Genomic DNA, 56,607 nt, shown 5'->3' with positions numbered 1-56,607 from the left:
GGTCCCGCTGTCGCGGGTGGCTTCGAGATCGTCCTCGCCTGCGACATGATCGTTGCCGCGGAGAACGCCTTCTTCGCGCTGCCTGAAGTCAAGCGTGGTCTCGTTGCCGCCGGAGGCGGATTGCTGCGCCTGCCTGGGCGTCTGCCCTACGCCCTTGCGATGGAACTGTCGCTGACCGGAAGGCAGATTTCGGTGAGCGAAGCCGAGCGCCTCGGCCTGGTCAACAGGATGGTGGCACCGGGTACCGCGGTTGAGGCTGCCCTCGAACTCGCCGGCGACGTGGCCGCGTGCGGGCCACTGGCTGTGGCGGCGACGAAGCGGATTTTGCAGGACAGTCCGGGTTGGCCGGCGGGTGAGGCATTCGAGCGGCAGTCCGAGCTGACTGCGCCGGTGCGGTCCTCGGCGGATGCAAAGGAGGGCGCGCTCGCCTTCACCGAGAAGCGTGCACCGGTATGGACGGGCTCGTGAGCCGTCACCGCGTATCCGAACGAGAGAGGAAGACGACATGGACCTGAACCTGACCGACCGCGGCGTCATCGTCACCGGCGCGAGTAAGGGCCTGGGACGAGCCGCGGCACGGGCGCTGGCTGCCGAAGGCGCGAACGTCCTGGCTGTGGCGAGGACGGAAGCCAGCCTGAAAGAGTTGGCAGCGGAGAAATTCGCTGGGACCATCCATCCCCACGTGTGCGACATGCGCGACCGTGATCAGGTCGCAGCGCTTGCCACGGTCGCCGTGGACCAACTCGGAAGTCTCGACGCCGTTGTCAACAACGCGGGTATCGCTCCCGCGGCAAACTTTCTCGAGATGGACATGTCGCTCTTCGACGAGACCATGGAGGTAAATGTCGCCTCCATTGCGGTGCTCTCGCAGGCCGCGGGGCGTCACTTCGTCGAGCGGGGGAAGGGTGGCCGCATCATCAACGTCGTGTCGACCTCGGGCATCCTCGGCAAGGCAACGCTGGCCGCGTACTCGGCGTCCAAGGGTGCGGCAATTCAGCTGACCAAGGCGCTTGCGGCCGAGTGGGCTCGGCACAACATTCAGGTCAATGCCATTGCGCCCGGAGCTTTTGCCACCGAGGCCCAGTCGTTCGTCACCGGCAACCCGGACGTCCTGGCCAAGCGAGTGCGAAAGATTCCGGCCAGGCGAATGGCGGAGCCGGACGAGATCGGGCCGTTGGTCTGCTATCTCTCATCGTCGGCTTCGCAGTTCGTGTCCGGGGCCGTGTACGTCATCGATGGAGGCGAGACAGCGAAGCAGTAGCACTTCGCTGTGCAGTAGAGGCGGGTGTTGTCGTGAGTCACCGCCATACATGTTTATTTAATTGTTGGTTGACAGACAAAGACAGGCAGGGAGTAAGAATATGAGAGATGCGGTGATCGTCGATGCCGTCCGCACACCGATCGGCAAGCGGAATGGAGCGTTGGCGGACATCCACCCCGCCGTCATCTCCGCCACGGTGCTGCAGGCATTGGCTGAGCGCAACAGCCTCGATCCAGCTTCTGTCGATGACGTGATCTGGGGGTGCGTGAGTCAGGTATCCGAGCAGGCCAGCAACATCGGTAGGAACGCGGTACTGGCGGCCGGCTGGCCCGAGACCGTCCCTGCGACGTCGGTGAACCGTGCATGCGGATCCAGTCAGCAGGCAGTCAGTTTCGCGGCGGCCGGGGTCATTGCGGGACACTACGACTTCGCCGTGGCCGGTGGCGTGGAATCGATGACCCGGGTCCCGATGGGCAGCGCGGCGCAGGGAGGCCAGCCTGCACCTGCTGTCCTGCTCGAGCGATACGGCGTCGAAGGATTCAACCAGGGAGTCGGGGCCGAGATGATCGCCGAGCGGTGGGGGATGTCCCGCACGGAACTCGACGAGTACTCGCTGCGGTCTCATCGGCTGGCCGCCGAGGCCATCGACGCCGGCGCATTCGACTCCCAACTGATCTCACTCGGTGGCTTGGAATCCGACGAAGGCGTGCGACGGAGTGGCACGCTGGTGAAACTGGCAACGCTCCCTACCCCGTTCAAGAGCGACGGTGTCGTCTCGGCAGGCAACGCTTCGCAAATCTCGGACGGTTCCGGCGCCCTGCTGCTGACCACCTCCGAGATCGCCCGGGCGAGTGGAATGAAGCCCCTCGCCCGCATTCACACTGCGGTGGTGGCCGGCGACGACCCGGTGATCATGTTGACCGGCCCCATTCGGGCCACCGAGCTGGCACTGAAGAAGTCCGGACTCTCGATCGACGAGATCGGCGCTTTCGAGGTCAACGAGGCGTTCGCACCGGTACCGCTGGCCTGGCTCGCCGAGACCGGAGCCAAGGAAGACCGTGTGAACCCACTCGGCGGAGCCATCGCTGTCGGTCATCCTCTCGGCGGATCAGGGGCCATACTGATGACCCGTCTCGTGCACCACATGCGCGACAACGGAATTCGATATGGCCTGCAGACGATGTGTGAAGCCGGCGGTCTCGCTAACGCGACGATCCTCGAGTTGCTCTGACGCGTTACCGGTCGGCAATTCGCGGCAAATGACAATCCCACTCGCCCCTGATGCACGGGGCGAGATGTAAGGGCAGCGCTTGCGGCGCCACCCATCACAAACTCACGGAGGAGAACAGCATGCAGGTGAAAGGATCCGTCATAGCGGTGACGGGCGGAGCGTCGGGCCTCGGCCTGGCCACGGCGCAGCGTCTGGTCGACGCAGGCGCAAAGGTCGCGTTGGTGGACCTTCCCGGTTCCAACGGCGACACCGCGGCAAAAGAGCTCGGCGAGAACGCGATCTTCACGCCGGGTGACGTCACCGATGAGAAGTCCTTCGCCGAGGCCCTCGACGCTGCGGACCAATGGGGACCACTGAAGGGTCTGGTGCATTGCGCAGGATCCGGCCGCAGGCTTCGCTTGCTCGACAAGGAGGGTAACCCGGGCTCACTCGAAGATTTCGAGTTCGTCATCAAGCTCAATCTGGTCGGCAGCTTCAACGCGCTGCGGCTCGGCGCGGCGCGCATGGCCAAGCACGAGGCGATCGACGGGGAACGCGGCGCGATCATCATGACCGCCTCCGTGGCGGCATTCGAGGGCCAGATCGGGCAGATTCCGTACACCGCATCCAAGGCGGGAATTGTGGGCATGACGCTCACTGCCGCTCGCGACCTGGCCAGCAAAGGGATCCGCGTCTGCGCAATCGCGCCCGGCATCATGGACACGCCGCTCCTCGGTCGGCTCCGCGAGGACGTCCGGCAGAGCCTGGCGGCCAGCGTTCCGAACCCGCAGCGTCTCGGCACACCGGACGAGTTTGCCCAACTTGCGAACCACATCCTGGAGAACGCCTACCTCAATGGCGAGACAATCCGTCTCGACGGTGCTCTTCGCATGGCACCCCGCTAGGCCGGCAGATCGCTGATTTCGAGTACACCGTTCAGGACGGCGTGGGGACAATTCTGTTGAATCGTCCCCGCGCCGAGAACGCGTCGTAGCCGCCGTGAACGGTGGTAGGCGCCGGGATGGACATGGCCCTGATGTGCGCGCGTCGCCTTCAGCGGTGACGAACACCATCGTTCCAAGGCAGATGAAGACAGGTGCAATCATGAACACACACGATCCGGTGGTCCTCACCTCCGCTCAGGGCGTCACAACGATCACACTGAACCGGCCGGAGCGGAAGAACGCTGTCGACGAATCGATGTGGCGAATGCTCGCGGAGATGCTTCGGAGCGTGCGCAACGACGCCGAAACTCGGGTGGTCGTACTGCAAGGTGCAGGCGGGGCCTTCTGCGCGGGCGCCGATGTTGCCAAGAGCAAACATGACGAGCATCCCATTCCTCGTCTGCGGCGCATCGGAGACGTCGCGCTCGCGCTCTTCGAGCTTCCGATGCCCGTGATCGCCAAAGTGGACGGGGTGGCTGCAGGGGCCGGATGCAATATGGCCTTGGCCTGCGATTTCGTAGTTGCGTCCAGCCGGGCCAGGTTCAGCGAAATATTCGTCCGCCGCGGACTTTCACTTGATTTCGGAGGCTCGTGGCTGCTACCGCGGGTCGTCGGTCTCCAGCAGGCGAAACGGTTGTCGTTGCTCGCCGAGGTCATCGATGCGGACGAAGCGCACCGCCTCGGGATGGTGACCTGGGTACGACCGCCTGAAGACCTCGACGATTTCGTCGCCGTTCTCGCGCAGCGGATGTCGGCGATGCCCCCGATCGCCCTCGAGCAGACGAAGAGACTGATCAACGAAGGGGTAGGAGTTGATCTACCGACTGCACTTCGCAACGAAGCTGCTGCCCAGGCAGTGAACTTTGCTACCGAGGATGCGCCCGCCGCGTTCCGCGCGTTTCTGGACAAGTCGGATCCTCCTGCATACACCGGCCGTTGGGCAGTACGCTGATCGGGCGCAGCCGAAATCGGAAACCCTCCACTCCTTCGAGTGGAGGGTTTCTGACGTCCGTAGCGATCCCGTTGAGCGTGTTTGCGTCAGGACACGTCGGGCTCGTTCGCCTTCGTCGTACTCCAGTCCGCGAGAATGTCATCGGCACTGATGGCGTGACTCGGAGGCCGTTCCGGAGTCCTCGTCCCGGTACGGGAAAACCGGGGTGCCGGGGTGGGTTGCACAATGCCACCCATGTTTTCGACAATGCGGCGGGCGACAACGTGCTCGTGGCGGCTGGCCTCGTCGAAAGACAACACGGGCGTCACGCACGCGTCGACCGATCCGAAGACGTCCTCCCAGTGGCGGCGGGGTTCGGTGAGGAATGCCTCGGTCAACCGGGCTCGGATCGTAGGCCATCCGGCTCGGTCGTGTTGGCCGGGCAGGTCTTCTCCCGCCAAAGATGTACCTTCGAGCAGTCGTTGGTAGAACTGGGGCTCAACGGCTCCGACCGCCATGTAACCACCGTCCGCGCATTCGTAGGTGTCATAGAATGGTGCGCCACCGTCGAGGAAGTTTTCGCCACGGTTGATATTCCAGGCGCCTCCGCCGTACATCGACCACAGCATATGAGCGAGGTTGCTGGCACCGTCGATCATCGCGGCGTCGATGACCTGGCCGTTCCCTGATCGTTCCCGTTCCCACAGCGCAGCCAGAATGCCGATCAGGAGGTATGTCGAGCCGCCGCCGTAATCGCCGATGAGGTTCAGCGGCGGTACCGGCCGTTGTCCCGCGCGGCCCACAGCGTTGAGGATGCCTGCGATCGACAGGTAGTTGATGTCGTGTCCCGCCCGGTTCGCGAGCGGACCATCCTGTCCCCAACCGGTCATCCGTCCGTATACGAGGCGAGGATTTACCGCGTGGCATTCCTCGGGCCCGAGGCCGAGCCGCTCGGCAACGCCGGGCCGATATCCTTCGATGAGCACATCGGCCTGTTTCACCAGCTCCACAACGGTTGTCCGGTCAGCGCCGGACTTGAGGTCGGCAACTATGACGCGTCGTCCACGCAACTGCTCATTGCGGCCTTGGGTCCCCAGGCCGAATGGCGCGTCCCGACGTTCGACTCGGACTACGTCGGCGCCGAGATCCGCAAGGATCATGCCGGCATGCGGGCCGGGGCCGATGCTGGCCAATTCGATGACCTTGATACCTGCCAAAGGTCCTGACATGACATACCTCAATCCACCTGCAGGCGTCGACCTCACAGGCTCGAGTAGGGGTGGTGAAACTGGGTTCCGCCTGCGGGGGCCTCAGGCGGGCAGGCGGGCGTCGTAAAGGTCGCTCCCGGTCGGCCTGTCTGAGACGGCGAGATTCCGGACGACTTGGTCTATGAACGCGGTGAGGACGGCGCCGGAGTCGATGCCATCCGGGTCCAGCTTCCACAGGTATCCGACGCCTCGCAGCTGCGTGACTACCATCGCAGCCTGCTGATCAGGGTCTATGCCGGCCCGAATCGAGCCATCCTCGAGGCCGCTTCTGATGTAGGTAGCGACGCGAGATCGCTGATTCTTGTGGAAAGCCACGAAACGGTCCCGTAGTTCGGGAACCGGGCCGACGGCCTCGAAGATCAAGGCATAGAGGGTACTCAACGAACGAGGGCTCTTCTCGTACGAGTTCTTGATCTCGGTCAACATCACTCGTAACGCGTCGAGGCCGGTCAAGTCGTGTAGTTCCGGCTCGACCTTTTCCACGTCCCAGCGCACCACGATCTCCTCGACCAGAGCTTCGAGTAGTTTCGCCTTGGATCCGAAACGAGCGGTCGCGAGGCTGCGGCTGTATCCGGCGCGCTCGCCGACCGTCGCAAGCGTCATCGACTGATAGCCGCCTTCGGCGACGAGTTCGGCTGCGGCGCGGAGGAGGAGACGGGTGGAACGTTCGGACCGTACCTGATGTCCGTTGAGCGTCGGCTGATCTTCCATCTCTCAATCCTAGTTTGTCGACCAAAAAGAATCTGAGTTTGGGGCTGACCTGGTTCAGCTGGCCAAGGGCGGTGTCCTAAGGCTATGGCAGTCATCGAAAAGGGGTGGGAGGCAGAAGCCGATCGGAGACCAGGCGTTGCATGATTTCGGAGGTGCCTTCGAATATTTTCGTCAGACGTGCGTCGCGCCAATAGCGTTCGATCGGGAAGTCCGTGGTGTACCCGGCGCCCCCATGAATCTGCAGGGCTTCCGAAGTCACCCGTTCGGACATTTCTGCTGCTGCATATTTCACCATCGCGGCCCGCATATCGGACGCCTCACCGCCATCGATGTCGGCGGCCACTTCGTACATCAACGCGCGGCACGTCTCGATCTCCGTCGCCATTTTCGCAATTTTGAATCGGGTCGCCTGGAAGTCGCCGATGGAGTGTCCGAACTGCTCTCGCTCCTGTACGTACTTGATCGAGTCCTCGAGCGCACCACGTGCCAGCCCGATGGAGCGCGCAGCAGTGTGGACGCGTGGCGTCAACATTCCAGCAGCAACGCGCTTGAAACCTTGATCGGGGCTTTTCGGATCCTGCTCATGGCCGAGGAGTGCGTCGTCCGGCACGAAGCAATCATCGAAGGACAACTCGAACGTATGCCAGCCGTGATAACCGATCTTGCGGACCGCCGTCCCAGTACAACCTTTCGGGAACTCGCCTCGATTCTTGTACGCGATGAATCGGCGAACACCCTTGTGCCGGTTCTCGGGGTCGTATGGTTCGGTCCGCGCGACTACGATGATTCCGTCGGATTGGTCGGCGAATGTACACCACATTTTCTGTCCGTTGATCACCCAACCACCCTCGACCTTGTCGGCCCTGGTGCGGATGGACGCGATATCGGACCCTGCACCGGGCTCACTCATCGCGAATGCACCCAGCCATTCGCCCCGCGCGGCGCGGGGGAGGATCTCCGCGCGCTGGGTCGGGTCCAAAGCAGAAGCGACGCCTGAGCGCGTGATGATGCTTGCCACGCTCATCCACGCGCGGGCAAGCTCTTCGGTGATCAGTGCGTACTCGAAGACGCCGAGGCCAAGGCCGCCGTGCTCTTCCGGGATCAGGACTCCGAAGAATCCGAGATCCGCCATCTTGGTACGAAGCGAGTCGGGGATCAGCCCGTGCTTCGGATCGAGCTCATTCGCCACCGGGAGGACTTCGCGCATGGCGAAATCGCGGGCCATCTGCTGGATGGCTTCGCGCTCATCGGTCCGGTAGGCAAACGGAATTCTGGGTCGCGGATCGGCCAGTGGACGGTTCACGAAGAGCCCCAATCATAGTTGATCAACTAGCAATGTATCGCAGGTTAGCCGTTGTGCCGGTGTGCGGCAAGTGTTGGAAGGCGCCCACACTGAGGGAAAGTTTGTAGGTTGACAACCAAAGTTCCTTGGTTGACGATTGCTGTGATGCGCGCCACGCCCGCACAAGCTCCGGAACGGTTCCAGGCGGACGTAAGAGGCTCCGCCCTGCCGAAAACTCCCATCGCTCTGACACCCGAGGACTAACACGTGCCTATGTCTCCCACGCTGGATGCCCAGCACATCATCGATAACGCGCCGCTGTCCTTCGTGCAGCGCAGGGCGATCGCGATGATCATGGCGGTATCTTTCTTCGACGGTTTCGATGCCCTCATCATGGCCATCACTGCGCCTTCGATAGCTGAGGAATGGGGTACGACTACGGCGAGTCTTACGCCCGCAATAGTCGCATCACTCCTTGGAATGATCGTTGGCGCTGTACTTTTAGCCCCGCGAGCAGATCACTATGGTCGACGACCGCTGCTGATTGCCGGAGTTGCCATCTTCGGGGCGATGACGCTCTGTGCTGTCGCCGCACAAAGTATCGAGCAGATAATTCCTTTGCGATTCCTTGCCGGCATCGGGCTCGGGGCTGTCATTCCGAATAGTTACGCCTACGGCGCGGAGTACGCCCCGAAGCGGATACGCGCTACCGTAGTCACGATCGTCGGTGCGAGCAGTGCCGCGGGTGGATTCCTCGGCGGTCTGCTGGCCAGTGCCGTGATGCCCTCTCTAGGATGGCGGTCCGTTTTCCTCATCGGAGGATTGTTTCCGCTTCTGCTGATCCCGGCCCTCCTGCGTTGGCTCCCGGAAACTGTGCAGTTCTTGACGCTCAGGGGCAAGCACGATCAGGCACGATCGATCCTGCGATCGGTGGACGCGCGAGCCGTTGGTTCCTTCGCTGCGCCACTGACTGTGCCACTCTCGCGCGAAGGCACCAAACCCTCGATGAAATTGCTCTTCACGCGGCATTTGGCGCCGGTAACGCTGTTGCTCTGCGTGGTGTTTTTCAGCGCGGTGCTCTTGATTCTCTTCCTTATGTCGTGGATACCGTCCGTCCTCAAAGACGCTGGTTTCTCGACTGGGCAAGCCGTCTTTGCATCTTCGATTTGTAACCTGGGTGCGATGGTCGGTGGAGTCGCTCTGGGCGCCCGGATCGACCGTAGTAAGTCTCCCTACCGCGTCCTGAGCCTTGCCTTTCTCGTTGCCGGTATCGCGATTGTGGTGACTGCCCTGTCGCTTGGTTCCTTGGTCGTACTGATGATCTCCCTGTTCGTCGTGGGCGCGTGCGCAATCGGTACTCAGATGTGCGTCAATGCGGTGGCAACCGAGGTTTATCCCGCTTGGTTGCGGGCGACAGGTATGGGCTTTCTCTCCGCAGTCGGACGTGTCGGATCGGTGGTCGGACCGTCGATAGGCGGAGCGCTTTTGGCGGCTCAGTTGCCGGCTAGAACGATTTTTCTGCTTGCTGTGATCCCCGCGATCGTTGCTGCGGTCGGGATGGGTGTCGTGGGGGCCGTCGCAACGAGCCGCCGACGCATTCAGGCACCAGCCGATGCGCTGGAACAGTCGGACCTGGTGGAGGCCGAGGAGAACTCAGGTTCGGGAAGCCGTAATCGGTAAGACCGAGCACATCCAACCGCTGCGACGATAAATCCGCAGGCGAGCAGCGTTTGACAAAGTTAGTTATTCGACCAACAATTCTGGCACGACGGTTGCCAAGCTAAGCGAAAGAAGGCCAGTTGATGACCGATGCAGCGCGTCCCCGCCGTTCCGCTCTCTACGTTCCGGGGAACAACTCACGCGCCCTGGAGAAGGCCGCGGGTCTGCCAGCTGACGTGGTGATTCTCGACCTCGAGGACGCCGTCGGTGACGATGCGAAACCCGCCGCGCGCGACAGAGTGTGCGACATCGTGCGCTCTGGCGTGCTGCGACCTCGCGAGGTCGTGATCCGCGTCAACGGGCTCGGCACCGAGTGGCACGAAGACGATATGGCCGCAGTCGCGCAATCTGGTGCCGATGGTGTTCTGGTGCCCAAGGTCGGTTCCGGTGATGATGTCCGCGCTCTTGTGGGGGAGCTGGAGGCCGCAGGCGCCGACAATCAGACGACCCTCTGGCTGATGATCGAGACTCCCGGTTCTTTCTTGCATGCCGAGGAGATCGCTGCGGCCAGCGATCGTGTCTCTGTGCTGGTTATCGGTACCAACGACTTGATCAATGATCTCCACGCGTTACAGCGTCCTGGACGGGCGCCTGTCATGACGGCGTTGTCATTGGCTGTTCTGGGTGCCCGATCGGCGGGAAGGGTGATCTTGGATGGGGTTTTCAATGACATAGGAGACGGGGACGGCTTCATCGCCGAAGCTCGCCAGGGGCGGGAGATGGGTTTCGATGGCAAGACGGTGGTGCATCCTTCTCAGATCGGACCCGCTAACTCGGCTTTCGGACCGTCTCCAGAGGAGGTCGAATACGCTCGTACGGTCGTCTCGGCCTACGAGAATGCCAGAGCTGCCGGAGACAGCGTCATCACGGTGGACGGAAGAATGATCGAAAGTTTGCACGTGAGGGACGCGCAGCGAATTCTGACTCTCGCAGCGCGGATCGACGAGCTGACCGATCTCGATCTCGCTCGCACCTGACGCGCGCCTCGAACGAAACCAGTAAGCGGGTCCTCGATGCAATCGAAGACCCGCTTACTGCTGTGATTACAGCGACCAGATGACCGTGCAGTGGTTGTCAGATGTCCCATTCGAAATCTGGAAGGTCGTCGAACTGGGCTGGGTGGCCGCCGCGCTGCGCTTGTAGTGCCTTCTGCATATCGTGCGAGGACAGCGCTGCCGCGCTCCAGATCGCGCTACGGTCCAGTCCTTCCCGCACGCTGTGATCGCGAGAGTAGAGCAGAGCCGACTTCGTTCCTGCGATGGCGAGTGGACTCTTCGACGCAATCGTTTCAGCGGTGCGATCAACAGCTGTCATCATCTCGTCGAAGTCGGCGAATACCTCGTTGAGCAAGCCGATCTCACGGGCGCGGTCGGCGTGGAGGCGATTCCCTGTATATGCATACTCACGGGCGATGCCGTCAGGGATCAATGTGGGGAGCCGCTGAAGGGTACCCGCATCGGCTGTGATCCCGATATTGGTTTCCTGAATGACAAAGAAGGCATCGCCCGTGGCATAGCGCATGTCGCATGCGGTGACGAGGTCCAGTGCACCACCGATGCATCCGCCCTGTATCGCGGCTAGAACCGGGACCCGGATTCGTTCCACAGCAGAAATGACGTCCTGGAAGTGACGCACAGACTCCCCCCGGACCACGTTGTATCGAGCCGGGTCGGCATACCGCGACTGGTCGCGGCTCGAGAAGACATCGAGGTGCATGCCCGCGCTGAAATGTTTTCCGGTCGAACTCAGCACGACCACGCGAACCTTCGGATCCGCGTTCAATCGCGTAGCGATGTCGCGGAGCTCCCGCCAGAATTGTGGAATCATCGTGTTGAGTTCTGTAGGCCTGTCGAGCCGTACCGCAGCGATACCCGCGTGGACCACCACTTCAAAACACTGATACTTCACGGCGTTCCGTTCAGGGAGGCGCTACTGGGCGAAGTGGATGACGCCACGGATGTTGCGACCGTTGCGCATGTCCTCGAAACCCTGGTTGATCTGGTCGAGAGAGTACGTGGCGGTGACAAGATCGTCGAGGAGGAGCTTGCCGGCGCGGTACAGGTCCAACAGCATCGGCATCGCCTCGCGCGGCGACTTCATGCCGTACAGGGCACCTTGGATGCGCTTCTGCGGCAGTGCCAGTGCGTTTGCGTTGAGCCCCGGGATGATCGCCTCCTCGGATTCGCGACCGATCCCCGTCACCACGAGCGTTCCGGCCTTTCGGACAGCCTGGTAAGCCTCGCCGAGAAGGTCGTTGGTCACCACGCCGGGACAGAGAATAACGACATCCGCGCCCTGACCGTTGGTGAGGTGCCGGATGCGCTCCATCGAAGCGGAGATGGAGTCGTGTGACTCGGTCGCGCCGAACTCGAGGGCCCATTGTTTCTTCTGCGCAACGGGATCCGCGGCGATAATGTGTGCCGCGCCGGCCGCGCGCGCGCCTTGAACCGCGTTCATGCCGATGCCACCGACACCGACGACGAGGACGGTGTCACCTGGCTTCACAGCACCCGCTTCCGAGGCGGACCCGAATCCGGTCTGAACGCCACACGCCACGAGGCAGGCGATCTCGAGCGGGATATCCTTCTCGATCTTGACCACGGACTGCTGGTCGAACACCTGAAACTCGGCGAAGGTGCCGAGCAACCCGGCCGTACCGATATCGCGACCGTCTGAGGTGTGCATGCGAAAGGTGCCATCGAGCTGATGTCCCAGCATGATGAGCGCACCGCGGTCGCACAGATTCTGCATTCCGCACGCGCACCAACGGCATTGGCCACATGCGGGAATGAAGGAGGTCAGCACATGGTCGCCGACCTCGAGCCCTGTGACCCCCGGCCCCAGTTCCTTGACGATGCCGGCACCCTCGTGTCCGGCCACGATCGGCAGATGAGCGGCCGGCATATCGCCGGTCGCGATGTGATCATCGCTGTGACACAGGCCTGTTGCCACCATCTCGACGAGGATCTCACCTTCTTGCGGATTGTCGAGCACCACCTCCTCGACGCACCATTTGCCCGGTGCTTCGTGCAGCACAGCTGCGCGTGTCCTCATGAAATGAAATCTCCTTCGTGCAGGCGATCAACGGCGGGGGGCCGTCGTTCGCGCGGCGGATGTCCGGTCGGAGCCGAGCCGGCGAGTGGCGCTGCCCAGCGCTCCCGGGAGGGAGTGAGGTGGACCACAGGCGCTAGTCTGCCGCATATCGATAGGTTGTCAAGCAACTAGTTTTCCGATCGGCGTGCGGCTCTTATTCTTCGTTATTAGTTAGTCGACAAGCAATGTTGGAGTAGGCTCGCGGTGGCCTAGGTAGCAGAAAGCGGCCGTCGATCCGGTGGTAGGACGAGCGCGACCTCATCGTTCGCACCGAAGTCGAAGCGCCGGAAAGGGACAACTATGACCAAGCGCACCGAGTTCTGGACCAATCTCACCTCGAAGGACCCGCGTGGAGCCCCGGCGGAAGCGGCGCGATTGGAGGCTGACGGTTGGGATGGGGCGGTAATGGTTGATTCGCAGTCGATGTTCCCGGAGGTCTGGTCCTATCTGGCGACCTGTGCGCAGGCGACGAGTCGGATAAAGCTGGCGACAGGGGTGACGAACCCGATCACGCGCCATCCGTCAGTCACAGCGGCGGCGGCTGCGTCGCTGCAGCTGATCTCGAACGGACGGGCTGTGCTGGGGATCGGGAGGGGAGATTCCGCGCTGGCCTACGTGGGCGCATCACCGATGTCGATCGCGAAGTTCGAGCACTACCTCGAGATGCTCCAGACCTACCTGCGCGGCGAGATGGTCGCCATGACGGATGCCAGCGCAATGGTCCTCAACGCCAAGGTGGGGTTCGGCGACCTGGCGATCGGATCCGGTCCGACGGGCAGCAGCCTGAAATGGCTGGGCGCCTACGACATTCCCAAGGTTCCGATCGAGTCGTTCTCGACCGGTCCCAAGGCGATCGCGTCGTCCGCCCGTGTTGCTGAAACTGTCGTTCTGGGGCTGGCGGCGGAAGTCAACCGTGTCGCCTGGGGTGTCGACCTCGCGCGCACGGCCGCCGCGGACGTTGGCAAGGAGGTTGGCCTCGGATGCGTCGTGATCGCGATGCCGCAGGAGGACATCCGGGTCGCCCGCGAGATTGTGAAGCCGACGGTCGCAACTATGGCCCGATTCTCCGTGATGAACAACAAGGTAATCGGTCCGTCTACCGCGGCGCAGTCCGAGATCATGCTCGAGATCGCCAAGGTATACGACATGAACAGGCACGGTGAGTTGGCGCCCCAGTGTCAGGCACTCACCGACGAGTTCATCGACCAGTTCGCCATCGTCGGTAACGTCGAAACCTGCGTCGACCGACTTCGGGGGCTGATGGAGCTGGGGCTCGACCGGATGACACTGGTGGTTCCCTATACGCAGACTCCCGAAGTAATGCATTCGTACGAACTTCTGGTCAACGAGGTGCTGCCGCGTCTGCGCGCCTGCTGAGTGACAGCGCGGGACTCCGCCTGCAATCCGCCCTCGGTGTTCCCGTCTAAAAACGACTTTCGTTAGTTGGAGTAGGGCACGGACGTACCCCACCACATATCCGGGGGGCATGGCGAGGCGTGGGAACCCTCGCACGAAAATAATTGTGAGTTGACAAACAAAGTTGCGGCGGCTGAAGATGTATGTGACGCGCGACACTGTCAGGGAGCAGTAGAGCCCCGCGCACATCGCGGGTGCCATTTCGGCGTCGAATCCCACCTCATCGCTATCCTCCGGAGGACCGTACGTGTCTATATCTCGAGTGCTGGATGTCCAGCAGATAATCGACGACGCTCCATTCTCTCCTGCTCAGCGCAGATCGATCGGGATGGTGATGGCGATATCCGTGTTCATCGGGTTCGACGCGTTGATCATGGCCATCAGCGCTCCGGCGATCGCCGAAGACTGGGGAACCACCACGGCCAGTCTCACGTCGGCGATAGTTGCGTCGCTGCTCGGCATGATTGTCGGTGGCCTATTCCTCGCCCCGCGTGCGGACCGTTGGGGTCGGCGCCCGGTGCTGATCGGGGGCGTCCTCCTCTTCGGCGTCATGACGCTCGCGGTCGTGGCCGTGCAGAACATCGACCAGATGATTCCGTTGCGGTTCATCGCGGGCATTGGGCTCGGTGCCGTCATGCCGAACACGTATGCGTACGGAGCGGAGTTCGCGCCGAAACGTCGGCGTGCAACCGCTGTCACGGTGGTGGGTGCAAGTAGCGCTGGTGGCGGATTCGTGGGCGGACTGCTGGCGAGCGCCATCATTCCGACCTTCGGGTGGCGATCGGTGTTCGTGCTCGGTGGAATCCTGCCGCTACTCCTCATTCCTGCGCTGCTGCGTTGGCTTCCAGAGACGGTGCAGTTCCTGACGCTGTCCGGGAAGGACGACCGGGCGCGGGCGTTGTTGCGGTCGATCGACCGCGACGCAGTCGGCACGGTGGACGTCCCGCTGGTCATGCAGGACCATCGCCGGGGCGAGAAGCCGTCGATGAAGCTGCTGTTCACCCGCCGACTCGCGCCGGTGACACTGGTGCTCTGCGTCGTCTTCTTCAACGCGGTTCTGTTGATCCTGTTTTTGATGTCGTGGATTCCGTCGGTACTCACCGACGCCGGTCTCTCGACGGGGCATGCCGTCGCCGCTTCGGCGGTCTGCAATCTCGGTGCCATGTTCGGTGGGGTCGGTATCGGGATCATGGCCGATCGCCGCAGAAATCCCTCCCGGATGTTGAGTATCTGTTTCACCATCGCTGCGTTGGCGATCGTGGCCACTGCATTGTCTATCGGGTCGATAGTCGTTCTGATGGTCTCGGTGTTCGTGGTCGGAGCGTTCGCTATCGGAACTCAGATGTGTGTCAACGCGGTCGCGGCGGAGATTTATCCGAGCTGGTTGCGGGCAACCGGTATGGGCGTGCTGTCGGGCGTCGACAGGGTGGGATCGGTGGTCGGTCCCACGATCGGTGGGGCACTGCTGGCCGCGCACGTACCGGCGAAAACGATTTTCCTGCTGGCCGTCGTTCCGGCGATTGTCGCCTCGATCGGGATGGCCGCAGTCCGGTGGGTCGCGCCACGCCAGGTGGAGAATCTGATGTCGGACAGTGAGGATGCGACGCCGGAGCTGTCGGGCGCCGGCGATCACCTGCGTCCCTGAACCCTCTGCGCGGCAGCCGATGCCGAAATCGGGCCTGCCGACGAACTCGTCTGCGACCTCGATCAGAGGTCGCGTGGGCGTTCTTGTCGGTCGGCCAGCTCTGACCATTACTTCGATGACAGTCGTAGTATGGGTGAGTTGCCGGTATCGCCTCTAGGAGTTGACTGTGGCCCGCCCCCGTACTGCCCCCCGGACAGTGGATCATCCCGACCTTGCTCAGGTGGATCTTCAGCAGGTAATGGAGGCACTGGTGGACCCGGTGCGCCGGATGGTGGTCTCCCAGCTCGTGCGCAAGGGCGAGGACATGAGCTGTGGCACATTCGAGGCACCGGTCTCCACCTCCACGCTCACCCACCACTTCAACGTGCTGCGCGAAGCGGGGGTGATCCGGCAGTACTACGTGGGCGTGACCAAGATGAACACGCTGCGCGCCGACGAGATGGAGGAACGGTTCCCCGGCCTGCTCCCGGCCGTGATCGCGGCCTGCGCGGCGGAGAGCGGCTCGGGCGTCGACTGAGAGATGTCCCGATCTCGAGGGGTACATATTTTGATGACGGTCAAAATTTGACACTCATCGAACCTTCGAGCAGGGTGGAGGAGGAGGCCGGTGCGACACCGGCTTCCCCAGCGCACCGAACCGCATCAAGGAGCTACGCATGAACCGCGTCGTCCGTTTCCATCAGCCCGGCGGACCCGAAGTCCTGCATCTGGAGGAGGTCCCCCTGCCCGAGCCCGGGCCGGGCGAAGTCCTGATCCGGGCCCGGGCGCTGGGCTTGAACCGGGCGGAGTCGATGTTCCGGCTCGGCCAGTACGGCACCGATCCCGTCTTCCCCTCCGGAATCGGCTACGAGGCGGCCGGAGTGGTCGAGGCCCTCGGTAACGGCGTGCGCGGGCTGAGCGTGGGCGAGGCGGTCAGCGTGGTGCCGTCCTTCACCATGACCGACTATCCCGTGCACGGGGAGGCGGTTCTCGCCCCCGCCCACGCGGTCGTCGCCCACCCCGAGCGGCTCTCCTTCGAGGAGGCGGCCTCGGTGTGGATGCAGTTCATCACCGCCTACGGCGGCCTGGTCGACCTCGCGGGCGTACGCCCCGGCGACACCGTCCTGATCTCCGCGGCCTCCAGCAGCGTCGGCCTCGCCGCCCTCCAGGTCGCCCACAAGGCCGGCGCCCGCGCCATCGCCCTGACCCGTACCGGCGCCAAGCGGCAGCAACTCCTGGACGCCGGCGCGGACGAGGTGATCGCCACCGCCGAGGAGGACGTCCCCACCCGGGTGCGGCAGCTGACCGACGGCCAGGGCGCCCGCATCATCTTCGACCCCGTCGGCGGCACCGCCCTGGCCGACCTCGTCACCGCCGCCGCCGACGAGGCCCACCTCGTTCTCTACGGCGTCCTCGACCGCACCCCCACCCCGCTCAACGTCGGTGAGGTCCTCTTCAAGCACCTCACCATCCGGGGGTTCGAACTCTTCGAGATCACCACCGACGACCGGCGACGCGCCGAAGCAGTCGCCTTCGTGGCCGACGGTCTCGCCAAGGGCGAGCTGACCCCCACCATCGACAAGACGTTCCCGCTCGAGGACATCGCCGAGGCTCACCGGTACCTGGAAGCCGGCGGACAGGTCGGCAAGATCATCGTCACCGTTCCCGGCAACTGACCTCCTCAGCGGAGTCGACCCACACCAGGATGACCTGGGGTGGGCAAGCCAGCGACGGAAGAGGAAGTCGCGGGCAGCACGAGCGTCGTGGCCGCTGGCCGGAGTGACCCCCGGACCCGGCCTAGGACGAGCGCCCGTGCGTACACGTTCGGGTCGCCCACAGGACTGCGTGCTGGTCGGTCAACTATGATTGAAGTGTGGAAAAATCCAGCGAGCAGAACGGCCACCAGGTCCGATCCGAACGCTCGACACGCCTGATCATCCGTGCGGCGGGTGACCTTGTGGTCGAAGGCGGCTATCAGACGATGACGTTAGCGACCGTCGGGGAACGGGCCGGGTACAGCCGGAGTCTCGCGACTGCCAGGTTCGGCTCCAAGGCCAAGCTCCTCGAAGCGCTCGTCGACGAGATCGAGCAACACTGGGACATCGAGACGGCGTTGCCAACCCATGACGGGCAGTCCGGCCTCGAAACTCTGCGGACATTCATCGTCAATATCCGGAACGCATACAAGCGTGATCCGTGGTCGCTGGCAGTGATGTACGCATTGATGTTCGAAGCTCTCCGGCCGGTCCCGGATCTCCGTGGACGGATCACGGACATGCACCGAGACCTGCATTCACGTATCGCGTCGATTGTCAGCGCCGGAATCGAGGACGGCTCGATCGATCCGAAGGTCGAGCCGGAGCAGCAGGCGTCGATGATAATCGCGCAAATGCGCGGAGTCGGCTACCTGTGGCAGCTCGATCCGGAGGGCGTCGATCCGGAGAGCGTACTCACGCTCTTCCTGGAGCAGTGCATGGAGAATCTCAGTCGGGGCCGGTCGCGGCGGACCAAATCGACTACGTCGGCTAACCGGCCTGTCAAGACCGGTCGCCGTGCTGGGCGGTCGGCGAAGTCTGAGGTATAGGCCCGAAGAACGGGTTTCGGTGCTTTCGACACCCAGCAACGGACGCCGCGCACGCCGTTCCCCATAGATGTAGCCGGCTGATCCTGCACAAGCCAGAACGCTACTGGGACAACGGCGTGCGCTCACACCGACTTCGGACTACACCCACGGGCGCATCAGTGGAGCCTGACGGGCCTCACGACGATGCGGGCAGGTTCACTTGCTTCGTTTCGAGGAATGCTTCGACGCCTTCGATTCCGCCCTCGCGTCCGAGTCCGGACATCTTGAGACCACCGAATGGTGCGGTGACGTTGGGGCCGGCGGAGTTGATCGCCACAGCTCCACTCTCCAGACGAGGTGCGATGGATAGCGCTCTGTCGATATCGGATGTGTAGATTCCGTTGCTCAGTCCGAACTCGGTGTCATTGACCGCCTCGATACCGGCATCGAGATCCTCGTAGGTCTCGACGGTGATGACGGGCCCGAACACCTCTTCCCGGTTGACCTGCATGGTCGAATTCGTGCCGGTCAGGAGAGTCGGCAGATACCAGTAACCGTGCTCGAATAGAGCGCCCGCCGGCTTACCGCCGCCGGTCAAGACGGTGGCACCTTCCTGTCGGGCGGTCTCGACGAACGACTCGACTCGATCCAACTGTGCGCGGGAGACGAGGGGACCTACGGCGGTGGAAGGGTCGGCGGGATCGCCCACAGGCAGGTTGTCGAACGCCTGGGTCAACGCGTCGAGCCATTGCTTCCCATTTCGGGCCGGTACCAGCAGACGGCTCTGCGTCGTGCATACCTGGCCTGACTGAACCGTGCATCCGGCGGCCAGTAGCGGCGCGAACTGCTCGGGCTCGGCATCGTCGAGGACGAGTGCGGCCGACTTCCCACCCAGCTCGAGCGTGACCCGGGTCATTCGTTCGGCGGCGGTAGCCATCACTTGCTGGCCGGCCGCGGTGCTGCCGGTGAAGGAGATGTGCCCGATGCCGGGCCGTGAGATCAGATAGCGACCCAGGTCGCGTCCGCCGGGCAGGAAGGAGATCAATCCTTCCGGGAGGCCTGCTTCAGCGAATACCTCCGCCAATACGAATGACACGAGCGGGGTCTCGGGAGAAATCTTGACGATGACAGGACAGCCCGCCAGCAGGGCCGGCGCGATCTTGACGGCGGCCAGTACCAACGGCGCGTTCCACGGCACGATGGCTGCGACCGGGCCCACGGGTTCGCGGCTTACGTACACAGAGCCGGTGGTGGTGTCGCGCCGGGTGGGACCGAGATCTATCTGTTGTGCAAGTGATGCCGTGTCGCGAAAGATGGCAGCGGCGGCTGCGGCGGTGAAGTTCGCAAAGGCGGCCAGTCCGCCCTGGTCCAGGGTGTACAGCGCTTCGAAGTCGGACGCGCGCCGTTCGATTCCGTCGGCTAGTGCACTGAGCGCCTTCGCCCGTTCGCTGATACCGATATCGCGCCAGCCGCCTCGCCGGTGCAGATCCACAGCGGCGGTAACGGCACGATCGACGTCGGCGTTTGTGGCGGAGGGGACCCGCCCGATGACGTCCTCTGTCACCGGATTCTCGACCTCGATCCACGCACGATCGCTGTCTTCGCTCCACATGCCCGCGATGTAGAGCGTGTCACGCGAGGTGAGGGGGGCCGGGTTGTTCATGAAGTCTCCTGTTGATTGGCACTGCCGCTGACGACGAGCATGCGCGCTACGGCACACAGATCGCCGATTCGGGCATGGCTTCCCGTGACTCGTCACTCGTCATGGGTCCGATGATCCGCCCCTTACACCGACTGTCGGGTACGGCTCGAAGTTTCTCGCAGCCAATGGTGATCGCTACCACATTGATTGTCAACCAACTAGTAACCACGTGTCAACAGCGCGTTTTCGCGACTTCTAGTTCGGCTGCCGAAGTAGGGCGTCGACACTCCATCTTGTTCCGGTCGAGATACGAGCCGACCCCTGTAAAAAGATTGTTCGTTGACAAGCTACTAATTGCGTGATGTCCTGACTTCGGCCAGTTCATCTCTCCACATCCGACCGAACCGGCCGCGGTCCGCGGGGATCCGAGTGCGAGGGATCATGCGCGTCACGAGAAGGTCGGACATGTCCGGAGAGCTTCCGATCCCGGGCATGCGTGCAGCCGGATATCCACCCACGGCGTTGCCGATCTTCTCTCCCGAGGCATGCCCCAGCCGCCGAGCCGGCAAAGAGTGTCATATGCCCCACGACGAGGGCCGAAACAGAAAGAACGAGACAATGGCAGAACAGAGCGCTCTCGATGCGCAGGTTTCAGTATTGGAGCCGTTGTACACCGGATTCGTCGCATCATCGCTGACCCTGCGCAATCGGTTCGTGATGGCGCCGATGACACGGGAGAACTCGCCCGGAGGGATCCCGAACGCCGAGAATGTGGAGTATTACCGTCGGCGAGCGGCCGGGGGAGTGGGATTGATCATCACCGAGGGCACCCTCGTGCGAGGACCCGCGGCCGGCAACAGCGCGGGCATGCCCCACATGTACGGCCCGGCGAGTGCAGTGGGATGGCGCGAAGTAGTGGAAGCGGTGCACAGCGAAGGGGCGGCCATCGTCAGCCAGCTCATGCACATGGGTGCTATGCGCGGACATGAGTCACAGTTCGAGCCCCAACTCGCCACCGTCAGCCCCTCTGCTATCGGTATCGACGGCGAACCGGTCGGCCGCGAGCTGACCACCGCCGATCTCGATGCGATCATTGCCTCCTACGTCGAATCGGCGACGTTGGCGTCTGAGCTCGGGTTCGATGGTGTCGAGATCCACGGCGGGCACGGGATGGTGCTGGACAATTTCCTCTGGGCTCGCACCAACCAGCGCACCGACGGATACGGGGGGAGCCTCGTGAACCGCGTCAAGTTTCCCGTCGAGGTCGTCTCCGCGGTTCGCGCCGCGGTGGGACCGGACTTCCCCATCGCCTATCGGTTCTCGCAGTGGAAGGTCGGCGCGTACGACGCCGCCATCGCAACTACGCCCACCGAGTTGGAGCAGATGCTGAGCCCGCTGGCCGCGGCCGGAGTCGATGTTTTCCATCCCTCGACCCGCCGGCACTGGCTACCTGCCTTCCCGGAAGACGGCTCGACGGAAGGCCGTCTCGGTCTGGCGGGCTGGGTAAAGAAGATCACGGGACTTCCGGTGATCATGGTGGGTTCGGTGGGAGTCGACCATATGTTCATCGGCGATGACGGCGCCGACGGGAATGACCCGCGTCTGCGGCTGCGGTACGTGATCGAACAGTTCGAACGCGACGAGTTCGACCTGCTCGCGCTCGGCCGGTCCCTGTTGGCGGATCCGGAGTGGGTGAACAAGATGCAGTCCGGTGACACGGCGAGGATCATCCCGTTCGAGAAGTCCTCTTGAGGTGTGCCGCCGGCGACGACTGCCTGGGCTGATCAGGATCAAATAGTCGTCCCCTCTTCGCATCCGTGTACCAACTCAGTAATGGAGAAATCATGATTGTCGGGATCTTGGGAGCCGGGAAGATCGGTAGCACGATCGCTGGGCGGCTCTCCGCGGGTGGTCACGAAGTCTTACTGGCGAACTCGCGAAACCCGGAGACGATCCGTGATGTCGCCGTCGCCGCGGGAGCGAGGGCTGTGTATGCCGCAGATGCGGCACGCGGCGCCGACGTGGTGATCACGTCGGTCCCCTTCGCCCGCGTCCCCTCTCTTCGTGCTGCAATTTCAGTGGCACCAGCCGAGGCGGTGATCATCGACACCTCCAATTACTTCCCCTTCCGAGACGGCACCATCACCGCGGTGGAGAACGGGCAGGTCGAAAGTGAATGGGTGGCTGAACAGCTCGGGCGACCGGTCGTCAAAGCTTGGAACAATATCCTGGCCGGAAGTTTCGCGACCAAGGGTGCAGAGTCGGGTACCCGAGGCAGGATCGCGCTGGCCGTTGCCGGCGACGACACGCGGTCGAAATCAGTAGCAATGCAGTTTGTCGATCTGACCGGGTTCGATGCCGTGGATGCAGGGACGATCAACCAGTCGTGGCGTCAGCAACCCGGCACGCCCGCCTACTGCACAGATCTCTCCGCAGCCGAGTTGGAAGGCGCGCTTGCGTCGGCCGATCGAGAGGCGTCGGCCTCGAAGCGTGAAGAGATGGTCGCAAGAATGAAGGCGATCGAGGGTACTCCGTCGAACGAGGACCTATTGCGCCTCTCCAGAGCGGTCTATCTGTAAGGGAAGCTGCGATGCCGGTGGTGAGCGCGTATCTCGTCGCCTGCGGTGGAGGGCCGATTCGACCGACTGCTTGACATGGCTAGTTGTTCGACAAACAATTAAAGTGGTTTGCATCACTCGGGGCCCGGTTGGGCACTCATGACATAGGGAGTAATCCGTGCGAGCAGCGGTGACAAGGCAAGTCGGCGATAAGTTCGAGGTCTGTGACGTTACCGTCGCAGAGCCGGTCGGCCGGGAAGTCCTCGTAGAGGTCCGTGCCTCAGGTCTGTGCCATAGCGATATCACGGTCGCCCATACCGGAATGGGCGTGGACATGCCGATCGTGCTGGGACATGAGATCGCGGGTGTGGTCTCGGCGGTAGGGCCCGACGTCTCCCGAATCAAAGTCGGCGACCACGTTGTCGCAGCGGCGCTCCAGCCCTGTGGGCGATGCGTGGCGTGTCTCGGCGGCAATCTGAATGCATGTGCCAATGCCGGTGCGCTGGATCGTGCTCCCGAGGCCGCACCGCGCCTCCAGGACGAGTTGGGGCCCCTGGGGCAGTTGCAGGGTCTCGGCGGCTTCGCGGAGCAGGCGCTGATCCATGAGAATCAATTGGTCACGATCGACCCCGCAATGCCATTCGAGAAGGCCGCGGTCATCGGATGTGCCGTGGTGACCGGCGGCGGAGCGGTATTCAATGCGGCGAAGGTTACGCCCGGGCAGACCATCGCAGTGTTCGGCTGTGGCGGGGTCGGACTCAACGCAATCCAGGCAGCGCGCCTCGCCGGTGCGTCCCGGATCATCGGCGTCGATATCCAAGCCGAGAAGCTGGCACTGGCCACACAATTCGGCGCCACCGACGTCATCGACTCCTCACAGGCCGACGTGGTCGACTCCGTCCTCGAGATCACCGCCGGCGGCGGCGTCGATCATGCCTTCGTGATGATCGGTGTTCCCGCGGTGGCAGAGACCGCAATGTCCACCCTCGGATTCGGCGGTACGGCCTACTTGGTAGGTGGTATGTCTCCGGGCGCCGAACTGGTCCTTCGTCCATCTCCCGCCGAGAGCGGGCTGCTGCCGCGGCAGCAAGGAGTGCGAGGGCTCTGGCTCGGGTCCTCGAACTTCTACCGGGACATTCCCATGTATGTGGATCTGTATCTCGGTGGTCGGCTGAATCTGGACGATCTCGTGTCACGGACGATTGCGCTCGACGAGATCAATGAGGCTTACGAGGAAATGGAGCGTAACAGCCTCGCCCGCACGGTCATCACCTTTCCCGCGCGGAATGCCTGAAAGGAGCAATGTATGTCCAATGCCTATCCAGAGGTTGACCACCCCGGTTCAGCCAGCACCTCCGATGAGATCGCAGATCTCATCGCGAAGCAGAAACTATACGAGAACCTGGCAATGTACTGTCGCGGCCAGGATCGCAAAGAACTCGATGCTATGAAAGCGACGTTCTGGCCCGAGGCGACCGACAACCACGGCATGTTCGTGGGATCCGCACATGAATTCTGCGAGTGGTCGTATGAGAACCAGAAATCGACGCGTCACAAGTCTCACCACTACATCACCAATGTGATCATCGAACTCGACGGGGACTTCGCCAAGCGAGAGAGCTCGGTCGTATATGTAATGGTCAAGCCGGATGGCGAACCGACTGACGTCATGGGCGGACGCTACAGGGATCTGTGTGAGCGCCGCAGTGGGGAGTGGCGGGTGCTGCGCCGCACGGTGATCTTCGACCATACTGCACAATTCCCCTCCGCCAACGCGTTCGCAGCAGTGTTCGGAGGTATTCCGGAGACTGCGCGGGTGGGAGACCTCTTCCCGAATGACGCCATCTACGAGACTGAGTGGTGAATCGGCCCCGTGAGGGCGCATCATCCTGCCGGTGATCCCGCCGGCGCCTTGATGTCGGCGGCAGATCGGCTTCCGCCGCGGTGAGTGTGCGCCCCGAATGTCGACCTACTTCGTTGCTGGCGAAGTAGGTCGACATCAGTCACATGAACAGGGCACGGCTCACGCGCACACCGAATTCCGGGTCCGGATTGGTTGTCCCGTCGCCGACCCTTTCGGCGAAGGCGGCGACTGCCAGGTCGCGCCGCACCGGCAATCTCGCGGCCTCGGCCGCCGCCAGTGCGGCTGGCAACTCTTCAATGGTGAGGTCTGTGCAGTAGGCGGGTGCGCCGGGCTGCTGGCGCCATGATTCCGCGAGTGTTCCCGCGTCGAACCCGTCGAATCCGGTGTCGTCGACCAAGGCCATGCCCACTGCGCGTTCCCTGTCGTCGTCGGCCGCGACCGGGATGGCGATACGGCCCGCGGTGCCGGCGGGCATGCCCTTCCCGGCGAGTGAACCGGAACCGATGGCGTTCCATGCCTTGACGATCGGGCGACCGAGTTGCGCGGCAGCCCAGAGGCTTTCGACTTGGCCGGCTTCGATGGCATCGATCGTGGAATCACGGGCCGGATAGTAGTTCGACGTGTCGATGACGACTGTATCGGCGGGCACGGTGGCGATCAGCGGCGCTACCTCCGGAAGACGGTTCAGTGGGATGGACAGGATGACGACGTCCACATCCTTCACCGCGTCGGCCGCGGAAGCTGCACGCGCACCCGTGACAAGAACCTCTGCGTCGATCGTTTGTGGACCGCGGGAGTTGGCCACCTTCACGTCGTGTCCGGCGGCACCCAACTTCCGGCTCAGGGTCTTGCCGATATGTCCGACTCCGATAATGCCTATCTTCATAAAGGACTCCTTTGTTATTTCTCGCTGCGAACGGGTGATCTGCGGACGAAGAGAACGCCGAGGACGGCGCCGAGGGCGATGATTGCGGCGGTGGTGAAGGCGGCCTGGGCGGCGGACACGGATTGGGCCATGCTGAGTGTGCCCGCATCCTTGGTTCCGATCGTGTAGGCGGAGATGAGTACGGCACCCCCGGCGGCCCCGGCGAGCTGTTGGACGGTGGTGAAGGCTGCGGTGCCGTGTGGGTAGAGATCGGCACGCAGAGATGCCAACGCGGTCGTCGTCATCGGCGCCCACATCAAGGCTTGCGAAGCAGAGATGACGAGGTAGGTCACCAGAAGTGTGGCCACACTCGTGTGCTCGTCCATGCGGCTGAGGAACCAGAGTGCCGCCGTCCAGACGACCGCGCCGGGAATCGCCAGTGGTCGTGGGCCGAAGCGGTCGTATATCCGCCCGCCGAGACCGGAGACGATCGAGATGAGGGCCCCGCCGGGGACCAGGAAGAGACCGATCGCGAAGGTGCTCAGTCCGACGACGTGGGTCAACACGAGGGGCAGGACGATCAGCGTGCCGAAACCGTTGAGTGCGACGATGACCATGACCAGTAGAGGCAGGGTGAACGATCTGGTGCTGAAGATTCGCATGTCGAGGAGCGGGTCGCGGTCACGTTGCAGGACGATCTGCCGGTATACGAACGCCGCGACGCCGGCGAGCCCGACGGTGATCGGGAGGTAGGGCGGGAGGGGTGAGTGGCCCGAGACGGCCTCACCGATCGAGGCCAGGCCGTAGACGAGGGACCCGAATCCGATGGCCGACAGCAGCAATGACGAGACGTCGAGCGTGACCGGTTCCGGGGTGGTGATGTTGCGGAGTTTCATCGCCCCGAGTGCCAGCGCTGCCAGGGTGATCGGCAGGACGAGAAGGAAGAGCCACCGCCAGCTCAGCTGGGACAGCACGACACCGGAGACCGCGGGACCGACAGCCGGTGCCACGGCGGTCAGGCCGGTGACCAGAGCCATGGTCTGGCCGCGGCGACCGGCGGGTACGAGGCGCATCGTCGTGGTCATCAACAGTGGCATGAAGACCGCGGTCCCGGCTGCCTGCACGATGCGTCCGGCGAGCAGGACCTCGAAGCCTGGTGCCAGGGCGGCGATTGCCGTCCCGGCGGTGAACAGTGACAGCGCACCGAGGAAAATCGTGCGCAGGTGGAACCGCCGCATCACGTACCCGGTGGCCGGAATGAGGACGGCCAGAGTCAGCATGTAGCCCGTTGTGACCCACTGCCCGGCGCTCGGGGTGATGCCGAAATCGAGGATCAGGGTGGGAAGTGCCACGCCCAGCAGCATCTCGTTGAGGAGGACGATGAACGCCGACACCATCAGCAATCCGATGACCAGCGTGCTCCCTGGTGCCAGGCGTTCCTCGGGGTGGGTGCGGGATGCGGGAGCTGTGACGGTCGCGGGCGGTGTGTCCGGGAGTGTGTCGTGGGTGGTCTTGGTCATGGGTGCTCTCTGTCTGGGCAGGATGGGTCGGAGGTGAGTGGTCAGCGGGATACGAGGGCCGTGCCGGCGAGGCGTGGGTCGAGCCCGTACTGGGCGGGCGCGCCCAGGTGGTCGCGCAGGGTGGATCCCTCGTAGTCCTTGTGGAATAGGCCGCGGCGCTGCAGCAGTGGGACGACCTCGTCGACGAACGCGTCGATGCCGTCGTGGTAGACGTCGATGGCCAGGGAGAAGCCATCGCAGGCTCCGGCCTCGAACCACCGCTGCATGTGGTCGGCCACGTCGGCGGCGGTGCCGGACACGACCGGGTGGTAGTCGATGACCCCGTGGGCGAGGACGTCTCGGAGGGACCAGCCTTCGTGCGCGACCTCCAGGGCGCGGGCAGAGCGCGGATCCGCTGGGTTGGGGGTTGCGTCGGCGAGCTGGCGGGCGGTGAGCGGCTCATCGAGCTGACCCGGGCTCAGGCGCAGCCCGATCATCGCGCCGAGGTAGGTCACACGCTGGGCCAGATCGACCGACTCGTCCAGCCGACGCCGCCGGTCCAGGGCCGCCCGGCGGGTGGGCGCGACGCTCGGCATGAAGCCGGCGAACAGTTTCACCTCGTCGGGGTTCCGGCCGACGCGTTCGGCTGCCCGGCGCAGCGCAGCACGGTGTGCCTGCCCCTCTTCGATGGTGAAGGGATTGGCGTAGACACCGCTGGCGTAGCGGGCGGCCAATTCCAGCCCGTGCCCGCCGCCGCCGGCCTGGAAGACGACGGGCTGGCCCTGCTCGGACGGCGGGATGGGCAGCGGTCCACGCGAGGCGACGTGGCGGCCCCGCATGTTGATCGGCTGGATTTTGCTCATGTCGGCGAACCGTTTGCCGGTGACGTCATGCACCCAGGCGTCCCGCTCCCAGCTCCCCCACAGCGCCTGTACCGCCTGGATGACCTCGTCGGCGCGCTGGTACTTCTCCGTGCGTGGAGGAACCGAGCGGCCGAAGTTCGCCGCGGCAGCGGCGTTGGAGGTGGTGACTGCGTTCCATCCGGCCCGGCCGTGGCTGATCACGTCGAGTGCCTTGAACTGGCGGGCCAGGTTGTAGGGCTCGTTGAAGGTCGTGGAGGAGGTGGTGACCAGGCCGATCCGTTCGGTCTCCCGGGCGATCGCGGTCAAGACAAGCAGTGGGTCGATCGCGAAGTGAGGAGCCTCGTGCTCGAGGTTCACATCCAGCGCAGGGGTGTCGGCGAAGAACAGCAGCTCGATCTTGCCGCGCTCGGCCGCCTGGGCATACCGCACGAACTGGTCCATATCCGTGTAGCTGGAGGGGTTCGCCCCGGGCGCCCGCCATGAGCCAGGCTGAGCTCCGTAGCCGCTGGTCAGCTGCAGGCACAGCAGCATGTTGCTCGAACCGTCGGCTCGCGGGTCAGCGGAAATTGCCGGAGATTCAGTCTCGGTGGATGCCTCGTGAGGTGTCACGCGGTGCTCTCTTTCGTGTCGTCGTCGACGCTGTCGATGCCGTGAAGTAGCGGCTGCAGCACAGGGGACGGTCCTGCTCGGCGGCTGGAGTGGCGAGGTACGCTACTGAAGCGGGGGCTGCCCCCATATAATAAACGGGGGACCACCCCATTTAGCAAATCGGCGTCGTGAGTGCGGCGTTCTGGTGAGAGCTCGAGGTGGAACATGGCGAGTGGTGAGACGCGAGGTCGTCGATCGCGGGCGGATTTCGAACGGAACCGATCAGGAATTCTGGAGTCGGCGGAAAAACGCTTCACCGAGGAGGGGGTAGGCACCTCGCTGGAAGCGGTGGCACGTGACGCCGGGGTCGGGTCGGCAACCCTCTACCGCCATTTTCCGACGCGTGATGCGCTACTCGCCGAGGTGCTGAGCAAGCGCGAGAGCCAGATCGTGTCCGAGAAGCATCGGATCGAACAGCTCGTCGACAGTGGCGCGGCCCTGGAGCAATGGATGGGCGCGCTCGAAGACTTCTTCGGGGCGTTCGAGGGCCTGCCCGGGCCGCTGCGCAGTGCTTTCCTCACCGAACACAATCCCCTCGCGGTCAGCTGCTCCGGCTTCATCGATCTGACCGGTCAGTTCCTCGAGGCGGCACAGCGCGACGGAAAGGCGCCACGCTGGCTTCGAGCGCGTGACCTCTTCCTGACCGCGCTGGCCTTGAGCTGGGCCAGAGGTTCGTCGCTGGCAGATGAGTCGTCTCAATCGCACCTCCGGGCGTTGATCAGAGACGGATACGCATCAGCGAACGAGACTCCATGATCACTGAGGTTCGGGGCGGATCCGAACCGGCGGCGCAAGGCGTGCGTGATCGCGTGGCATTCGAGCAGCGAAAACCGTTATCGGCGTAGCACACTGCAAGTTCTTGCGCGGCCGAAAGTTGAGAAAGTGCTCGACCCGCGCAGGCCGTCGAGTGCGTAGGGCGCATGTCGCTGCTTCGGGGATAGCGCTCGCTCCCGCAACGCCCGCGTCGCGTTCGCGTTGGTCCTTCGATCATAGTGGGGGCTTGACAGGAAGACTAGTTGGTTGTTCAGTTACTTCGCATGCGGGTGTAGTTCCCGCCCGAGGGAGCGTGAGATCGTGAAACTGGATACCAGGATGGTCGAGAGCGGTTGTGTGAATCGCTTCGCCACGACGGATGGCGGCTCGGGTATTCATCTCTCCTGCCCAGTATTTGGTCGCTGCCGTAGGCGTACGCAGCTGTAGTGGAAGAACGCGACCTAGAGCGCTACCAACACATTCCTACGAAAACTATGTGATGTGAGGACAAATGAGTTCAACCAGCGATTCTCAGTCCGTGCCGACCACCGAGGCGACGGAATGGAGACGCGGCGGCCGCACGGTCGCCTCCGCCTTCGTCGGGTATGGGTCTGCCTCGGTTCTCTTCCTTATTACTGCGAGTGTATTCGTCAAGCCGACGATGCAAGCGACGGGTTGGAGTACCAGCGAGGTGCTGGTGTCGCCGATTGTCCTGATGCTGCTCACGGCCTGTGGGCCGCTTGCGGGTAGGGCATCCGATCGATGGGGCGCTCGACGAACGATCTCGACGGGAGTCGTCGCATACGCGGTGCTGCTGATCTTGTTTGCAACGTTGCCGGTCAGCAAACTTACGTTCTACGGGTTGGCTGTGGGCATCGGAATCATGGGTTCGTTCGCGTACATGGTCCCATTCAATCGTGCGGTGACCGTCTGGTTCGACAAGGGAGCTGGAAAGGCTTTCGGTCTGGTCGGAACCGGTTCGGCTGTAATGCCGCTGATCGCAATACCGTTGGTGACCGTGGTTATCTACAGCGCGGGGTGGCAGGCGGGCTATCTGGTACTTGCCGGATTTGCGCTGCTGATCTCACTGCCGGCCGTGATCTTCGGTATTCAGGAACGTCCTCGCGACCGGGAGCAGGACTTCTCGACAGTTTCCGATGAGGCTTCGGCGGATGCACTCGAGTCCGAGGCGAGCGTGAAACAGGTGCTTCGCACGCCCCGGTACTGGATCTTCTCGTTCAGTATCGTCGCAGTGACCGCCGCAACCTCCGCCTATTTGGCGAACTTGCAACCGATCCTGCTCGATGGGGGAGCGAGCCTGGCGGTCGCGACGACGATGACCACGCTGTACAGCGTGGGAACAATCATCGGCCGGCTCAGCGCCGGGACACTACTCGACCTGTTTCCCCGACGAAAGATTGCAGTGGCAGTATCGTTCTTGCTGATTGCTGCCCTGGGGTCCTTGGCGATGACGGCAGTAGGAACCCTCCCGGTCTTCCTGACGGCAGTCGCCGTCATGCTAGTGGCGTCCAGTCAGGGCGCGGAGGCGGACTTCGGCGCATACTTCCTGCTCAAGGAGTACGGCCGGCGCAACTTCGGAACGCTGTACGCCACCGCCCTCGCATTCAGCGGGGTCTCGGGTGTCGCCTTCCCCTACGTGTTCAGCTTCGTTCGTGACAGCACAGGCAGCTACATGTGGGCGACTGCTATCGGCGCGGCTTCGCTGGTAATTGCAGCACTCTCGATTCTGGTGTTCGGTCTGACCGCCCCGAGAGGCCACCGAACCAGTCGACGCGACCCCTCGACCAGTGCACAGAAGGAAGCGACACCGGCGTAAAGGGTGGTCTGGGAAGTTGCGCGGTACCGACCTGTCTGGCGGTGCGGCCGGACTGTGGTGACGGCTTTGGTCGGCCGGCGATCATCCCGTGTGTCAGTCGAAAGAAACTTGCGCCACCAGTTTTCCTTGGTTCTTCCCGTTGAGTAGGAGAGTCAACGCGTCGGGAATCTTCTCGAAGCCGTCGATAACATGGGTCCGCGCAACCAACTGTCCGCGCTGTGCAAGGTCGTCGAGCAGTTCGTCTACGATTTGGTTGCGTGGACCGAAATCTGCAACGAAACCTTGAAGGCGTGCGCTGCGGAAGATGAGCATCGGGAGGTTCTTTACGCCATACAGATCGGACTTTTCGCTGATGTCGTACTGGGACATGGCCCCGCACACAACAATCCGGCATCCTACTGCCATGTTTGTCAGGACGGCGTCGATTCCTTCTCCGCCCACGTTATCGAAGAACAGGTCGATACCGTCCGGAAAGTGCCGGTGGATAGCCTCGCGAAGATCTTCCTTCTTGTAGTCGATTGCACCGTCGAGTTTCAACTCTTCCAGAAGGAACTCACACTTGTCCGGTCCACCGGCGATGCCGACCACTCGGCAGCCCTGCGCCTTCGCGATTTGGGCGGCCAACGAGCCAGTGGCCCCGGCGGCACCGGACACCAACACCGCATCGGTCGGCTTCACTTCACCGATGAGAGTCATGCCGCCTGCTGCCGCGCGCCCGACGTGCGAGAAGATCGCCAATTGTTGCTCGAACGACATTTCCGTAGCAGATTTTGCGGGACGCACGAAGAGGGGATCGACGACGTCGAATCGTCGCCAACCCCACATTCCCGTCACGACGTCACCGACGGCGTGGGAAGGCGCGCGGGATTCGATGACGACACCGATGGAAACACCGATCATCGGATCTCCGACACCGAACGGTATCGCCTGCAGTTGAGGATCGAGTTTGAGCCAATTGAGATTCGTCGGGTCGAGTGACATCAGCAGCGTTCGGACCACGATCTTGCCCTCTGGAGCGGCGGGGATCGGGCCTTCGATCAGGCGAAAACAGCTGGGATCGTATGTGCCGGTCGACGCCCGGTCCACGATCCAACTTTCATTCTTCACGGCAAGTCCTCCAGTAATCTTTTCGTGTGGTGTCAGGTTCAGCGCGCCGATTTCCGGCGGGGCGTCAGAGATCGAGGACGATCCGCTTCGAGCAGGAGCGTGAGACGCAGATGAACATCGTCTCGTTGGCGTCTTTCTCCTCGTGAGTGAGCAACGAATCCCGATGGTCGGCCTCACCCTCGAGGATCGGGGTCTCGCAGGTGCCACAGGTGCCCTCGCGACACGAGGACAGAACGGTCACACCGGCCTCTTCGACGACGTCGAGAATCGATCGGTCGGTGGGCACGGTTACCGTCACACCGGTCTGCGCCAACTCGACAGTAAATTCCGTATCCACGGTGCCGGCCGGCAACTCCTTGGCTCGGAATCGCTCCATGTGCAGTGCTCCGGGAGTCCATGCACTGCAGTGTTTGTCGATCGCATCGAGCATCGGTCCCGGTCCGCAGGTGAACACCGCGACACCGTCACGTTGGTCACCGATGACCGTGGCGAGATCAAGATGCCCTAATTCATTCTGAGGGATTACCTCGACGCGGTCCGAATAGAGCTCCCGCAGCTCGTCGACGAACGCCATCGAGGACCGGGTCCGACCGCCGTAGACCAGGCGGAACGGGACTTCGCGTGCTGCCGCCGTGGCCAGCATCGGTATCAAGGGGGTGATACCGATGCCACCAGCGACGAACACGTATTCCTTCGCATCGGTGAGCGGGAAGTGGTTGCGAGGGCCGCGAACCACCACGGCATCGCCGACGGTGAGGGTGTCGTGGATGTAACGGGAACCACCTCGACTGTCTGGTTCGCGAAGCACTGCCACCCGATAGCGGGTGCGGTCGGCGGGATCACCACACAACGAGTATTGCCGCACGAGTCCGTCACCGAGAACGAGGTCGAGATGAGCGCCCGGTGTCCACCCAGGCAGCGGAGCACCGTCCGGTGACGTGAGGGTCAGGCGGACGACACCTTCCGCCACCACCTCTTTTCCTGCCACCGTCAGTTCCAGGCGGCGTTCTGTGTCATGAGCGTCGGAGTCGGAAGCGGTCATTATTGAGTGCATAGGAGGGTCCTCCGAGTTGCTATGCGTGGTCAGTGCCGCTGCCAGGTGCTGCGGAGATTGGGCTGAGGAGCGAATACGAAGATGGGGTCGAGGGGTTCACCGGCCGGGTAGTGGCCACCGAAGAGGTCGCATCCTGCTGCGGTGAGTTCGGCAGTGATCAAGGGCAGTACCAGGCCTTGCTGTGTGCTGTAGGAATCGTTGATCGCGAGTTCGGCGAGAGGGATTCGCTCGGAACCCTCCGGTGCATCGATGCGGTTCGCGACCGTGAGGAGGGCGCCGGTATCACGCAGGATCAGGCGTGGATCGGTAATGAGAACCTGCAGTAGGCCGGCGTGGCCACTGAGGTGAATTGCCCCGCGGAACCGGAGTTCACCCGCACCTGTCTGCTCGTCGGTGTGTGGGGGGAAGGTGAAGAAACTGCTCTCGCTGAGGTAGGCACCGCCGGAAGCAGCGTACCCACCGTCGGGCAAGCCCGACAGGTAGCGGAGGAAACTCTGTTTGACACCCCAGGTGAGCCCGGCTGGGGGGTGGCCGGGGCCGGCCGCTGTCTGCATGGAGGCAGCGGCCGACGCCAGTGTTCGGGTCACGATCTATATCTCGATGTGCTCGAGCTGTTCGAAAATCTCGCCGCGACGGTTCTCGAACTGGTTCGGCAGCATGAACTTGCTGCCGAGTTCCTGCGGCGATTCGTCACACGTCCAGCCGCCGTCCTCGTGGGTGACGGCGAGCTCGAACAGGGCTCCACCGGGCGTCCGCACGTAGACACTCTTGAAGTACTTACGGTCCTTCAGCTCGGAGATGTCCGTGTACCCGGCCCCTTCCATCCCGAACTTCACCTCGTCCTGATTGGCGAGGGTGTCGAGGTTCCACGCGAAGTGGTGGTAGGTGCCCGAACCGTAATGCCAGGTTCCCTGGTCCTCGCTGATGTTCGCGGTCAGTTCGATGTGGTTGCCGTACTTGGCGTTACCGACCTGGAAGGTTGCCCGGTCGCCTTCCTCGGCGATCTTGCCTTGGGAGAAGAAGGTGTCGTTGGCGAAATCGACCATCCGTTCCGGGGTGGTGACGTGGATGCCGACGCCGTGGATGCCGTGGATTGCATACTGCTGCGGCACACCGTTGCCGGCGTACCCCTCGCGCTCGTCGTTGTCGTTCTCGACGAACTGGTACTCGATGCCGCTGGGGTGCCGGAAGGCGAGTCGGCGCCGGTCGAAGACATCGAGGTTGTCGACGTCGACCTTGTGCTCGGTGAGGCGGCCGTGCCAGTAGTCGAGTGAGCCGGCCGGAACCGACAGCAGTACTTCGCGGGCCTGGTTGGTTCCACGCTTGCCGTAGAGTCCGGCCTGCGCCCAGGGGAAGGTGGTGACCACCGAGGACGGATCGCCGGTGGCGTTGGAGTAGTACAGGTGGTAGATCGGCTTGCTGCCGTCGAAGAGGACGGTCCGCTTGATGAAGCGCATGCCGAGGGTTTTCACGTGGAAATCGACGTCGTCCTGGGCCTTGCCGACGGACAGGGTGACATGGTGCGAGCCTTCTACGTAGGCCATGGGTTATCTCCTTTTGGTGATGGTGTCGAACAGTTTTCGGGTGTGATCGATGACGTCGTCGTTGACGCGGTGCTCGGGGTCGTCGTCGACATGCAGGCGTACCGAGGCACCGAGTTCGACGAACGATTCGGTGGTGGCATGCACCCTTGCCAATGGCACGAATTCGTCGCGCGCCGACGTGGCCAGCAGCACCGGCATCCCGTCGAAGGACTTACCGCCCGCGGACCAGGACTTCTCCTCGGGGCCGAGGTAGCCGCCGGTGAGCAGGGCCGCACCGGCGAAGCGGCGACCGGTACGTAGCAGGTACTCCGCAAGCAGGCACGCCCCTTGCGAGAAACCCATGAGCACGGTGCGTTCTGCAGGCACTCCCTGGTCCGAGATCCGGGACAGGTGGGTGTCGACGGCGTCGAGGGCGTGGCCGAGGAACGGTTCGTTGTCTTCGTGCGGCTTCAGGAAGCTTTCGGGATACCAGCTGCTGCCGTCCGCGCTGGGCAGCAGGTACGCCGTTTCCGGACTGTCGATCCTGTTCGCGACCTCCGCCATGAACCCCGGCTGTTGACCTCGACCGTGCACGGCATACACCACCAGCGGTGCCTGCCCCAGGTCACGGACTCCGTGCGGCAGCAGGTCGCCGTGCAGATGAGGATTCGATGTCATGAGACCACTCCGCTTTGTGTGGGTGCCGAGTGGTTGTGGCCGCGGATCTGGCCCGAATCCGGAGGTCCGGACCGTTCGTACTCCGCGCGTTGCCGCTGTTGCTCGCGCGCGAGCGTGTCGGTGTCGCCGCGGTGACGTGCGATGAGGGTGCGTTTGGCGGCCGGGCCGACGTGGCAGAGTCCGGGGACATCAGGGTTGTCGACACACGCGGTACTGCCGGCGGCCGGTGCGGTGGCGCGTCCGGTGAGTCCGGCAGCGCCGTAGCGGCGGTGCGCGTCGCCCCCGCAGCGCGGGCATAGCCGGTGTGGCGGGACAGGGGTGCAGGTGAGCGTTTCGGTGGTGACGGCGCACGCGCCACAGCGGTAATCGACGAGGATCATTCGGGTCACTCCTGGGCGACGAGTGGCCCACCGAATGCGGACCAGTCCTGGGGGTCGTGCGCGATCCAGATCCGGGCACCTTCGTCGTCGCGCAGTCGTTTGAGGGCGCGGATGCTCTCGCGCCCGGCAACCGGATCCCAGTCGTGAGGGTCGGGTGCCTCTCGGTCGAGACCTTCTCGCAGGTGGACGGTGTCGCCGGTCAGAACGATGGACTGCGAGGGCAGGTTCACCACGCAGGACAGCTCTCCCGGGGTGTGGCCGGGCGTGTGCAGGATCTGGACGGACCCGTCGCCGAGCAGATCGTGCTGTGCCGTCCGGATCGTCGTCCAGTCGAACTCACGGGTCGGTGCCAGGTCGTCGGGCCGCATGAGATGGGCTTGCATGGCGCTCGGGTCGGCCGCCCAATCGAACTCTCCAGGGCCGACGAAAAACTTCGCCTGCGGAAACAGGTACAGGCCGCCGGCGTGGTCGGAGTGGGTGTGCGAGAGCACGACGTGGGTGACGTCCTCGGTGCGGAAGCCCAGCTTTCCGAGTTGACGGTCGATGCGTTGTTCCGGGTTCGTGACGATATTGAGGGTCTCGGCCAGGTCTCCGAAGTAGGCGCGCGGGTCGTCGTTAAGCACCGGCGAGAAACTGGTGTCGAAGAGGATGAGTCCACGCTGATGTTCGATCAGGAACGCCGGGAGTGGAAAGGTGATCATGCCTTCGGCGCCGACGACCAGATCTCCGGCATCGAGATCCATTGTCGGTGCGTCGAGCGCCCACATGCGCAGTGCGGTGGATACGGTCATGACAGTCCTTCGGCAGGAGGGGTGTGACGAGTGATACTGGTGGACAACCAGTCCCGGACGATCGACAGTGTGCGATCGTGGCCGCGCTCGAAGATGAGGCCGTGCCCGTGGCCCGGCAACCCGAGATCGGCGAGTACGAGGTGCTCGACGCGGACGCCCGCGGCCTTCAAGAACGTCACCGTGGCGAGATCGTCGTCATGACGGCCCGAGGCATCGGCGGTTACCACGGCGATCGGTGTCGAGGCGAGTCCGAGTAGTCGCTGCGGTCGCGCCGGATCGACCGAGTCGGTGCGGTATCGGTCGTCGAGCGGGACCGCGGTCAATCCATACGCGAGTCGGCCCCGGTCTCCGAGGTCGCGGAAGGACGGACCGAGAGGTTCGACGGCCACCAGGGCTGCGACCAGGTTTGGCCGGCGCTGCGTGGCGATCCAGCCGGCGGGTGCGCCGGCGGAATGGGTGATCACCACGGCCGGTCCGATGCGCTCGAGTAGCGCGACGAGCATGTCACCGTCGAGCCGGTGCCCATTGGCAAGGCTTCGTGGAGGGGGCTGCACTGCGGATGCGAGAGCGTCGAACTGAGTGGTCCCCGATTCCCGCGTCCACGGCCACTCGGTGTGCGTCCGGTGCCGGCTGTCGTTCGGTCCTGGAGCGAACAATCGTTGCACGTCGGCGGGTGTTGCCGCCGGCATCAGGTCGCCGTGAACTTCAGGACGGTAGGGGGAGCGGCCATGGGCAGGGCGATCCGGTAGATACACCGGGTGACCGGCCTCTACGAGTAACGGCGCCCATCCGGGTTCACCATTCGGTGTGGTGGTCCAGTCGAGCGACTGTCCACCACCGCCGTGCACGAGCACGACCGGCAGCTCACCGGTTTCGGTTCCGGGCGCTTCCCAGCGGACGTACGAGGCACACCGTGTGGTGCCGGTGCCGGTATGCACCCAGAACTCCCCACGCCGCAACCACGCGGCGGGTGTGCTGCGATGTGGGGCCGAGTGCACCGATTGTGTGGTGGCGGTCATCGGCTCAACCGGCCGGAACGAGGCGGATCGGAATCGATTCGTGCCCGAACGCCTGGAAGTTGATCGCGCGGCGGGGCTCACCGGTGAGTTCGATCCGCTCGACACGGTCAACCAACGCGCTCAGCAGGCTTTTCGCTTCCAACCGTGCGACGGCCTGCCCGGCGCAGGTGTGGATGCCGAAGCCGAAGGACAGGTGGCTTCCGGCGTCGTGGCGGTCGATCCGGAACTGGTCCGGGTCGGTCCACTTGCGGGGATCCCGTCCGGCGCCGAGCCACATCAGCAGCAGCTTGGTTCCGGCGGGGATGGTGATTCCGCCGAGTTCGGTGTCCCGGAGCGCGACCCGGCCACCGAATCGGGACGGCGGGTAAAGGCGCAGCGCCTCCTCGAACGCGGACTCGACCAGATCAGGCCGGGCACGCAGCAACTGCCACTGCTCCGGATTGTCGGCGAACGCCCGCAACATGCCGGAGATCCCGAAGATCGTGGTGTCGAAGCCGGCACCGAAAACGGCTTTGAGAAGCTGTTCGGCCTCGGTCTCGGTGATCACACCCTCGTCCGCGGCAGCGTAGAGCTGCCAGCCTATTCCGCCGTCGCTCTGCAGTTCCCGCTTCATATTTTCTTCGACCCATGCGAGTGCCGGGGCCCCGCTGCGCATCTTGGCGTGGTGATGCTCGTTCTGTGGGCCGAACGCGTTGAACACCGCATCACCGAACTTCAACAGCAGTTCCCTGCCCTCCGTGGGCAATCCGAGAACATCGGGGAAGACCTGCAGCACGTACCGGGCGGCAACGTCGCGGTATCCGTCGAGGTCCACCACACCACCGCTGAGAAGTTCGTTCACCAGATGTGAGGCCGATTCGGTGAAGTACGCCTGCATCTTCGCCATGTTCTCCTTGGAGAAGATTCGCATCATCACCGACTTGGTCTGCGTGTGATCGGGAGGGTCCTGCATCAGTGGTGCATTGGGCCGGAACGGGTTCGGCTGGTAGAACGGACGATCCGTCGAGGAAAACGTGCGCCAGTCACGCAGCGCCTTCTGAATTTCGGCGTGGCGGGTCACCGCGTAGAAGTCGTACTTGTCGATGTGCACGACAGGCGCGACCTCACGCAGGAGACCGTCATGCACATGGACATCCTGCAAGACTTCGGCATCGAACGGGTCGTAATCCGAGCTCGGAGCATGGGTTACGGCAGTAGTCATGGGTCCTCGGTTCTCAGAATGGTGGGGACGCGGGCCGGGACGGCCTCAGGTACCAGCCTTGCGGGGTGCCGGCAGCTCGCCGGTCTCCATCCACTGCAGACGCCGGCGTACACCCGCAAGTGCCATCTCGCGATGCGGCAGCACGAAGAACTGGTTGTCCCGGATCGCTTGCACAGTCATGTCGGCGACCTCGGCCGGCTCGAGTCCCACCTGCTGGGCCTTGGTCCGCAGTTCCTCCATGAGCGCGACTCGATGTGGTTCGCGGGCGGGTTCGAGGCCATCGGGCATGTTCCGCTCCGCATCGGGCATCCGGGTCTTCACCGGGCCGGGTGCGAGCAGCGAGATCCCCACAGTGCTGCCCGCGGTATGCAGTTCGACGGCCAAGGATTCCGTCAGGCTCAGGATGGCCGATTTGGACACACAGTACGGGGTCATCGTTGCTGTGCCGCTGGTGAATGCGGCGACCGAGGCGGTGTTGACGATATGTGCCTGTGGATGTTGGGCCAGGAGCGGAAGGAACACCCGGCAGCCGTGGAGTACACCGTAGAAGTTGACGTCCATCACCCATTGCCACGCACCGTCGGGGATCTCCAGAAAGGATCCACCGGTCTCGACACCGGCGTTGTTGCACACCAGATGCACCGCACCGAACCGCTCGATCGTGCGCGCGGCCAACTCCTGCACGGCATCGAGCTTGCGAACATCAGTGCGCACTCCGATGGCTTCCGCACCGTCGGCCCGTACCAGGGCTGTGGCGTGTTCGAGGGCGTCTGAATCCACATCGGCGAGCACGAGGTGCATTCCCTCGGCGCCCAGGCGCCGCGCCAGGGCAAGCCCGATCCCGCTCGCTGCGCCCGTCACGACCGCCACCCGATCATTCAAAACCTTCATGCGTGCACCTCCGCAACCAAAGACGGCGTCTCCAAGGACTTGGGGAACATCAACCGCGCGAACAAGGCGTCGGGGTCGGAGGACAGTTGCCGCAGCCCGGCCATCGCCTCGTCGAGCGCCGCACCTTTCCCGGAGTGGTAGACGAGCTTCTTGTTCGCCGACGCTGCGGGACTGACCTTGTCGACGAACACTTCCCGGCGAAGGCGGGCGTACTCGTCGAGCACCTCGTCGGACACTCGACCGTCGATCACCGCGGCCAAAGCCTCGTAGAGGACGTACGTGTCGAACAACCCGGATGTCAGCCCCAGGCCACCGGTGGGGTTCGTGGCGTGGGCGGCATCGCCCGCGAGGAGCACCCTGCCGGCACGGAATGTGGCGGCGGCGCGTTGATGCATCCGATAAGGGGAGAAGGCGACCAGCTCGATGTCGTCGATGCCGGGAAAGACGGCTCCGAAGTACTCGGGCATGCGGTCGAGCACCGTCTCGGCCGGTAATGCCTCGTCTTCGCAGTAGGTGAACCGCCAGAGGTTGGTGTTGTCGATCTTGGAGATGATCGCTCCGTACCGATCGTCGATCAGCATGGTCGTCAGGGGCCAGCCGTGAGCTTCGAGATCGATGCGAATGTTGGTGGCCACGAACCGCTCGGGCCAGGTGTGCCCGTCGAATGCGATACCGACCGACTCACGGACCGTGCTGCGTGCCCCGTCGGCGCCGATCAGCCACTGTGCGGTCAAGACAAGGGGATCGCCGTCCGAGATGGTCCTCACCCGCACAACGTTGTCATCTTGATCAACTGAGTGAACCTCGGTGTTCCACAACACCTTCGCGTGCGGAAACGCCGAAAGCTCCTCGAGTGCAAGTTCGACGAGAGCGTTCTGCCCGAGATGCAGGTTGTAGGGGTGCGCAACCCTGCCCTCGAGTGCGTCGAGTCCGAAGGACACCTGCTCGCCGGTGGCATGGACACGGTAGGTGTACCCCTGTTTGAGGAACCCCCGAGCGGCGGCCGCGTCGAACAGCCCGAGTCGCTCGAGTCCGTCGAGCACGGACCAGTGATAAACCATGGCGCGCGGTGATTGCACTACCTCGCTGCCCCGCTCGAGCACGGTGACGGAGATTCCCGCCCGCGCGAGTCCCAGGGCATTGAGAATCCCGACCGGGCCGGCGCCTGCGATGAGCACCGTCTGTTCAGTCATGTCTTCTTCCGTTTCTTCTGCAGTGGGAAGCCTGGTGTTCCGCTCGTATCCGGCGACGATGCGACGCATCGTGGTGAGCCCGCGGAGGAAATATGTACGACAATCCGCCGTGTTGAAGCTACCGTACCGAGTGACGCGAGTCACCGCAATACTTGACATGAGTCTAGTTCTGGGGGGAGACTGAAGTGGTGACACCGAAAGGCGCACCACGTGGGCCGATGTTAGGCAGCCGCGTCGGGACTACGGCCTTGACTCGACCGGGTGAGCCGATTCTCCGGTTTACTGCATGCCTGGTCACGGGGCGATCAGCAAAGTCTGCAGCGCTATCGCAACTATCGTCATACAATCTGAACGAGAGTGAGTAATCCATGACCACCAGTCGGACGCACAAGGAGACCTACGAAGATGGCATTGCCATGCGCAAGGCGGTCCTCGGAGCCGAGCATGTCGAGCGCTCTCTGAGCAACGTCACCGAGTTCTCCCGTCCCATCCAGGAACTCGTCACCGAGTACTGCTGGGGCACCGTGTGGACCCGCGACGGACTGCCTCCCCGGACCCGCAGCCTGCTCAACCTGGCTATGCTGACCGCCCTCAACCGTTCTCACGAACTCGCGGTGCACGTGCGTGGGGCAGTGACCAACGGCTGCACCGACGAAGAGATTCAGGAGGTTCTCCTCCAGGCCGCGGTGTACGTGGGTGTTCCTGCCGCACTCGAATCCTTCCGCATCGCCGAGGCGACCCTGAAGGAGCTGCGCGCCGATGTCTGACACTGCTGCCGGTGTTGATCTGCAGACTCGTGACCTGTCGTCGACCGCCACGGTCGCGTTCGTGGGGCTCGGAAACATGGGCGCCCCCATGGCGGGCCGCCTACTCGAGGCAGGCCACCGAGTGATCGGCTTCGATCTGTCCGAGAAAGCGGTGCAACGCTTTACGGAACACGGCGGCATGGCGGCGGACTCGGCAGCCGCGGCCGCGTCGGACGCCGACGTGACAATCCTGATGCTGCCGAGCTCTGCAGTGGTGGAGTCGGTCCTCGACGACGGACTCGCCGCGGCGCTACGGCCCGGTGCGGTCGTGGTCGACATGAGCTCGTCCGAGCCGATGCGCACCCGGGCACTCGCCCGGCGCATCGCCGACGAACGGGGCGTGGACCTGATCGACGCCCCGGTTTCCGGCGGAGTGAAAGGTGCCGTCAACGGCACTCTGACCATCATGGTCGGCGGCACGCTGTCCGTTGTCTCCGCTGCGCTGCCGATCCTGGAACTTCTGGGCCGACCCGTCCGCGTCGGCGATATCGGCGCCGGACACGCGCTGAAGGCGCTCAACAACCTGCTCTCGGCTACTCATCTGATGGTGACCAGCGAGGCGATCCTCGTGGGGGAACGATTCGGTCTCGACCCGGAAGTCATGCTCACCGTCATCAACGGCTCGAGCGGACGGAGCGGATCGACCGAGAACAAGTGGCCGAACTTCATTGTGCCGAAGACGTACGATTCCGGCTTCGCGCTGAACCTGATGCTCAAAGATATGCGCATTGCCACCGATTTGGCGCGGCAGCTCGGCCAGCCCAGCCTCCTCGGCGAGCACGCGGTCTCACTGTGGAGCCAAGCGTCGGAGACGCTCGATTCCGGGGCGGACCACACCGAGATCGCCCGGTGGGTCGAAGAGTCGGCAACCCCGGAAATTGTATGACCAACGTACAAAAAGTACACTGATCCGATGGCGACGAAGACGGCCGGTGTCTGGGCAACGAGTCCGGTGGGGAAGGCGGCCGCCCCTCTTCGGGAGCAGGTCATCGCGGCGCTGCGTGAAGCAATCCTCGACTTCCGGCTCCGCCCAGGGCAACGGTTGATCGAGCGAGAACTCATCGAGCAACTCGGCGTCTCACGCACCACCGTCCGAGAAGCACTGCGGGAATTGACATCCGAGGGCCTGGTTACCGTGGTGCCCCAGCGCGGCGCCATGGTGAGCGCGCCCACGGTCAGTGAAGCCGCCGATCTCTACGAGGTTCGTGCCGCACTCGAATCGATCATCGTGACCCGGTTCGTCGAACGAGCCACCCCGTCCCAAGTCATGCGGCTCGATGCGGCGGTGGAACACTTCGCCGAGGTGACCGCCGCCGGCGGGGAGATCCGTAGCATCCTCGCGGCCAAGGACGAGTTCTACACCGTCCTCGTCGAAGGTGCTGCCAGCAGCTCGCTCAAGCAGCTCATCGAGGGCATTCAGGCACGAGTCCGGATCCTGCGGGCGACGTCATTGTCCACATCCGGTCGCTCCGAGCAGGCGGTCGCCGAGTTGCGCGGCGTCGTCCGGGCGATCAAGGAACGCGACGCCTCACGCGCCGCCGCACTGTGCGTGGCCCACGTGCGTACCGCCGCCACCACAGCGCTCGCCGCCCTCGAATCCGACCAGTGAACATACCGTCGGCCCATTCGGCCGGCGACGAGTCCGCGAGGAAACCTCATGAACGAGATACCGATATTCGACCACCGCACCCTGGGTCAGCGCGTGATGTTCGGTTCGGGCCAGGCTGCGAACCATTTGCGTTCGGCGACCTATGATTTGAGCGCATCCACGCCCATGGTCGTGGCCGCTCGAGGCGATCGGTCGCTCGCCGACGCAGTCCTTGGCGACCTCGATGTCGCGGTGCGATTCGACGACGTGCGCCCCCACGTGCCCGTCGCGCAAGCCGAACAGGCTCGCAGCATCGCCCGAGAGCACGGTGCCGATCTGCTCATCAGCATCGGCGGCGGGTCCACGACCGGACTGGCCAAAGCCGTCGCCTTGACCACCGGGTTGCCGATCATTGCCGTCCCGACCACCTACGCAGGCTCGGAAGCGACGAATGTCTGGGGAATCACCGAGGCAGCCCGCAAGACGACCGGCCAGGACGACCGCGTCCTTCCCCACACCGTCGTCTACGACGCGGAACTCACCCGATCTCTCCCACGTGAGCTCAGTGTCGCCAGCGCCTGCAACGCCCTCGCGCACTGCGTCGACTCACTCTGGGCGCCGCGCGCGAATCCGATCAACACCGCGCTCGCCACCGAGGCGATCCGCGCCCTCGCCGATGCCCTTCCCGAGGTTGCCGACCGACCCGAATCCCTCGCCGGACGCGAGCACGCACTCTACGGCGCCTATCTCGCTGCGGTCGCCTTCGCCAGCGCGGGATCGGGTCTGCACCACAAGATCTGCCACGTGCTCGGCGGTCGGTTCGACCTGCCCCACGCCCAAACGCACACCATCGTCCTGCCCCACGTCCTGGCCTTCAACGCACCCTATGCGCAGGCCGCGGCAACACGGACGGCAGCCGCACTCGGTGCGACCGACGCAGTGGACGGCCTGCGTGCCCTGCTGAAAACTGTTGAGGCGCCCACCGCGCTACGCGACGTCGGGCTGTCCGAGGGCGACCTCGACGAGGCCGCCGATCTGATCCTGCCCGTAGTTCCCGCCTCGAACCCGCGCCCCGTGTCCCGCACGGAACTGGGCGAGCTCCTCCGAAATGCCTGGATGGGAACGGGCTCGAGCTGATCAACCTGATCAGATAGCCATCCCGCCCCGGTCAGCGCGGGCGTGGCGGCGTCGTGCCCGCCGGCCACATCAGTCCGTCACGCGTATCCCAAGCGCCCCAAGCGAACTGATTCACAGCAGGGTATTGCCGATTTGTATGGCAAAGATTACATTCGATGTTAGCCGAACCGATCGGGGTGTCACTCCGATTCGATGTTGCGGGAACCAATTCTCTTCCCCGTGGGATACCCGCGGAATCCTCTAATTCAGCGGGATCGATCTGCCGAGAGGTACACCATGACGACTACGAATACGGGCGCGCGCAACCAAGTGAATTCAGCCGCGTCCTATCGACCAAGCATCGCATCCGACCTGTACAGCGAGTACGACCGACTGCGTGCGTCCTCTCCGGTCGTACACAGTGACGACTTCGATGGGTTCTGGAGTGTGCTGACCTTCGCCGACGCCTCGAAGGCCAGCCGGGACTGGAAGAACTTTGCGAGTGGGCGCCCCTTCGTCGAGTACCCGTCGCCGAATCGGCCGATACCCATCGCAACGAATCCGCCGGAACACACCTTCTACCGAACCTTCCTCAACAAGTACTTCCGACCCGACCGGGTCGCGCGGTTGTCACCGGAAATCGACCACATCGTGGCCGAACAACTTACTCCGCTCATCGAAGCAGGAGAAGGGGACATCTACCGGTCCGTCGCGCGTACCGTTCCGCCGCAGGTGCTTTCGGTGTTGCTCGGACTGAGCGACGAGGGATGGGTCGAACTCGCTGCCACCCTCGACCGCGCCGACTCTCTACGCCACGACATCAGTGCCTTCGGCGCCCTGCAGGCGACGTTGTGGGACGACGCAGTGAACACCCTGATCGCCGATCGCACCGAGCATCCGCGGGACCCCGAGCAGGATGTGATGAGTGGGATCCTCGAACTGCGACCCGACGGCGAACCGATCTCACGTGAACAGGTGCTCTCGCTCGGGACCCAGATCTTCGCTGCGGGCGCAGATACCACGAGCTCGGCGATGGGATCATTGGCGCACTACCTGGCCACGAACCCCGACGACCAGGCCCGCCTGCGGGCCGACCCGGATCGGTTACCCGCTGCCATCGAGGAGGTGCTGCGCCTGGGGCCGCCGCTGCATCAGACCGTTCGTCGAACCACCGCCGATGTCACGATTGCCGGCACCACAGTCCCGGCAAACGAGCTCGTCGCGATCAACGTCGCCTCAGCCAACCGCGACGCGGAACGGTTCGCCGATCCGCACCGGGTTCGGTTGGATCGCGACCGCAACCAGCACCTGACGTTCGGATTCGGTCCGCACATGTGCGTGGGCGCGCCCATCGCGCGGCAGGAACTTCTCGCGTTCGGAACGCAGCTACTCGCGGGCACCCGTTCCATTACGCTCGCCGCACCCGCCGAGACATCGGGCAGAGCGCTGCGTACCGGCTGGTCAAGCATCCCTCTGCGACTCGAAAAGTAAACACTGACAGCACATATGGGCATTACCCGTCGGGGTGATGCCGATCCATACCGAAGGAGACAGAATGACAGAGTCGGTAGTGTCCCCTCCGGCCGATGACGCGACCAAGGTGCGTAAGATCGCCGCCGCAAGCATGGCCGGTACCGCGCTCGAATACTACGACTTCTCGATCTACGGCCTCGCTGCCGCTCTGGTGTTCCCGACGTTGTTCTTTCCGCAGAGCAATGCGTTCGTCGGTGCCCTGGCATCTTTCGGCACACTCGCGGTCGGCTACTTCTCCCGACCGCTGGGGGCCGTCATTTTTGGCCACTTCGGGGATAAAATCGGCCGCAAACCGGTCTTGGTGATCACGCTGGTGATCATGGGTGTCGCCTCGACGGCGATCGGGCTGCTGCCCACCTACGAGAATATCGGGGCCTGGGCCGCGGTGGTACTCGTCTCCCTCCGTTTCCTGCAAGGCGTCGCCTTCGGCGGAGAGTGGGGCGGGGCGATCCTGATGGCCTTCGAGTATGCGCGCCCCGAACGCCGAGGGTTCTTTGCTTCGGTGCCCCAGGTCGGGCCCGCGGTGGGCACCCTACTCGGCAACGCCGTCTTCCTCCTCGTGACCCTGCTTCCGGAAGACGAGATGCTCTCCTGGGGTTGGCGAGTCCCCTTCCTACTCAGCGCCGTACTGGTCGCACTCGGCCTGATCGTGCGCCTGAAAATCGCCGAGTCACCCGAATTCACCGCGCTCAAGGCTGAAGGTATATCCGCGAAGGTACCGCTCGCGGAAGTGCTGCGCAGTCACCGTAAACCCGTCCTGCTCGTCTGCGGTGCGTTCCTCGGATACGGTGCCTTCAGCGTCGTGGCGCTGACCTTCCTCGTCGGCTATGCCCGCAGCACTCAGGGCGTCAGCAGCTCGATCACGCTCGCAGCGATCCTTGCCACCTGCATGGTGCAGATTCCGGTCATCATGCTCGGTGGATACGCCTCGGACCGATTCGGTCGGAGACGGATCATGACCGTCGGTCCTCTGGCCGCCATTGCCGGTACCCTCCTGCTCTTCTGGACGATTAACACGGCACAGCCTGCGTGGATCATCTTCGGCTATGTTGTTGGCATGGGTGTGCTGTTCACCAGTGCATACGGCGCTCAACCAGCCCTCTTCGCCGACAGTTTCGAGCCGAGCGTGCGCTACACCGGGATGTCACTGGGTTACCAGCTGTCGAATGTCATCGGATCCGGATTGATGCCGCTGGTCGCCACGTTGCTCCTGAAGGCTACCGGCACGCCGTACGCGATTGCCGCGGCGATCGTGGTCGCGTTGGCAGTGTCCATGGCGTGTTTGCTCGCACTGGTGAGACTCTCGACAACTGTTGCAGCAGAATCGAAGTCACCAATCGGAACACCACCTGCCCCGATCACGGCGGCGTAGGTTCGTACCTGGGGCACGTCACGACGCTCAGCCCCGGGTCAACCGCACGATCCGGTCACCACTGAGCGTCCCCAGCCAAATCTCGTCCCCGACCGGCAGGGCAGTGGTCGCCAGACTCACCGAGGAATCTGTGCCGTCGATGAGCACTGTGCTGGTCATCGACGATGGATCGACCTCCACGACCGCGTACCCGGTGGGGCAGTGGGTTCCTTCACCCCCGTTGCACACAAGAACGTCGTCGACGGTGACGTTCTGCCCGGTCACGAGAATCGTTCCCTGTGGCGTCCAGCGGAGGTTGTCGGGCAGGAACGGTAGTGCCACCTCGCTGCGGTCGCGAGGATTCGTCAGAGACATCCGCACGAGCTTCTTCTGCGTCCAGGCAGCAACGAGGACGGACTGCCCGTCCGGTGAGACCAGGACACCATTGGCGCCACCGACGGCGCTGTCCGGCAAAGCCGTCCATCCCTGCGCCGGAGTCCACTTCATCACCCGTCCCGTATCGGCTCCGGTGAACATGCGGGCGAACGGGTCTCCGGAGGCGGTGGGATCGAACATGCTGGAGACGATGATGCCGCTGCCGTCCGGCAGGGGTGCGACGGCATTGGCGTACACGTCACGGGGGATGGGGACGCACCCCACCCACGTCAGTGCATCGGGACCCGCTGCGGGGTCGAGATCGAAGACTTCGATCGATTCCCGCTTGTGATTGACGGCATACAGGGTGACCGGCTGTCTGTCGGTGGCCGGGGCGATGGCGATGCCGTGTGGTTCGGCGGACGTGGTGTCGGGGATCCCGGCGCAATCAGGGTAGGTGCTGCGATTCCATTCGGCGTGCTGGTCCGGGTGTGGCCAGAGAGGAACAGTGGCGTTGGTCGTCGAGTCGACGGCGACGAGCCTGCCCGGAGTGCCTCGCTTCGGCGAAGCCATGCTGCTGGCCAGAACCCAGGTGGTGTCGGGGACTGCGACGAGATCCTCAGGTCTGATGACGCCACTGACTTGGTTCTCGGTCACCGACTCCCATTGCGTCCGAGGCTGGTCAGCGCCGAACAGCGAGGTGGTGGGTGCTTCGGCATCGCCGGGGTTGGTGGAACATGCACTGGCGAACATCATCGCGGATACGCCGATGGCTATGACTATTTTCGACATCTGACCTGTTTCATGGGAGTGGATGGAAGAGCCACGAACGGGGGTCAGGCTGTGATCATCCCGTGGGGATCGATGACGAACTTCTGGGCCACTCCGCTGTCGAAGGCGCTGTATCCGCGCGGTGCATCATCGAGCGTGATGACGGTCGCGTTGACGGCTTTCGCGATCTGCACCCGGTCCGCGAGGATCGCGTTCATCAGCTCGCGGTGATAGCTCATGACCGGGCACTGTCCGGTGGCGAACGACAACGATTTCGCCCAGCCGGTGCCCAGACTCAATGACAGCGACCCAGCTTTCGCGGCGTCGTCGGCGGCGCCGGGATCGCCTGTGACATACAGTCCGGGGATGCCGATGCCGCCTCCGGCGGTGGTCAGCTCCATCAGTGAGTTGAGTACCGCCGCGGGCTGTTCGTGCCCGGCGTCGCCGCCGTGACCACGTGCTTCGAAGCCGACGGCATCGATTGCTGCGTCGACCTCGGGGACGCCGAGCAGCTGCTCGAGCTGGTCCTGCGGGGCGCCGTGGGAGACGTCGATGGTCTCGCAACCGAACGAGCGAGCCTGAGCAAGGCGCTCGGCGTTCAGGTCGCCGACAATAACGACAGCAGCGCCCAGGAGCTGGGCACCGACCGCCGCGGCGAGTCCGACTGGGCCGGCGCCCGCGACGTAGACAGTCGATCCTGCGCGCACGCCCGCTGTGAGAGCGCCGTGATAGCCGGTGGGGAAGATGTCCGAGAGCATGGTCAGGTCGCGGATCTTTTCCAGCGCCTGGTCCCTGTCGGGGAACTTGAGCAGATTGAAGTCGGCGTACGGTGCCATGACGTATTCGGCCTGACCGCCTACCCAGCCGCCCATGTCGACATACCCGAATGCTGATCCGGGCCTGTCGGGGTTGACGTTGAGGCAGATGCCTGTCTTGCGTTCCTTGCAGTTGCGGCACCGCCCGCAGGCGATGTTGAACGGCACCGAACACAAGTCGCCGACCTTGATAAATTCGACGTCCCGGCCGACTTCTACGACTTCACCGGTGATTTCGTGCCCGAGGACCAATCCTTCGGGGGCGGTGGTGCGGCCCCGAACCATGTGCTGGTCGCTTCCGCAGATGTTGGTGGAGACCACCTTCAGAATGACTCCGTGTTCGCACTTGCGTCCGACATTGGCCGGGTTGACCCCCGGTCCGTCCCGCAGTTCGAGTTTCGGGAATTCGATCTCACGCACTTCGACCTTGCCGGGGCCGACATAAGTCACCGCGCGGTTTGCACTCGCTGTCATTATTGTCCTTCTGTGTGGGGTTTCGACGTCGAATGGCGACCGGACGCTCACAGGTCGAGCACCAGTCGGCCCGAGCACGAGCGGGAGACGCAGATGAACATCGTCTCCTGGGCGTCCTTCTCCTCCTGAGTGAGCAGCGAATCACGATGATCGGCAGTGCCTTCGAGTATGGGCGTCTCGCAGCTGCCGCAGGTACCTTCCCGGCAGGACGAGATCACGACTGCGCCGGCTTCTTCGGCGACATCGAGGATGGACCGATCGGCGGGGACCGTGACCGTGACACCCGTTTGCGTCAGCTCGACCTCGAATTCGGTGTCGATTGCACCGGGGTCGGCTTCTTTCGCCCGGAAACGTTCCATATTCACGGATCCGGACGGCCACGACGTGCAGAATCGTTCGATCGCGTCGAGTAGCGGTGCAGGTCCGCAGGTGTATACCCGCCGTTCGGGTCGGTGCTCGCCGAGGATCTTGGGCAGATCGAGATGTCCCACCTGATCTTGGGGACAAACCTCGACACACCCGGGGTAGCGGCTTTCCAGTAACTCGACATAGGCCATCGATGCTCGTGCGCGGCCGCCGTACACGAGACGGAAGGGAATGCCACGGGCTTCCACAGCGGCGATCATCGGAATCAGTGGAGTGATTCCGATTCCCCCGGCGATGAACAGATACTCCGGTGCGTCGACCAACACGAAATTGTTACGCGGTCCCTGGGTGACGATCGTGTCTCCGACGGCGAGGTTCTCGTGCACTGCAAGGGAACCCCCACGGCTGTCGGGTTCGCGTAGCACCGCCACCCGGTAGGAGGAGCGATCGCTCGGGTCACCGCACAGGGAGTACTGGCGAATGAGATCGGGTCCGAGGACGAGATCCAGATGTGCACCGGGGGCCCAGTTGGGCAGTGGCCACCCGGCCGGGTGGGTGAGCGTCAACTCCACGACGGAGTCCGCAACCGCGGTTCGTGCCGTGATCGTCAGCTCCATGCGGGATTCCGGGGAGGTGAGCAAGCGTGTGTCCGCATCTGTGAGGGGCGTCGTATGCATGGATGGTCCTTGTCGACTTGCTAGCTGGTCGTGCTGTCGGCCGGATCCCAGTTCGCGACGAGGCTGCGCCGGATCGGAAGCATGACCAATGGGAGGAAGTCCTGTTCGAAGTCAGGAGCGATGCGCAGGCTGGGCAGTCGTTCGAACAGGACACGGACGCCTGCGGTGCCCTGGGTACGACCGAGGGGCTGGCCCAGGCAGGTGTGTCGGCCCTTGGTGAAGGCGTAGTGGTTGGTGGGTTCGTCGCGGTGGATGTTCCACTTCTTCGGTTCCGGGTAATGGTCGGGGTCGTTGTTGGCGCTGGCCAGTGCTACCCACACCATGTCGCCGGCGGGGATCGTGACCCCGGACAATACGACGTCACGGGTGGCCTGCCGTGATGCGAACGGCGCGGACGGGCGGCGACGGAGGGTCTCCTCGAACACCCTGGGCCACAGGCTCGGATCGGCTTGGACCTCGGCGAGTTGATCTTCGTTGCGCGAGAGGAAGATGACGGCGTTGGCCATGCCCTGGGCGGTGGTGTCGGTCCCGGCGGCCGAGAACTCACACAGATGAAGCGCCACACGCTCATCGGACAGCGTAGGTTCGCCGTCGCGGTTCCGTGCCGAGGCCATCACTGAAATGAGGTCCGACGCGGTGCTGTCACGGCGTTCACGCACCACTTTGCGGAGTTCGAGTTGCGCAGTGGTGTACCGCGTCCACACCTCGGTGCGGCGCGGCTCCTCCATCGGCTCTCGGCCGCTGGCGAGGACCGCGAAGTGGTCGTCGCGCAGTTGCCGCATCATCGGCTCGAACGAGTCCGGGAGGTCCATCAGGGCCATCAGCGTCTGGGTGGTGAGCTCGAGGCAATAGTCCTCCATCAGCTCGGCAGTACCACGGTCGGCGAGCCGATCGATAATGCGGTGGGCGCGGGCTTCGATCTCCGGCTCGAGGGCGTCGATGACCGGCTTGAGGAAGCCTCGCTGGGCGACCCGACGCATCTCGGTGTGGATCGGCGGGTCCATGCTGATGGAGATGTGCGCCATCAGCTCGGAGGTGACGGTGGAGGTGAACTGCTCGGGCACAGGAACGTTTCCGCCGTTACCTCTGCAGGAAAAGGCTTTCCAGTCCATCAGGACCGTGTCGACGTCTTCGCGGCGAGTGACGACCCAGGTGCCGAGCTGCTCGTGCCAGAACACGGACTGCTCGGTGCGGATCTGGTCGTACATCGAGGCCGGGTCGAGTAGTGCGCTGTCGCTCAGCGGATTGAATTCTGGTGGTGCAGCGGGTCGCTGCCCGAAGGTGCTGGTCATGTCGAGGTCCGTTCAGAGGGCTGTGGCCGCGGCCATGGTGGACAGCCGCTGGAAGCGGGCGAGGTTGTCGCCTTCCTCCATCACGCCGGCCGTGAGGCAGACGAAGGTCAGGTCCTGTTCGGGGTCGACCCAGAACAGGGTGGAGCCGGCGCCGTAGTTGCCGTGGGTGCGCGGGCTGGTCGATGCGCCGAAGAACGTCGGGTACACCCCTTCACCGCGCAGCGCGAAACCGAGACCGAAGTTCCCGGGGGGAACGTCCCAGCCGCGGGCGTGGCACAGCATCGCGTACAGATCGTTCGGCGCCGTGCCGGTCTGCAGGGTCGTGGCCAGATCGAGGATGCTCGGCGAAAGGATACGCACACCGTCGAGTTCGCCTCCACGGCGGATCATTTCCGCGAAACGCAAGATGTCGCTGGTGGTGGATACCGCGCCGACCCACGGCATTTCCGCCCCCTCGACGACGATTTCCTGCATGACCTCGATGTCCGACGACTTGAGCCATCCACCGGGTGGGAAGTGTGCGTTGATGGGCACCATCCGATCGGCCCATGCCTTGGGGGCTCCGAGTGCGGTGTTGTCCATCTTCAGCGGGGCGAAGAGTTCCTTGGCGAGAAGTTCCCCGAAACTGCCGTATCCGGTGACGCGGCGGACAATCTCTCCGAGTAGCGCGTGGTTGAGGGTGGGCGAGTAGTTGAAGGTTCCGCCCGGCTCACCGACGACGTCGAGCTGGCTGATCGCGTCGATAACGGCGTCGAGGTTGCCGAGCTCGGAGTACGGCAGAGGGGTGGGAGTGGCGACGAGACCGGCGCGGTGCGTCAACAGATGACCGACGTTGACGCGATCCTTCTTCGCGGCGCGGAACGGGTCGCGGCCGACGAACTCGGGGATGACGTCGACGACCCGGGTGGTCAGATCCAGCTGACCGCGGTCGATGGCCTGTAGAACCAGAATGTTGGTGAACGCCTTGGTCATCGAGAAGATCCAGAAGACGTCGTCGACAGTTGCGGTGCGTCCGGTGGTGCGGTCGGCGTAGCCGATGGCCTCGTGCAGTCCGATCTCACCGTGGCGGGCGATGGCGATGACAGCGCCGTCGTAGCGTCCGGCGTCGATGTCCTGGGTGATCGAGGTGCGGATGCGGCTCAGGGCGTTCTGGTCGAAAGTGATCGTGGGTGTGCTCATGGTTGCGCTCTCTTGTCGGTGCGTCCGGGCGGAATTACATGTAGAGGCCGCCGGACGGCGACAGCGTCTGTCCGGTGTAGTACTTGCTGTCGTCGGAGGCGAGGAACAGCATGGTGGCGGCGAGGTCTTCGGGCTTGGCCAGGCTCGATATCGGCTGCACACCGGCGATGGAATCGACGATCTCGTCGGGCTGTGCGCGCAGCAACGGTGTGTCCACCGCGCCCGGTGCGACGGCGTTGACGCGGATGTCGTGGGGCGCGAGCTCTCCGGCTGCGGCCCGGGTCATGCCGAGAACACCGGCCTTCGAGGCCGGGTAGTACAACGGCATCGGTGTTCCCACCAGCGCGGACACGCTCGAGATGTTGACGATCGACCCACCACCGGATCGCTTCATCAGCGGGGAAGCTTCACGGATGGTGTAGAAGGGGCCCTTGAGATTGACGGCGAGGACGCGATCGAAGTGCTCGTCAGTGACTCCGGACAGGAAGTCCGGGTGCAGGATTTCGCCGCGTTTGCGTGCTTCGAATACTCGGACGTTGACGTCGACCAGGCGCTCATTCTCCTCGCGGGTCGGTGCGTTGATGCCGGCGGCGTTGATCAGCACATGGAGTGCGCCGTAGCGGTTTTCGACGTGCGCGAAGGCTTCCTTGACGGCGGTGCTGTCGGCGACGTCGAGGGCGATGCCTTCACCGTGGTCGATTCCGGACAGTACTTCTTTGACGTTGCCTTCGGAGATGTCGGCGCCGATGACGGTCGCACCGTGCTCGGCGAACAACCGGGTGGTGGCGGCGCCGATTCCTGATCCAGCGCCGGTGACGAATGCGACTTTTCCAGCAAGTTTCATGGAGAGACTCCTCGAGAAAGGGGACGAGCACGATGACGGCTCGTGAGTGGTGCAAGACACACGATACCAAAAACTGGATCCATGTCTAGTTTTTTTCTGGATTCTCGTCTAGTTCTGTTCGGTGTGCTGGTCGCGGCCCGATAGGCTGACCACATGAGCACGACGGAAACCGCATCTTCGACCAACTCGTCCGCACCGCGCGTGGGCAAGAAAAAGAGGGCCACTCGCGCCCGCATCGTCGAGTGTGCGATTCCCCTGTTCTCCGAATACGGCTACGACAAGATCACCATGGAGTCGATCGCGAAGGCCGCCGGCATCAGCCGCGCCAACCTCTATCTGCACTTCAAGGCCAAAGCTGAGCTGGTCGACGCCATGCTCGAACAACTCAGTCCGGAGGTCGTCGACAGCTACCGAACGCTGGATTCGCTCGACCCGACCGATATCGACGGCCTGCGGCGGTGGGTCGAGAACAGCTCGCAGCTGTGGGTGGACGGGCGTCAGCAACTCGAAACCCTCGAGCACGCCTTGTCGGTGGAACCGATCGTTTCGCAGCGGTGGTACCAAACACTGTCGGAAGCGGCGGACGCGATGACGACCTTCCTCGGCCGCTACCCGGACGGCCCGGAACGGGAACGGGCACGACTGACGCTGGTCACGACGATGCTCGGCTTCGAGCGCACCCTGTACTTCGTGCTAGTCCGCTCTGCTCCTGCTGACTTCTCCGACGTGATCGACGTGTTGACGGCGCAGTGGCATGCCGCTCTCGCCGGCGGGACCACCCCGGCGGCGGCAAGCGGGTCTATTGGATGACGACTGTGTCGAGTTCGGTACCCGCCGGGTAGTGATGATCGAAGATCGCCGAACCGGCGTCCGCGAGGGTCGCGGTGTACTGCCGTTCGGCCAGTCCTGAATCCTGAGAGTGCAGCTCGGCCAGTGTGATTCGCCGGGTTCGATCCGGCGGGCCGGTGGGATCTACGACCGTCAGGATCTGCCCTGACTCGGTTATCTCTACCCACGGCTCTGCAATCAGAAGGTCGAGCATCCCACCGTGTCCACCGATGCGCACCACTCCGCCGAACCGCATCACCTGCGGCACGGCCGGTGAGGGAACCGGCGGGAAGGTGAAGTAGCTCGTCTCGACTAGATAGGCGCCGTCGGACATCGAATGTCGACCGTCGGGCAGAGTGGCGATGTAGCGGATGAAGCTGCGCTTGATTCCCCAGGTCAGTCCGACCTGGGGAATCACGCACGGTACGACGCCGGCGGTCATGGGACCTCGAGGGTCAAGGTCGCGCTGCCGCCGCCTTCGGCGCGCACTACGCGGGACACGCAGGCGCACAGCTTCTTCGAGTTGGCCTTCTGTTCTTCGCTGAAGAACACGTCCCGATGGTCGACGGTGCCCTCGACGTCGACGATATCGACTTGGCACAGACCGCACTCGCCCTTGCGGCAGTCGAACATCATGTCCGCGCCGGCTCGCTCGAGAGCGTCGAGCAGTGAGTCACCCGATCGGACGGTGGTCTCGATGCCAAGCCGCGGGATGTTCACGACGAACTCCTCGGCCTGGAACCACCCGCTATTTCCGAAGGTTTCGTATCGAAGATTCGGCAGCGGCAAATCTCGCTCGACCCAGGTGCGGCGGACGGCATCCATCAGCCGGATCGGCCCGCACATGTACAACTCCGTCACCTCGTCGACGGCGGTGACGAGTGCCCTGACATCCAGTCCGGTGCCCTCGTCGTCGATGTGAACCTCCAGGCGGTCGCCGTGCAAGGCGAGCAGTTCCGGCAGGAACGCCATCGCGGTCCGGCTGCGCGCGACGTAGACGAAACGGTAGTCGGCCCCGACCCGCCGCAGCACCGCCGCCATGGCCGCCATCGCGGTGATGCCGATGCCTCCGGCGAGCAGGACATACCGCGGTGCGCCGACACGCAGCGGGAAGTTCTGCAGTGGTGCGGTGAGCTCGATCCGGTCACCGGCCTGCAGGGTGTGCATGTACCGGGACCCACCGCGGGAGGTGGGGGACAGGTGGACCCCCAGCGTCACGCTACGGCCGTCGGCGGCGCCGGAGACGATCGAGTACGAGCGGACGTCGCCGCTGTCGATGCGGACGTCCACGTGCGATCCGGGGGCTGCGCGATGGGAGTGTTCGGTGGCGATCACGATCTTGGCGATGCCGTCGGCGGCGGGCTCGACGGACGTGACCTGGCCGTGCTGCCATAGAATCTTGTTGTCAGTCATGTCAGTTCACCGTTTCGGCGGTGAGAGCATCGATATTCGCGGTGTGCAGGCGCTCGCTCTCGATCATGCGCTGAATGATGCGGCGGACCCACATCCCGCCCGCGTCGATGTTGAGGTTGTAGAACTCGTGGTCCGGGTTGGCGTCGATGGCGGCCTGCTGAGCGGTGAGCATGGCCTCGTCCTCGCCGAAGACGCCGTGCACTCCGTCGCGCAGCTGGGTGGTGATCAGTTGGCTCTCGAGGCGGTAGTTGCGCTGGAAGGCCCAGAAGTACAGCGCCGTCTTCTCGTCGACCGGGGTGATCGTGTTCATCACGAAGCCGTTGACACCCTGGCTGCGATCACCCTCGGGGGCACCGGTGCCGGCCTTGGCCACACCGACATCGATGCGAATGGTGCCAGGGGCCTGGAACTCGATGATCTGCCAGCGGTCGACCTTGCCCTCGAACCCGGGGAACTTGTCACGCATGTTCTTCAGCCAGAACGGTGGCGCGTCGATGTTGTGCATCCAACGGGTGACCGTGACCGTCCGCTCGTCGTGGGTGACTACGAAGTCGGACTCGCTGAGTTCTTCCTGTCCGATGGACGAGGAGTGGACGAACTCTTCATGGGTGAGGTCCATGAGATTGTCGAGCACCAACTGGTAGTTGGCCTGAACGTCGATGGTGCGGCCGTCGCCCGCCCACTCCGGCGAGTCCATCTGGAACATGTCGGGAATCGTGGCGGGGTCGGCGAGCGTCGGATCCCCCGGCCACACCCACAGGAACCGGTGACGCTGTTCGACGGGGTAGGAC

At 63.8% G+C, this 56,607-nt stretch carries 54 protein-coding genes (2 of these 54 running past the window's edge); 25 read left to right on the top strand and 29 right to left on the bottom strand.

Annotated features, from left to right (window positions below; all coding sequences use genetic code 11):
- The 5 genes from ACH49N_RS20640 to ACH49N_RS20620 form a co-directional block, all read left to right on the top strand.
- A protein-coding gene (locus tag ACH49N_RS20640; protein ID WP_236603230.1) for a crotonase/enoyl-CoA hydratase family protein crosses the window boundary here: on the top strand, positions 1-468 show its 3' portion. Its footprint begins 318 nt before the window's first position; the window shows 468 of its 786 coding nt (coding positions 319-786); its start codon lies off the left edge, out of view; the stop codon is at positions 466-468.
- A gap of 37 nt (positions 469-505) precedes the next feature.
- Positions 506-1,261 (top strand): SDR family NAD(P)-dependent oxidoreductase, encoded by a 756-nt coding sequence (locus tag ACH49N_RS20635; RefSeq protein ID WP_159924307.1) that lies wholly within the window; start codon positions 506-508, stop codon positions 1,259-1,261.
- 100 nt (positions 1,262-1,361) lie between these two features.
- Positions 1,362-2,492: an acetyl-CoA C-acyltransferase gene (locus tag ACH49N_RS20630; protein WP_358274322.1), complete on the top strand. Its 1,131-nt coding sequence runs from the start codon at positions 1,362-1,364 to the stop codon at positions 2,490-2,492.
- 119 nt (positions 2,493-2,611) lie between these two features.
- Positions 2,612-3,376, top strand: a complete 765-nt coding sequence (locus ACH49N_RS20625; protein ID WP_358274320.1) for an SDR family NAD(P)-dependent oxidoreductase — start codon at positions 2,612-2,614, stop codon at positions 3,374-3,376.
- Between the two features lie 199 nt (positions 3,377-3,575).
- Positions 3,576-4,367, top strand: a complete 792-nt coding sequence (locus ACH49N_RS20620) for an enoyl-CoA hydratase-related protein (RefSeq protein WP_358274318.1) — start codon at positions 3,576-3,578, stop codon at positions 4,365-4,367.
- Between the two features lie 86 nt (positions 4,368-4,453).
- Here ACH49N_RS20620 and ACH49N_RS20615 read toward each other — a convergent pair whose 3' ends face one another.
- The 3 genes from ACH49N_RS20615 to ACH49N_RS20605 all read right to left on the bottom strand — a co-directional run bounded on the left by ACH49N_RS20615 (position 4,454) and on the right by ACH49N_RS20605 (position 7,628).
- The gene (locus ACH49N_RS20615) at positions 4,454-5,575 is read right to left on the bottom strand and encodes a CaiB/BaiF CoA-transferase family protein (protein WP_358274316.1); all 1,122 of its coding nucleotides are present in this window, start codon (positions 5,573-5,575) and stop codon (positions 4,454-4,456) included.
- A gap of 81 nt (positions 5,576-5,656) precedes the next feature.
- Entirely contained in the window at positions 5,657-6,325 is a 669-nt protein-coding gene (locus ACH49N_RS20610) for a TetR/AcrR family transcriptional regulator (protein ID WP_358274314.1), read from the bottom strand.
- Positions 6,326-6,416: 91 nt separating this feature from the next.
- The gene (locus ACH49N_RS20605) at positions 6,417-7,628 is read right to left on the bottom strand and encodes an acyl-CoA dehydrogenase family protein (RefSeq protein WP_250772483.1); all 1,212 of its coding nucleotides are present in this window, start codon (positions 7,626-7,628) and stop codon (positions 6,417-6,419) included.
- A 252-nt stretch (positions 7,629-7,880) separates the two neighbouring features.
- On the opposite strand from ACH49N_RS20605, the gene ACH49N_RS20600 reads away from it, so the two are divergent.
- Together ACH49N_RS20600 and ACH49N_RS20595 are read left to right on the top strand one after the other, a co-directional pair.
- Positions 7,881-9,287: an MFS transporter gene (locus ACH49N_RS20600; RefSeq protein ID WP_250772481.1), complete on the top strand. Its 1,407-nt coding sequence runs from the start codon at positions 7,881-7,883 to the stop codon at positions 9,285-9,287.
- 122 nt (positions 9,288-9,409) lie between these two features.
- A complete protein-coding gene (locus tag ACH49N_RS20595; RefSeq protein ID WP_250772478.1) occupies positions 9,410-10,303 on the top strand; it encodes a CoA ester lyase in 894 nt (297 codons plus the stop codon).
- A 97-nt stretch (positions 10,304-10,400) separates the two neighbouring features.
- On the opposite strand, the gene ACH49N_RS20590 is transcribed toward ACH49N_RS20595, so the two are convergent.
- Together ACH49N_RS20590 and ACH49N_RS20585 are read right to left on the bottom strand one after the other, a co-directional pair.
- A complete protein-coding gene (locus ACH49N_RS20590) occupies positions 10,401-11,213 on the bottom strand; it encodes an enoyl-CoA hydratase-related protein (protein ID WP_397504756.1) in 813 nt (270 codons plus the stop codon).
- Positions 11,214-11,255: 42 nt separating this feature from the next.
- A complete protein-coding gene (locus ACH49N_RS20585) occupies positions 11,256-12,380 on the bottom strand; it encodes an NDMA-dependent alcohol dehydrogenase (RefSeq protein ID WP_358274311.1) in 1,125 nt (374 codons plus the stop codon).
- 339 nt (positions 12,381-12,719) lie between these two features.
- Here ACH49N_RS20585 and ACH49N_RS20580 point away from each other — a divergent pair, with 339 nt between their 5' ends.
- From ACH49N_RS20580 to ACH49N_RS20560, 5 genes are all read left to right on the top strand, one after another.
- Positions 12,720-13,796, top strand: coding sequence for an LLM class flavin-dependent oxidoreductase (locus ACH49N_RS20580; RefSeq protein ID WP_358274309.1), 1,077 nt, complete (start codon positions 12,720-12,722; stop codon positions 13,794-13,796).
- A 286-nt stretch (positions 13,797-14,082) separates the two neighbouring features.
- Positions 14,083-15,480 (top strand): MFS transporter, encoded by a 1,398-nt coding sequence (locus tag ACH49N_RS20575; protein WP_358274307.1) that lies wholly within the window; start codon positions 14,083-14,085, stop codon positions 15,478-15,480.
- A gap of 220 nt (positions 15,481-15,700) precedes the next feature.
- The gene (locus tag ACH49N_RS20570; RefSeq protein ID WP_397504755.1) at positions 15,701-15,997 is read left to right on the top strand and encodes an ArsR/SmtB family transcription factor; all 297 of its coding nucleotides are present in this window, start codon (positions 15,701-15,703) and stop codon (positions 15,995-15,997) included.
- A gap of 139 nt (positions 15,998-16,136) precedes the next feature.
- Positions 16,137-17,135, top strand: a complete 999-nt coding sequence (locus ACH49N_RS20565) for a zinc-dependent alcohol dehydrogenase family protein (protein WP_358274305.1) — start codon at positions 16,137-16,139, stop codon at positions 17,133-17,135.
- Positions 17,136-17,332: 197 nt separating this feature from the next.
- Positions 17,333-18,043: a TetR/AcrR family transcriptional regulator gene (locus tag ACH49N_RS20560; protein ID WP_358274304.1), complete on the top strand. Its 711-nt coding sequence runs from the start codon at positions 17,333-17,335 to the stop codon at positions 18,041-18,043.
- Positions 18,044-18,218: 175 nt separating this feature from the next.
- On the opposite strand, the gene ACH49N_RS20555 is transcribed toward ACH49N_RS20560, so the two are convergent.
- Positions 18,219-19,685: an aldehyde dehydrogenase family protein gene (locus ACH49N_RS20555; protein WP_358274303.1), complete on the bottom strand. Its 1,467-nt coding sequence runs from the start codon at positions 19,683-19,685 to the stop codon at positions 18,219-18,221.
- Positions 19,686-20,282: 597 nt separating this feature from the next.
- Here ACH49N_RS20555 and ACH49N_RS20550 point away from each other — a divergent pair.
- The 4 genes from ACH49N_RS20550 (at position 20,283) to ACH49N_RS20535 (ending at position 24,086) form a co-directional block, all read left to right on the top strand.
- Positions 20,283-21,416, top strand: coding sequence for an NADH:flavin oxidoreductase (locus tag ACH49N_RS20550; protein WP_358274302.1), 1,134 nt, complete (start codon positions 20,283-20,285; stop codon positions 21,414-21,416).
- A gap of 92 nt (positions 21,417-21,508) precedes the next feature.
- Complete coding sequence (locus ACH49N_RS20545; RefSeq protein WP_159924338.1) at positions 21,509-22,243, top strand: NADPH-dependent F420 reductase; 735 nt, start codon at positions 21,509-21,511, stop codon at positions 22,241-22,243.
- Positions 22,244-22,400: 157 nt separating this feature from the next.
- Positions 22,401-23,516: a Zn-dependent alcohol dehydrogenase gene (locus tag ACH49N_RS20540; RefSeq protein WP_159924340.1), complete on the top strand. Its 1,116-nt coding sequence runs from the start codon at positions 22,401-22,403 to the stop codon at positions 23,514-23,516.
- Between the two features lie 12 nt (positions 23,517-23,528).
- The gene (locus ACH49N_RS20535) at positions 23,529-24,086 is read left to right on the top strand and encodes a nuclear transport factor 2 family protein (RefSeq protein ID WP_159924342.1); all 558 of its coding nucleotides are present in this window, start codon (positions 23,529-23,531) and stop codon (positions 24,084-24,086) included.
- Between the two features lie 139 nt (positions 24,087-24,225).
- Here ACH49N_RS20535 and ACH49N_RS20530 read toward each other — a convergent pair whose 3' ends face one another.
- The 3 genes from ACH49N_RS20530 to ACH49N_RS20520 are packed head-to-tail and all read right to left on the bottom strand — an operon-like array spanning position 24,226 to position 27,922.
- On the bottom strand, positions 24,226-24,972 hold the full coding sequence (locus ACH49N_RS20530; protein WP_358274300.1) for an NAD(P)-binding domain-containing protein: 747 nt from the start codon (positions 24,970-24,972) through the stop codon (positions 24,226-24,228).
- A gap of 14 nt (positions 24,973-24,986) precedes the next feature.
- Complete coding sequence (locus ACH49N_RS20525; protein WP_358274299.1) at positions 24,987-26,471, bottom strand: DHA2 family efflux MFS transporter permease subunit; 1,485 nt, start codon at positions 26,469-26,471, stop codon at positions 24,987-24,989.
- A gap of 41 nt (positions 26,472-26,512) precedes the next feature.
- Entirely contained in the window at positions 26,513-27,922 is a 1,410-nt protein-coding gene (locus ACH49N_RS20520) for an NtaA/DmoA family FMN-dependent monooxygenase (RefSeq protein WP_358274297.1), read from the bottom strand.
- Between the two features lie 204 nt (positions 27,923-28,126).
- Between ACH49N_RS20520 and ACH49N_RS20515 the strand changes: the two genes are divergently transcribed.
- Both ACH49N_RS20515 and ACH49N_RS20510 read left to right on the top strand, forming a co-directional pair.
- Complete coding sequence (locus ACH49N_RS20515; RefSeq protein WP_159924348.1) at positions 28,127-28,717, top strand: TetR/AcrR family transcriptional regulator; 591 nt, start codon at positions 28,127-28,129, stop codon at positions 28,715-28,717.
- A 508-nt stretch (positions 28,718-29,225) separates the two neighbouring features.
- Positions 29,226-30,551: an MFS transporter gene (locus ACH49N_RS20510; protein WP_358274294.1), complete on the top strand. Its 1,326-nt coding sequence runs from the start codon at positions 29,226-29,228 to the stop codon at positions 30,549-30,551.
- A gap of 93 nt (positions 30,552-30,644) precedes the next feature.
- Here ACH49N_RS20510 and ACH49N_RS20505 read toward each other — a convergent pair whose 3' ends face one another.
- From ACH49N_RS20505 to ACH49N_RS20455, 11 genes are all read right to left on the bottom strand, one after another.
- Positions 30,645-31,658 (bottom strand): NADP-dependent oxidoreductase, encoded by a 1,014-nt coding sequence (locus tag ACH49N_RS20505; RefSeq protein WP_358274292.1) that lies wholly within the window; start codon positions 31,656-31,658, stop codon positions 30,645-30,647.
- Positions 31,659-31,722: 64 nt separating this feature from the next.
- A complete protein-coding gene (locus ACH49N_RS20500; protein ID WP_358274291.1) occupies positions 31,723-32,700 on the bottom strand; it encodes a PDR/VanB family oxidoreductase in 978 nt (325 codons plus the stop codon).
- Positions 32,701-32,741: 41 nt separating this feature from the next.
- Positions 32,742-33,299, bottom strand: coding sequence for an HtaA domain-containing protein (locus ACH49N_RS20495; protein ID WP_358274290.1), 558 nt, complete (start codon positions 33,297-33,299; stop codon positions 32,742-32,744).
- Positions 33,300-33,302: 3 nt separating this feature from the next.
- Positions 33,303-34,256: a ring-cleaving dioxygenase gene (locus ACH49N_RS20490; protein ID WP_358274289.1), complete on the bottom strand. Its 954-nt coding sequence runs from the start codon at positions 34,254-34,256 to the stop codon at positions 33,303-33,305.
- Positions 34,257-34,259: 3 nt separating this feature from the next.
- Positions 34,260-34,913: a phospholipase gene (locus ACH49N_RS20485; protein WP_358274287.1), complete on the bottom strand. Its 654-nt coding sequence runs from the start codon at positions 34,911-34,913 to the stop codon at positions 34,260-34,262.
- Entirely contained in the window at positions 34,910-35,293 is a 384-nt protein-coding gene (locus tag ACH49N_RS20480) for a hypothetical protein (RefSeq protein WP_358274285.1), read from the bottom strand. Before ACH49N_RS20480 ends, ACH49N_RS20485 begins: the two co-directional genes overlap by 4 nt.
- Before the next feature lie 5 nt (positions 35,294-35,298).
- The gene (locus ACH49N_RS20475) at positions 35,299-36,084 is read right to left on the bottom strand and encodes an N-acyl homoserine lactonase family protein (RefSeq protein ID WP_358274283.1); all 786 of its coding nucleotides are present in this window, start codon (positions 36,082-36,084) and stop codon (positions 35,299-35,301) included.
- Complete coding sequence (locus ACH49N_RS20470; RefSeq protein ID WP_358274281.1) at positions 36,081-37,103, bottom strand: alpha/beta fold hydrolase; 1,023 nt, start codon at positions 37,101-37,103, stop codon at positions 36,081-36,083. Before ACH49N_RS20470 ends, ACH49N_RS20475 begins: the two co-directional genes overlap by 4 nt.
- Positions 37,104-37,107: 4 nt before the next feature.
- Positions 37,108-38,304 (bottom strand): cytochrome P450, encoded by a 1,197-nt coding sequence (locus ACH49N_RS20465; protein ID WP_358274279.1) that lies wholly within the window; start codon positions 38,302-38,304, stop codon positions 37,108-37,110.
- Positions 38,305-38,349: 45 nt separating this feature from the next.
- Positions 38,350-39,195 carry an SDR family NAD(P)-dependent oxidoreductase gene (locus ACH49N_RS20460; RefSeq protein ID WP_358274277.1) on the bottom strand — a complete coding sequence of 282 codons (846 nt, stop codon included), beginning with the start codon at positions 39,193-39,195 and terminating at the stop codon, positions 38,350-38,352.
- Complete coding sequence (locus ACH49N_RS20455) at positions 39,192-40,388, bottom strand: NAD(P)/FAD-dependent oxidoreductase (RefSeq protein ID WP_358274275.1); 1,197 nt, start codon at positions 40,386-40,388, stop codon at positions 39,192-39,194. The genes ACH49N_RS20460 and ACH49N_RS20455 overlap by 4 nt, the downstream gene beginning before the upstream one ends.
- Positions 40,389-40,756: 368 nt before the next feature.
- Here ACH49N_RS20455 and ACH49N_RS20450 point away from each other — a divergent pair, with 368 nt between their 5' ends.
- The 6 genes from ACH49N_RS20450 to ACH49N_RS20425 all read left to right on the top strand — a co-directional run bounded on the left by ACH49N_RS20450 (position 40,757) and on the right by ACH49N_RS20425 (position 46,803).
- Positions 40,757-41,155: a carboxymuconolactone decarboxylase family protein gene (locus ACH49N_RS20450; protein ID WP_358274273.1), complete on the top strand. Its 399-nt coding sequence runs from the start codon at positions 40,757-40,759 to the stop codon at positions 41,153-41,155.
- Positions 41,148-42,080: an NAD(P)-dependent oxidoreductase gene (locus ACH49N_RS20445; protein ID WP_358274271.1), complete on the top strand. Its 933-nt coding sequence runs from the start codon at positions 41,148-41,150 to the stop codon at positions 42,078-42,080. The genes ACH49N_RS20450 and ACH49N_RS20445 overlap by 8 nt, the downstream gene beginning before the upstream one ends.
- Positions 42,081-42,107: 27 nt before the next feature.
- Entirely contained in the window at positions 42,108-42,803 is a 696-nt protein-coding gene (locus ACH49N_RS20440; RefSeq protein ID WP_358274270.1) for a GntR family transcriptional regulator, read from the top strand.
- Positions 42,804-42,851: 48 nt separating this feature from the next.
- Complete coding sequence (locus ACH49N_RS20435) at positions 42,852-43,919, top strand: maleylacetate reductase (protein WP_397504754.1); 1,068 nt, start codon at positions 42,852-42,854, stop codon at positions 43,917-43,919.
- Between the two features lie 276 nt (positions 43,920-44,195).
- Positions 44,196-45,389, top strand: a complete 1,194-nt coding sequence (locus ACH49N_RS20430) for a cytochrome P450 (protein ID WP_358274268.1) — start codon at positions 44,196-44,198, stop codon at positions 45,387-45,389.
- Positions 45,390-45,453: 64 nt separating this feature from the next.
- The gene (locus ACH49N_RS20425) at positions 45,454-46,803 is read left to right on the top strand and encodes an MFS transporter (protein ID WP_358274267.1); all 1,350 of its coding nucleotides are present in this window, start codon (positions 45,454-45,456) and stop codon (positions 46,801-46,803) included.
- Between the two features lie 27 nt (positions 46,804-46,830).
- Here ACH49N_RS20425 and ACH49N_RS20420 read toward each other — a convergent pair whose 3' ends face one another.
- From ACH49N_RS20420 to ACH49N_RS20395, 6 genes are read right to left on the bottom strand one after another with little or no spacing between them, the layout of a single operon-like run.
- Positions 46,831-47,949 (bottom strand): hypothetical protein, encoded by a 1,119-nt coding sequence (locus tag ACH49N_RS20420; protein ID WP_358274266.1) that lies wholly within the window; start codon positions 47,947-47,949, stop codon positions 46,831-46,833.
- Between the two features lie 44 nt (positions 47,950-47,993).
- Complete coding sequence (gene fdhA, locus ACH49N_RS20415; RefSeq protein ID WP_358274264.1) at positions 47,994-49,217, bottom strand: formaldehyde dehydrogenase, glutathione-independent; 1,224 nt, start codon at positions 49,215-49,217, stop codon at positions 47,994-47,996.
- 47 nt (positions 49,218-49,264) lie between these two features.
- Positions 49,265-50,260 carry a PDR/VanB family oxidoreductase gene (locus tag ACH49N_RS20410; protein ID WP_358274263.1) on the bottom strand — a complete coding sequence of 332 codons (996 nt, stop codon included), beginning with the start codon at positions 50,258-50,260 and terminating at the stop codon, positions 49,265-49,267.
- A gap of 20 nt (positions 50,261-50,280) precedes the next feature.
- A complete protein-coding gene (locus ACH49N_RS20405; RefSeq protein ID WP_358274261.1) occupies positions 50,281-51,552 on the bottom strand; it encodes a cytochrome P450 in 1,272 nt (423 codons plus the stop codon).
- 12 nt (positions 51,553-51,564) lie between these two features.
- Positions 51,565-52,731 (bottom strand): serine hydrolase domain-containing protein, encoded by a 1,167-nt coding sequence (locus ACH49N_RS20400; RefSeq protein ID WP_358274259.1) that lies wholly within the window; start codon positions 52,729-52,731, stop codon positions 51,565-51,567.
- Positions 52,732-52,765: 34 nt separating this feature from the next.
- Positions 52,766-53,575, bottom strand: a complete 810-nt coding sequence (locus ACH49N_RS20395) for an SDR family NAD(P)-dependent oxidoreductase (protein WP_358274258.1) — start codon at positions 53,573-53,575, stop codon at positions 52,766-52,768.
- Between the two features lie 153 nt (positions 53,576-53,728).
- Here ACH49N_RS20395 and ACH49N_RS20390 point away from each other — a divergent pair, with 153 nt between their 5' ends.
- Positions 53,729-54,385, top strand: coding sequence for a TetR/AcrR family transcriptional regulator (locus ACH49N_RS20390; protein ID WP_358274256.1), 657 nt, complete (start codon positions 53,729-53,731; stop codon positions 54,383-54,385).
- On the opposite strand, the gene ACH49N_RS20385 is transcribed toward ACH49N_RS20390, so the two are convergent.
- The 3 genes in view from ACH49N_RS20385 to ACH49N_RS20375 are tightly spaced (at most 1 nt apart) and all read right to left on the bottom strand, a layout consistent with a single transcriptional unit that may run on beyond the window.
- The gene (locus ACH49N_RS20385) at positions 54,375-54,845 is read right to left on the bottom strand and encodes an HtaA domain-containing protein (RefSeq protein ID WP_358274255.1); all 471 of its coding nucleotides are present in this window, start codon (positions 54,843-54,845) and stop codon (positions 54,375-54,377) included. The two genes, ACH49N_RS20390 and ACH49N_RS20385, sit on opposite strands and share 11 nt — an antisense overlap.
- Positions 54,842-55,816 carry a PDR/VanB family oxidoreductase gene (locus tag ACH49N_RS20380; RefSeq protein ID WP_358274253.1) on the bottom strand — a complete coding sequence of 325 codons (975 nt, stop codon included), beginning with the start codon at positions 55,814-55,816 and terminating at the stop codon, positions 54,842-54,844. The genes ACH49N_RS20385 and ACH49N_RS20380 overlap by 4 nt, the downstream gene beginning before the upstream one ends.
- A 1-nt stretch (position 55,817) precedes the next feature.
- Positions 55,818-56,607, bottom strand: partial view of an aromatic ring-hydroxylating dioxygenase subunit alpha gene (locus ACH49N_RS20375; protein ID WP_358274252.1) — the 3' portion only. 332 nt of this gene lie beyond the right edge of the window; only the last 790 of its 1,122 coding nucleotides appear in the window; its start codon lies beyond the right edge, outside the window; the stop codon is at positions 55,818-55,820.

Origin of the sequence: Rhodococcus sp. NPDC019647 (genome assembly GCF_044389235.1) — a bacterium.
Taxonomy (GTDB): Bacteria; Actinomycetota; Actinomycetes; order Mycobacteriales; family Mycobacteriaceae; genus Rhodococcus_F; species Rhodococcus_F oxybenzonivorans.
Note: the sequence above shows the minus strand (reverse complement) of the source record. Positions and strands in the feature narration are given on the sequence as shown.

Coding starts and splice junctions, on each gene's coding strand:
- ACH49N_RS20470 (WP_358274281.1), bottom strand. CDS start 37,103: ATGACCGCCACCACACAATCGGTGCACTCGGCCCCACATCGCAGCACA.
- ACH49N_RS20485 (WP_358274287.1), bottom strand. CDS start 34,913: ATGACATCGAATCCTCATCTGCACGGCGACCTGCTGCCGCACGGAGTC.
- ACH49N_RS20515 (WP_159924348.1), top strand. CDS start 28,127: ATGGCGAGTGGTGAGACGCGAGGTCGTCGATCGCGGGCGGATTTCGAA.
- ACH49N_RS20390 (WP_358274256.1), top strand. CDS start 53,729: ATGAGCACGACGGAAACCGCATCTTCGACCAACTCGTCCGCACCGCGC.
- ACH49N_RS20385 (WP_358274255.1), bottom strand. CDS start 54,845: ATGACCGCCGGCGTCGTACCGTGCGTGATTCCCCAGGTCGGACTGACC.
- ACH49N_RS20435 (WP_397504754.1), top strand. CDS start 42,852: ATGAACGAGATACCGATATTCGACCACCGCACCCTGGGTCAGCGCGTG.
- ACH49N_RS20440 (WP_358274270.1), top strand. CDS start 42,108: ATGGCGACGAAGACGGCCGGTGTCTGGGCAACGAGTCCGGTGGGGAAG.
- ACH49N_RS20460 (WP_358274277.1), bottom strand. CDS start 39,195: ATGAAGGTTTTGAATGATCGGGTGGCGGTCGTGACGGGCGCAGCGAGC.
- ACH49N_RS20625 (WP_358274320.1), top strand. CDS start 2,612: ATGCAGGTGAAAGGATCCGTCATAGCGGTGACGGGCGGAGCGTCGGGC.
- ACH49N_RS20530 (WP_358274300.1), bottom strand. CDS start 24,972: ATGAAGATAGGCATTATCGGAGTCGGACATATCGGCAAGACCCTGAGC.
- ACH49N_RS20555 (WP_358274303.1), bottom strand. CDS start 19,685: ATGAACAACCCGGCCCCCCTCACCTCGCGTGACACGCTCTACATCGCG.
- ACH49N_RS20380 (WP_358274253.1), bottom strand. CDS start 55,816: ATGACTGACAACAAGATTCTATGGCAGCACGGCCAGGTCACGTCCGTC.
- ACH49N_RS20475 (WP_358274283.1), bottom strand. CDS start 36,084: ATGACCGTATCCACCGCACTGCGCATGTGGGCGCTCGACGCACCGACA.
- ACH49N_RS20445 (WP_358274271.1), top strand. CDS start 41,148: ATGTCTGACACTGCTGCCGGTGTTGATCTGCAGACTCGTGACCTGTCG.
- ACH49N_RS20550 (WP_358274302.1), top strand. CDS start 20,283: ATGGCAGAACAGAGCGCTCTCGATGCGCAGGTTTCAGTATTGGAGCCG.
- ACH49N_RS20615 (WP_358274316.1), bottom strand. CDS start 5,575: ATGTCAGGACCTTTGGCAGGTATCAAGGTCATCGAATTGGCCAGCATC.
- ACH49N_RS20620 (WP_358274318.1), top strand. CDS start 3,576: ATGAACACACACGATCCGGTGGTCCTCACCTCCGCTCAGGGCGTCACA.
- ACH49N_RS20455 (WP_358274275.1), bottom strand. CDS start 40,388: ATGACTGAACAGACGGTGCTCATCGCAGGCGCCGGCCCGGTCGGGATT.
- ACH49N_RS20500 (WP_358274291.1), bottom strand. CDS start 32,700: ATGACCGCTTCCGACTCCGACGCTCATGACACAGAACGCCGCCTGGAA.
- fdhA (WP_358274264.1), bottom strand. CDS start 49,217: ATGACAGCGAGTGCAAACCGCGCGGTGACTTATGTCGGCCCCGGCAAG.
- ACH49N_RS20630 (WP_358274322.1), top strand. CDS start 1,362: ATGAGAGATGCGGTGATCGTCGATGCCGTCCGCACACCGATCGGCAAG.
- ACH49N_RS20600 (WP_250772481.1), top strand. CDS start 7,881: ATGTCTCCCACGCTGGATGCCCAGCACATCATCGATAACGCGCCGCTG.
- ACH49N_RS20410 (WP_358274263.1), bottom strand. CDS start 50,260: ATGCATACGACGCCCCTCACAGATGCGGACACACGCTTGCTCACCTCC.
- ACH49N_RS20510 (WP_358274294.1), top strand. CDS start 29,226: ATGAGTTCAACCAGCGATTCTCAGTCCGTGCCGACCACCGAGGCGACG.
- ACH49N_RS20490 (WP_358274289.1), bottom strand. CDS start 34,256: ATGGCCTACGTAGAAGGCTCGCACCATGTCACCCTGTCCGTCGGCAAG.
- ACH49N_RS20450 (WP_358274273.1), top strand. CDS start 40,757: ATGACCACCAGTCGGACGCACAAGGAGACCTACGAAGATGGCATTGCC.
- ACH49N_RS20420 (WP_358274266.1), bottom strand. CDS start 47,949: ATGTCGAAAATAGTCATAGCCATCGGCGTATCCGCGATGATGTTCGCC.
- ACH49N_RS20395 (WP_358274258.1), bottom strand. CDS start 53,575: ATGAAACTTGCTGGAAAAGTCGCATTCGTCACCGGCGCTGGATCAGGA.
- ACH49N_RS20580 (WP_358274309.1), top strand. CDS start 12,720: ATGACCAAGCGCACCGAGTTCTGGACCAATCTCACCTCGAAGGACCCG.
- ACH49N_RS20525 (WP_358274299.1), bottom strand. CDS start 26,471: ATGACCAAGACCACCCACGACACACTCCCGGACACACCGCCCGCGACC.
- ACH49N_RS20535 (WP_159924342.1), top strand. CDS start 23,529: ATGTCCAATGCCTATCCAGAGGTTGACCACCCCGGTTCAGCCAGCACC.
- ACH49N_RS20635 (WP_159924307.1), top strand. CDS start 506: ATGGACCTGAACCTGACCGACCGCGGCGTCATCGTCACCGGCGCGAGT.
- ACH49N_RS20610 (WP_358274314.1), bottom strand. CDS start 6,325: ATGGAAGATCAGCCGACGCTCAACGGACATCAGGTACGGTCCGAACGT.
- ACH49N_RS20565 (WP_358274305.1), top strand. CDS start 16,137: ATGAACCGCGTCGTCCGTTTCCATCAGCCCGGCGGACCCGAAGTCCTG.
- ACH49N_RS20585 (WP_358274311.1), bottom strand. CDS start 12,380: ATGAGGACACGCGCAGCTGTGCTGCACGAAGCACCGGGCAAATGGTGC.
- ACH49N_RS20400 (WP_358274259.1), bottom strand. CDS start 52,731: ATGAGCACACCCACGATCACTTTCGACCAGAACGCCCTGAGCCGCATC.
- ACH49N_RS20430 (WP_358274268.1), top strand. CDS start 44,196: ATGACGACTACGAATACGGGCGCGCGCAACCAAGTGAATTCAGCCGCG.
- ACH49N_RS20480 (WP_358274285.1), bottom strand. CDS start 35,293: ATGATCCTCGTCGATTACCGCTGTGGCGCGTGCGCCGTCACCACCGAA.
- ACH49N_RS20595 (WP_250772478.1), top strand. CDS start 9,410: ATGACCGATGCAGCGCGTCCCCGCCGTTCCGCTCTCTACGTTCCGGGG.
- ACH49N_RS20465 (WP_358274279.1), bottom strand. CDS start 38,304: ATGACTACTGCCGTAACCCATGCTCCGAGCTCGGATTACGACCCGTTC.
- ACH49N_RS20425 (WP_358274267.1), top strand. CDS start 45,454: ATGACAGAGTCGGTAGTGTCCCCTCCGGCCGATGACGCGACCAAGGTG.
- ACH49N_RS20545 (WP_159924338.1), top strand. CDS start 21,509: ATGATTGTCGGGATCTTGGGAGCCGGGAAGATCGGTAGCACGATCGCT.
- ACH49N_RS20405 (WP_358274261.1), bottom strand. CDS start 51,552: ATGACCAGCACCTTCGGGCAGCGACCCGCTGCACCACCAGAATTCAAT.